Below are 57,671 nucleotides of genomic sequence, written 5' to 3'. Positions count from 1 at the left end.
CTGCCGGCCCGAAACCACCGGGGTCGATTTTCAGCCTAATCGGCCTCACGCGAACAGGTTCGAACACGCTCCGTACAGGTTCTGCGCACCGCCGGGCGGTGCGCAGTCCGGGAGACGGGACACGCCTCCCGGACCGGTCCGCCGCCCGCGGGGATGGAGGCGGCGGTGTCCCCCAGCCCACTGGATCCAGTACAGCGGGCCGACCCACGCATCACCCATGGAACCGCTCCCCCCGTGGCCGGAGAAGAGCGCACGGACGGGCGCACGGCCACACACCGGGAGCACACGGCAACAGTCCGTACAGACACCGCACTTCAGTACGGACCACAATCCCGCCATCCGGAACAATGCCTCTTAACGCTTGGGATCCGGCGAACTACGCTGGGTTTACGAATGCCGCGTGGTTATGCCAGCGCGGCAGCCGTCTGTGTCGAGGGGTGGCGCATGTCCAGGGAGCAACGCGGGCCGAACGAAAAGCTCGGCGCCGTTCTCGCCCTCGCGGGAATCAGCAACGCAGGACTCGCCCGGCGCGTCAACGACCTCGGCGCCCAACGCGGGTTGACTCTGCGCTACGACAAGACGTCGGTGGCGCGCTGGGTGTCGAAGGGCATGGTGCCGCAGGGTGCGGCGCCGCACCTCATCGCCGCCGCCATCGGCCAGAAGCTCGGCCGCCCGGTGCCGCTCCACGAGATCGGCCTGGCGGACGCGGATCCCGCGCCCGAGGTGGGCCTCGCCTTCCCCAGAGACGTGGGCCAAGCGGTCCGGACGGCGACCGAGTTGTACCGTCTCGACCTCGCCGGCCGCCGGGCCGGCTCCGGTGGCATCTGGCAGTCGCTGGCCGGCTCGTTCGCAGTGAGCGCATACGCAACGCCCGCATCGCGGTGGCTGATAACCCCGGCCGACAGCTCGGTCGCGCGTGACGCGAGCCCGGCCGAGGGCTCCGGCGCACCGCTCAAAGTCGGCCACAGCGATGTGCAGAAACTGCGGGAGGCCGCCGAGGACGCCCGCCGCTGGGACTCCAAGTACGGCGGCGGCGACTGGCGTTCGTCGATGGTCCCCGAGTGCTTACGTGTCGAGGCGGCCCCGCTGCTCCTCGGCTCCTACTCCGACGAGGTCGGCCGCGCCCTGTTCGGCGCCTCGGCCGAACTGACCCGTCTGGCCGGCTGGATGGCCTTCGACACCGGCCAGCAGGAGGCCGCCCAGCGGTACTACATCCAGGCCCTGCGCCTGGCCCGCGCGGCAGCCGACGTCCCCCTGGGCGGCTACGTACTCGCCTCGATGTCCCTGCAGGCCACCTACCGCGGCTTCGGCGACGAGGGGGTGGACCTCGCCCAGGCCGCGCTGGAACGCAACCGGGGCCTGGCCACGGCTCGCACCATGAGCTTCTTCCGCCTGGTCGAGGCCCGCGCCCACGCGCGCGCGAACGACGCGGTGGCGGCCGGCGCGGCCCTGAAGGCCGCCGAGAGCTGGCTGGAGCGCGCCCGCCCCGGCGACAGCGACCCGACGTGGCTGGGTTTCTACTCCTACGACCGGTTCGCCGCCGACGCGGCCGAGTGCTACCGCGACCTGAAGGCACCACGCCAGGTCCGCCGCTTCACCGAGCAGGCCCTGTCGAAACCGACGGAGGAGTTCGTACGCTCGCACGGGCTCAGGCTCGTCGTCTCAGCGGTGGCCGAACTGGAGTCGGGCAACCTGGACGCGGCCTGCGAGCAGGGTGTGCGGGCGGTCGAGGTCGCCGGGCGCATCTCCTCCGCCCGTACCACCGAGTACGTCAGGGACCTCCTGCACCGGCTGGAGCCGTACGGCGACGAGCCGCGCGTGGTCGAGCTGCGCGAGCGCGCCCGCCCGCTGCTGATGACCACGGCCTGAGACGCCGGCCCCGGGTTTGAAGGCATTGTCAGTGGCGCAGTGCACTATCGAAGCCGGGAGGTGGACCGGGAGATGGAACGAGTGCGGACCGCACACGACTGCGACGTGCTGGTGATCGGCGGCGGGATCGTCGGCCTGTCGACCGCGCACGCGATCACACGCGCCGCGCCCGGCACCCGGGTGACGGTGCTGGAGAAGGAGCCCGGCCCGGCCCGGCACCAGACGGGCCGCAACAGCGGTGTCATCCACAGCGGCATCTACTACCGCCCCGGCTCGCTGAAGGCGCGCTACGCGGTCCGGGGCGCCGCCGAGATGGTCAAGTTCTGCGCCGAGTACGGCATCGCCCACGCCGTCACCGGCAAGCTGATCGTCGCCACCGACCGGGCGGAGCTGCCCCGGCTGCACGCGCTCGTGCAGCGCGGCCGGGAGAACGGCATTCCGGTGCGCGAGCTGGGCGCCGCACAGATCCCGGAGTACGAACCGGAGGTCCGGGGCCTGGCGGCCATACACGTCGGCACCACCGGCGTCTGCGACTACGTCGCCGTGGCCCGGCAGCTGGCCGCCGCGTCCGGCGCGGAGATCCGCTACGGCGCGGAGGTGCTCCGCATCGACCGCCGGCCGGAACGCGGAGTCGCCGTCCGCACCAGGTCGGGGGACGTGGTCCGCGCCCGGGTCCTGGTCAACTGCGCCGGGCTGCACTGCGACGAGATCGCCCGGATGACGGGCGACGAGCCGGGCATGCGGATCGTGCCGTTCCGGGGCGAGTACTACGAGCTGGCGCGGCCGGAGCTGGTACGGGGGCTGGTGTATCCGGTGCCGGATCCGGCGTTCCCGTTCCTCGGGGTGCATCTGACGCGCGGGATCGACGGGAGCGTCCACATCGGACCCAACGCGGTGCCGGCCCTGGCCCGCGAGGGGTACGGGTGGGGCGTCGTACGGCCCCGTGAACTGGGGGCGACGCTGGCGTGGCCGGGCTCGTGGCGGATCGCCCGGCGGCACTGGAGATACGGGGCTGGGGAGCTGCGGCGGTCGCTGTCCAAGGGGGCGTTCACGGCGGCGGTGCGCAGACTGCTGCCCTCGGTGACGGAGGGCGACCTGGTGGCGGCGGCCGCGGGAGTACGGGCGCAGGCGGTACTGGCGGACGGGACGCTGGTCGACGACTTCCTGATCCGTGAGGGGGAGCGTGCGGTACACGTACTGAACGCGCCTTCACCTGCGGCGACCGCGGCACTGCCCATCGGGCGGGAAGTGGCCCGCAGGACACTGACGGCGCTGGCCCACTGCTGACGGGTTCCTGCCGGGGGTGGGGCCGCGCGCCCCGGCGCTCGCGGGGTGCCGCCGCGCCGCCCGTGCCGCCCCTGGGGGGACCTCCCAGGCCGTTCAGGCACTGGGGGAGGCACGACTGCCCGCGGTTGCGACGGCACGGCGCCCCGCGGGCACCGCGACGGCGCCGCAGTCGCGTACGGCGAGAAGGGGACGTGTCGGGGGGTGTCCGCCCGCAGCGGTTGGCGCGTCAACGCCAGTCAGATGGTCACCCACCGATTCCGCGCCGTTCCGAGGACGGACACCCCCCGGCACGGCCCCGACCCACAACCCAACCGATGGCGCCACACGCACCCCCACCGCACCCGCACAGGCCGCCGCAGGCACCCACAGACACCACCGCCATCACGACGACCCCGCAGAAGCCCGCCCTCCCCGTAAAATTGGGTCACTGTGTCTGATCTCCGTAACGCCTCCGAAGGCCCCCACCCCACCACCCCCGGCATCGGCCTCTCCCTCCGGCACACCCGTGCCAAGGGCGAGCCCCGGTTCCCCGACGGCCCGAAGGCCGACCCCGCCGGGTCGCACTTCGAGCGGCGGATCCGGAGCTTCCAGCCCAGGCGCAGCAGGGTGACCGCCGGCCAGGCGGACGCGCTGCAGCGGCTGTGGCCCAAGTGGGGACTGGACATCGACGGACAGCGGGTCCTCGACCTCACCGAGCTGTTCGGGAACGACAACCCCGTCGTCCTGGAGATCGGCTTCGGCATGGGCGAGGCCACCGCGCAGATGGCCGCCGCGGCCCCGGACACCAACATCCTCGCGGTGGACGTGCACACCCCCGGCCAGGGCAACCTGCTCGGCCTCGCGGACCGGGAAGGGCTGTCCAACATCCGCGTCGGCAACGGCGACGCGATCATCCTCCTGCGCGAGATGCTCGCCCCGGACTCCCTCGACGGACTGCGCGTCTACTTCCCCGACCCCTGGCCCAAGAAGCGGCACCACAAGCGCCGGCTGATCCAGCCGGAGTTCCTGACCCTGGCCGCGTCCCGGCTCAGGCCGGGGGCCGTGGTGCACTGCGCCACCGACTGGGAGCCGTACGCGGAGCAGATGCTCGAGGTCCTCACCGCACACCCCGACTTCGAGAACGCCGTGCCCGACGGCGGTTTCGCGCCGCGCCCCGCCGAGCGGCCGCTGACCCGTTTCGAGGGCCAGGGACTGGACAAGGGTCATGTGGTGAACGACTTGCTCTTCCGTCGCGTACCGCACCGCGAACCGCACAAGGAGCAGCCCCCCACCGGTTAGGGTCCATGCCGTGGCCACCTGTCCCCCGCACCCGACGTATCCGAGGCGTCCGCACTGGTGGCAGCGCACCTGGGTGCGCTACGGCGCGCTGACCACCCTGCTCGCGCTCTCCGGCCTGGTCATCCTGGCCCTGGTGCGCGAACAGACCGGCACCGAAGGGTTCCTGGTGGGGCTCGGGCTCGCTGTTCTGCCCGTGCCCCTGCTCATAGCCGCCTTCCGCTGGCTGGACCGGGTCGAACCCGGCCCCTGGCGGAACCTGCTGTTCTCCTTCGCGTGGGGCGCCTGCGCGGCGGCGCTCATAGCGATCGTCGCCAACAGCTTCGCCACGCAGTGGATAGCGACCGCGACAGCGGACCCGTCGAGCGCCGACACCCTTGGTGCCACGGTCATAGCGCCGATCGTGGAGGAGTCCGCGAAGGCCGCCGCCGTCCTCCTGGTCTTCCTCTTCCGCAGACGCGACTTCACCGGCATCGTCGACGGCGTGGTGGTGGCCGGCGTCACCGCCACCGGCTTCGCGTTCACCGAGAACATCCTGTACCTGGGCACCGCCTTCGGCACCGACCAGCTCACCGGCGACCGCGGCATCGCCTCGGTCACGGCGGCGACCTTCTTCGTCCGCATCGTGATGTCGCCGTTCGCCCACCCGCTCTTCACCGTGCTCACCGGCATCGGCTTCGGCATCGCCGCCCTGTCCGCCGACCGGCAGCGGCTGCGGCGGACCCTGCTGCCGCTGTCCGGACTGCTGCTCGCGATGGGCATGCACGCGCTGTGGAACGGCTCCTCGGCACTCGGCGAGTACGGCTTCTTCGCCGTCTACGCCGCGTTCATGGTGCCGGCGTTCGGCCTGCTGACGTGGCTGGTGATCTGGACCCGGCAACGCGAGCTGGGGACCGTGCGGGCGGAACTGCCCGCCTACGCCGTCGCGGGCTGGCTGGGACCGGCCGAGCCGTTCGCGCTCGCCTCGATGCGGGCGCGGCGCGTCGCCCGGCAGTACGCGCGCGACCACGCAGGCAGGGCGGCGGCGCGGGCGGTGGCGGAGTACGAGGCGTACGCCACCTCGCTGGCCTTCCTGCGCCGGCGGGGCAGCCGCGGCCGGGCGGGTGCCGACTTCGTCGTACGGGAGCGGGAGCTGCTGGACGAGCTGTGGCGCAGGCGGGGCGTCGCGCGCCCGGCCCTGGACCACGCGGCACGGGCCACGGCACCCCCGGCACCCGTGCGCCCCGCACACCCTTGGCCGGGGCACGGCTCCCACGGGGCCTACGGGCTCCAAGGGGCTTGGGCCCAAGGGGCTCACGGAGCCTACGGGTTGCACGGGTCGTACGGGTCGTACGGCTTCCCGGGATGGCACGGGGGCTGGTACGGCAACCCGGTGTCGGCGCCGTACCCCGCTCACAACCCGTACCGGTCATAGCACCCCGGCGCGGGCAGCACCCCTGGGCATGCCGGCAGACCGGCAGCCCTGACGTCGGGGGGTTGCCGTCAGGACCGCCGGGGTTTCAGAGGCGTCAGGCCGACGTCAGAGGTTCAGGCCCTTGTCCCGCAGCCAGGCCATCGGGTCGACCCCGCTGTCGGCACCGCCCACGTGGACCTCGAAGTGGAGGTGCGGCCCGGTGACGTTGCCGGTGGCGCCCACGCGGCCGATGACGTCACCGGTGTTGACCTTCTGGCCCACGCTGACGTTGATCGAGGACTGGTGGCAGTACCACAGCTCGGTGCCGTCCTCGAGGGTCAGGATCGTGCGGTAGCCGTAGGAGCCGGCCCAGCCCGCCTCGGTGATCGTGCCCGTGTGGACGGCCTTGATGAGGGTGCCCGTGGGGGCGGCGAAGTCCAGCCCGGTGTGGTGGCCGGAGGACCACATGGAGCCGGCCTGGCCGAAGACGGACGTGATCGTGTACGAGGAGGTGGGGAGCGCGTACTGCTTGGCCAGCGCGGCGAGCCGCTCGGCCTCGGCCTTCTTCCTCGCTTCCTCCTCCGCCTTCTGCTTGGCGGCGGCGGCCTTGGCCTCTGCCTCCTTCTCCGCCTTGGCGGCCGCTTCCGCGGCCTGCTTCTCGGCGGCGGCCGCGGCTTCGGCGGCGGCCTTGGTGTCGACCTGGTCCTGCTGCTGCTCGGCCTGCGCCATGATCCGGGCCCGCAGCGCCTCGCCGGCGTCGGTGGTGCCCTGCTCGGTGTCGGTGGAGCTCACGCCGATGCTGCTGAGCGGAGTGGCGGAGCCCTCGGGGGCCGGTTCCTCGTCGTCGGAGATCAGCGAGCCCACGGAGGGAAGATCGGGCATCGAGATCGACACCGGCGGCTTGCCGGTCTGCGCGCTGGCCATGCCGCCCGCTCCGACCGCGGCTATGACACCGACGCCGAGGACGGTGGAGCTGCGGGCGAGTCCGCCGCGCTGCTTGGCGACGCGGTGCCGGCCGCGTACGGGGCGAATGGACTCCGCGGTGGGGTTCCACTCCTCCCAGGGGCCCTCTTCGGTGCGGTAGCCGTCGTAGCCGAAGGTTTCGGTGTCGTGCCGGTCCGGCACGAACGGGGCCTCGGGGGCAGGCCGGTTGGACGCCACGTGGGCGTACTCCTTTCCTTCCTTCTCCGCCTACCGGGTTAGCTGACGGGTTCGGAGCAGGAAGGTCTCCTACGCGCGTATATCAACCGTGTCTCCACGGCGGCATACGCCCGATTCACCCCAAAGTGGTGGTTCCCCGGTTCCCTGACGGGATTCGGCGCGTGCGCACGGAGCCGCCTTCTGTGACGGCTGGGACGACCGCGCTGCGTTATCGAACGTTAATAGACGCGGGGCGCGGATTCCAAGCCGTTCCGATTGATCGTTAACGATTCCGGCCCGGACGTTCTCCTCACGACCGGTGAAAACCGGGCGAGTTGACCGCTCTTCAGGGCAGCTTTTCGCCAACGAGTTTTCTGACGGTGTATCAGTTGTTATGCGGAGGGCGGTCACTCCGTCACGCCTCGTGAGAATGATCAAGGCCGCCGTACGGCGAGCAGCGCCATGTCGTCGGCCATGCCGCCCCCGGAGTGCCGGCGCACGTCCTCCGCGAGGGTGTCGAGCAGTTCGACGGGATGCCGGAAGACGCGGCCGGCGAGCCGCGTCCGGGGTTCGTAGAACTCGCCGTGGGCGTCGCGGGCCTCCGTCAGGCCGTCGGTGTACAGCAACAGCGTCGACCCGCCGGGGAAGCGGATCTCCTCCGCCCGGTCGGGCCAGACGCCCAGCTCGCCCATGCCGAGCGGCAGCGCGTACTCCCGGGCGGACACGTGGTCCAGGGTGCCGTCGGCGTGCAGCAGCAGGGGCGGTGGATGCCCGCGGTTGAGGACGCGGAGCACCCCGTCGCCGTGCGGGAGTTCCGCGAGGACGGCGGTGGTGAAGCCCTCGAAGGCGTCCAGCCCTTCGCGTCGGGTGCCCTCGCGCGCCAGCGCCCGCTCCAGCCGCTGCGCGACCGCCTCCAGCGTCGCCTCCTGCTCGGCGGCCTCCCGGAAGGCCCCGATCACGACGGCGACGGCCGCGACCGCGCCCATGCCCTTGCCGCGCACGTCCCCGACGATGAGCCGGACCCCGCGCGAGCTGTCCTGCACCGCGTACAGATCGCCGCCGATGAAGGCGCCGGCCTGCGCGGCCTCGTAGCGGGCCGCGATCTCGAAGCCGCCGATCCGCTCGGCGGGTTCGGGCAGTACGGCCCGCTGGGCGGCCTCGGCGATCTCGCGGGCCGTGGCGAGGCGCTCGTCCGTGCGGCGCACGAAGCTGTTGACGAGGACGGCGAGCCCCGCGACCGTCGCGATGGTGACCAGTTCCGTCATCGAGTCGATGTAGTGGGCGACGCCCTTGGTGTACTGGAGCACGATCACGACGACGACCACGGCGGCGCCGGTGAGTGCCGTGCCGCGCCGCGAGTAGATCGGGGCGGCGACCAGGGGCGCGGCCGTGTAGAGGGGCCCGGCGGTGAAGTACCGCGGGGTGAGGAAGTCGTAGACGATGGCGACGACGATCAGCAGGACGGGGAGCAGGTGCAGGAAGGTCCGGGAGTACGGGGTGCGCCGTACCTCCCGCGGCACCGCCCCCGGGACGTCGCCGAGGCCGGGGTCGGGCACGGGATCGCCGGGCAGCCGGCCGCCGACCCGGGCGTACGGTCCGTCGTCGTCCACGTCACCTGGCCGCACCACTCGTCTCCCGCCACCACGCACGTCCACGCCGCTTGCCGTCCCGTCCGTCCAGGCTTCCCGCAGCGGGGACGGGGGGCGAGCGGTGAGGGGCCTACCGGGTGACACTGTGGGGCCACGGACGAGTGATCACACGTGGAGGGGGGCCGAACGCACCGACGGCCGGAATCCTCATGGATTCCGGCCGTCGGCCTTCAGTAGCGGGGACAGGATTTGAACCTGCGACCTCTGGGTTATGAGCCCAGCGAGCTACCGAGCTGCTCCACCCCGCGTCGTTGTGTTCACCAGTGTACGCCATGTCGGGGACGGAACGCACACGCATGATCCGGCACCCGGATCGTCCCGGTCTCAGCCCGGCAGGTGCCGGTTCGGGGCCTTGGCCCGCTCCTCGTACTCCGGCAGTACGACGACGACGGCGCCCCCGGCGGCGAGCACCCCGCTGCCGTCGGCCCCCGGCACGAAGGTGTCGGGTTCCCGCCAGGCCGTGACGACGCGCCGTACCCCCGCGTCCAGGATCAGCCGGGCACAGGGCGCCGGCCGGGAGGCTCGGCGTGCGCACGGCTCCAGGCTGCTGTACACCGTGGCCGTCGCGAGCCTCGGGTCGGTCGGGTCGGCCTTCGCCAGCGCGGCCTCCTCGGCGTGCGCCACCGCGTCGCCCCCCTCCCGCGAGTACCCCCGCGCGAGCTCGGTGCCGTCGGCGGCCACCACGACCGCCCCCACGCTGAACGCCGTTCCGGACGGCGGGCACAGCTCCGCCAGCTCGCAGGCGAGCGCCAGCCAGTGCCGGTCGGCGGCGGTGACGCGGCTTCCGGTGCCGGGAGCCGTCGGCAGGTAGCGCGTGAGGACGACGTCCTCGATGCGCCGCGTCTCCACCAGGCGCAGACGTCCGCCCTGGTAGGCGCCGGGGCCGAACAACCGGGGCGCCTTCGGGTCCCCGACGAGCAACGGGGCGAGGACGAGCTGCAGTTCGTCGGCGAGGCCCTGCTGCAGCAGCTGGGTGTGGACGGTTCCGCCGCCCTCGACCATGAGCCGCCGTACGCCGCGCTCGACGTGCAGGTGCTCCAGCGCCGTGCGCCAGTCGAGCTCGGCGCCGAGCGGGGCGACGTCGGCCGCGAGACCGAGGGCGCGGGCCCGCCGAGCGCCCCTGTCCGTGGTCAGGACCAGCTTGTCGCCGCCGGTGTGCCAGAACCGGGCCGCCGGGTCCAGCTCGCCCGATCCGCTGACCGTCACCTTCAGCGGGAACTCCGGCCGCCCGGCGGCGACCCGGGCGGCCCGCCGCTCGGGCGAGTTGACCAGCAGCCGGGGGTTGTCGGCGCGGATCGTGCCCGCGCCGACCAGGATCGCGTCCACGGAGGCCCGCACCTCGTCGACCCGGTCGAAGTCGGCGGGGCTGGAGAGCAGCAGGCGTTCGGGGCCGGTGTCGTCGAGGTAGCCGTCGAGGGAGACGGCGGCGGACAGCAGGACGTACGGGAGGGGCATCGGCGCACTCCGGGGGCCAGAGGGGCGGGCGGGGACGTCAGGGCGTACGGTGCGGCTTCCAGCCGCGTGCCCGGCCTTCCCCGTCCCAGTCGATTTCCATGATCCGTTCGACGGCCTCGCGGTCGACGGGCCCGAGCACGTGCGGGAACGCGGTCCCGGCGGCGACTCCGGGCGGCGGCGCGGGCACCGCCTCCTCCCACTCCACAGGGGCGGTGAGCCGGTCCTCGTCGAGGCACAGCACCAGCAGGGGCCTCGGCGCGGTCCGGTAGAAGGCGTTGACGACGGCTACGGTGGCGGCCTCGTCGGGGGAGCAGTGGACGAAGCCGTCCGTCGCCAGGGAGGCGGGGGCGTAGGGGCGGTCCGGACGGGCGCTCCACTCCTCGGGCGTCACCACGTGGTAGATCACGACGACCTCGCCTCCGACCCGTCCGCAGAGCGCAACGGAGCCCTCAGCGCGGGACGTTCCGCGCTGAGGGCTCTGCCGGTAGGCCCTGTGGGACTCGAACCCACAACCAATGGATTAAAAGTCCACTGCTCTGCCAATTGAGCTAAGGGCCCAGGTGTTGTCGCTCGGCGATGTTGCTCGATGTTGCCACCCCGAGCATAGCCGGACGCGGCCGTGTCGCCGATCGGGTATCGGGTACACGGCCGCGCCGGGCCGGCCGGTCGCGGTCCGCGGTCCGGGTGCGGACTACGGGTCGACCGGCTCGGGTGCGTTCGCGCGGGCCGCGGCGCGGGCCCTGGTGCGTTCGTGGTCGGGGTTGAGGAACCAGTGCCGGGCCGAGGCCAGCCACCAGGTCGCGGCGAAGCCCAGGACGACCAGGACGGCGACGGGGGCGTAGTTGAAGGTCTCCCAGGTGACCGGGGAGACCTGGGGCAGCATGAACAGGACCGTGATCACGCCGACCCACGTCACCGCGACCACGCCCACCGCCTGCGACCAGCGGCCCAGATGCCACGGCCCGCGTTCGAAGGCGGTCCCCTTGCGCACCCGCAGCAGGGTCGGGATGACGTAGGCGATGTAGAGGCCGATGACCGCGATGGACGTCACCGCGGCGTAGGCCGTCACATTGATCAGGTACGGCAGTCCGAGGACCAGCGCGCCCAGTGCGGCCAGCCACACCGCGGCGACAGGCGTGCGGGTGCGCGGGCTCACCGTGTGCCAGACGTGGCTGAAGGGCAGGGCCCCGTCGCGGGAGAAGGCGTAGATCATGCGGCTGTTGGCCGTCACCGACGCCATCCCGCAGAACAGCTGTGCGCCGATGACGACGAGCAGGAGGAGCTTGCCGGCCGTCGCGCCCAGCGCGTCGAGAAGGATCTGGGCCGGCGGCGCGCCGGTCGGGGAGGTGAGGGCGCCCTCGTAGGACTGGATGGCGAAGGTGAAGCCCAGGAGCAGGACGAAACCCGCGATCCAGGAGGTCCAGATCGAGCGGACGATGCCCTTGGGGCCGGCCGTGGAGGCGTCGCGCGTCTCCTCGGTCATGTGCGCGGATGCGTCGTAGCCGGTGAAGGTGTACTGGGCCATCAGCAGGCCGATCAGGACGACGTACGCGCTGCTGCCCCAGCCGGTGTTGTTGACGAACTCGCCGAAGACGAAGGACGCCGACTGGTGGTGGTCGGGGGCGAAGGTCAGCGCGCCGACGATGAGCGCGACGCCGAGGACGTGCCACCAGACGCTGACGCTGTTCAGCAGGCCGACGATCCGGACGCCGAAGGTGTTCAGCAGGCCGTGCAGGATCAGGATGCCGGCGAAGAGGAGGATCGTGCGGCCCTCGGTGACCTCGAAGCCGAACTGCAGGTTCAGGTAGGCGCCCAGGAAGGACGCCGCGCCGAAGTCGATGCCGGCGGTCACCGCGACCTGGCCCAGCACGTTGAACCAGCCGGTGAACCACGCCCAGGCGGCGGCCGTACGGGCCGGCGCCAGGCGGTGCGCCCAGAAGTACAGTCCCGCGGACGTCGGGTACGCCGAGCAGATCTCGGCCATCGACAGGCCGACGAAGAGGGTCATCAGGCCGACGGCGACCCAGCCCCACGTGATCACGGCGGGACCGCCCGTGTTCATGCCGAACAGGTACAGGGTCAGGCAGCCCGACAGCACCGAGATGATGGTGAAGGAGACCGCGTAGTTGGAGAACGCCGACATACGGCGGGCCAGAACCTGGGTGTAGCCGAGCTGGGCCAGCCGTTCCTCGTCCGACAGCCCACTCGCCTTGGCGTCATCTGTCATGCCCCCAGCAATTCCCTTGCCGGGGGCGTGACATGCGTCACTCCGTGGCCGAAAAAGGGCCGTGTCCGTGACGTGCCGCCGACGCTCGGCACACAGGAGAGCGCCGTGGCCCCCACCCTTCAGGGCGGGGGCCACGGCGCTCAGTGCAGCTCGTCGGCGTCAGCCGTTGCGCTTCCAGCGCGGCTTGTCCTCACGGCGGCCGAAGGACGAACCGCGGTGGTCGTCACGGCGGCCGTACGGACGGTCGTGGCCGCCGGTGCGGAAGCCGGGGCGGTCGCCCTGGCGGTCGCGGTTGAACGGGCGGTCGCTGCCACGGTGGCCGCCGCGGTCGTCACGGCGGAAGCCGCCACGGTCGCCGTCCCGGCGGTCGAAGGAACGCCCGCCGCGGTCGCCCCGGTCGTCACGGCGCTCGAAGGAGCGGCCGCCACGGTCGTCACGGCGGTCGAACGAACGGCCACCGCGGTCACGGTCGAAGGAACGGCCGCCGCGGTCGTCGCGCCGGTCGAAGGAACGCCCACCGCGGTCGTCACGGCGGTCGTCACGGCGGTCGAAGGAACGGCCGCCGCGGTCACCGCGCTCGCCCCGGTCATCACGGCGGAAGCCGCCACGGTCGCCGTCCCGGCGGTCGTAGCCACGGTCACGGTCGCGGTCACGGTTGAACCCGCCCCGGTCGCCACGGTCGTCGCGCCGGTCGAAGGAGCGGCCGCCACGGTCGTCGCGGCGGTCGAACGAACGGTCGCGGCCGTTCCGCTCGGCCCTCTCCACATCCCGCGCACCCGGCTGCTCCGGCAGCGAGATCTCGACCTCGGCCGCGGCCACCTCGGCGGCCACCGCCTCCGGGTCCTCACCCCGCTCCCGCGCGACCCGGGCGACCAGCCGGTCCGCCTCCTCGCGCAGCTCGGTCGCACGCCGCTGGGCCCGCTCCAGCTCTTTGGTGAGCTGGGCGACCTCACGCTCGGCCTGCTGGGCCGCGTTGCCCGCGGACTCGGCCTGGACCTCGGTCATCGACCGGGCGCCGGTGATCTCGGCGACCTCGGGGTCGAAGGCCGCGCCGCCCTGGATGATGTGGCGCGTGGCGTCGACGCCCGCGTCCTCCATCAGCCGGAAGATCTGGCGCCGCTGGTGCGGCAGGGACAGGGACACCACGGTGCCGGTGCGGCCCGCGCGCGCCGTGCGGCCGGCGCGGTGCAGGTAGTCCTTGTGGTCGCCGGCCGGGTCGACGTTCAGGACCAGGTCGATGCCGTCGACGTGGATGCCGCGGGCGGCGACGTCGGTGGCGACCAGGACGTTGACGTACCCGTCCTTGAAGTCGGCCAGCGTCCGGGTCCGAGCGCCCTGGGTCATGCCGCCGTGCAGCGCGTCGGCCTTCACGCCGGCCTCGCGCAGCTGGTCGGCGACGCGGTCGGCGCCCAGCTGGGTGCGGACGAAGATGATGGTGCGGCCCTTGCGGGAGGCGATGGCCGCGGTGACCGGCGCCTTGTCCTTGGGCTTCACGACCAGGATGTGGTGCGACATGGTCGTCACCGCGCCCTGGGCGGCGTCGACCTCGTGGCTGACCGGGTCGTTCAGGTAGCGGTCGACGAGGGTCTTGATCTCGTTCTCCATCGTCGCGGAGAACAGCATCCGCTGACCGCCCGCCGGGACCTGGTCGAGCAGTTCGGTGACCTCGGGCAGGAAGCCCAGGTCCGACATCTGGTCGGCCTCGTCGAGAACGGCGATCTCGACGTTCTCCAGGGAGCAGGCGCCGCGGTTGATGATGTCGCGCAGCCGGCCCGGCGTGGCGACCAGGATGTCGACGCCCTTCTCCAGGGCGTAGATCTGGTTGCCCATGGAGGTGCCGCCGCACACGACCTTCATCCGCAGGCCCACGACGTCGCCGTACGGCTGCAGCGCGTCGGCGACCTGCATGGCCAGCTCACGGGTGGGCGTCAGGATGACGGCACGGGGCTTCTTCTTCTCGGTGCGGCCGCCGGCCAGCGTGGCCAGGGTCGGCAGACCGAAGGAGAGGGTCTTGCCGGAGCCGGTGCGGCCCCGGCCGAGGATGTCCTTGCCGGCCAGGGCGTCCGGGATGGTCGCGGCCTGGATCGGGAAGGGGGTGGTCACACCGTTCTGCGCGAGCTTGCGCACGACGCCCTCGGGGAGACCGAGGTCCGCGAAGGTGATCTCGGGAGCGGCCTCGGCGGCCTCGTTCCCGGTGTTCTCCACGGTCTCGGGGTTCTCGGGGTTGTCGGCGTTCTCGGGCACGACGACGTGATCAGTACTGGCGATGGACATGCGTAAGCGAAACCTTCCGGAGTCTCGTCGGCACGCGCCCGTCAACTCCGTGATTCGCGATTCGCAATACGACCGCCTCGATGCGGTCCACCACGGCAAGGGAGAGTACGCGCCACACGGCGCGCTCTGCGGTGGCGCCGGGCAAATGGGATCAAACGATCTACCACCATACGCACCCACCACCCCCAAAGGCAAACCGGATCTCCAAGCCCAGCTCAGCGGCCCCCGGCCCTACACCGGCACACCCGCCTCCGGGGCCGGTTCCCGCTGCGCCAGCTGCGGGCCGGGCGGCTCGTGCGCCGACGAGGACGGCTCCGCCACCGTCGGCTCCGGCGTCGGGGAGGCGGGGGGCTCCTCGGTCGGCGTCGGCTCGGGATCCGCCGTCCGGGTGGGCTCCGGATCCGCCGTCCGGGTGGGAGTCGGCTCGCCGTCCCCGCCCTCCGCCGGGGTGGATCCGGTCGCCTTTCCCGGCGGGACCTGGGACGGCGACTCGTCCCGTTCCTTCTTGCCCTTGCCCCCGCCCTTCCGGTCCCTCTCGCCCTTCTTCCCCTTGCCGTCCCGGCGCTCGCCGTCGGCCACCTCGCCGCGCCCGGCGCCGTCGCCCGACACCGCCGACCCTCCACCGGCCTCCTTGCCGCCCCGCTCCCCGGCGGAGTGCGACGGCTTCGCGTCCCGGCCGGACTCGTCGTCGCCCACGCTCATGCAGCCGGCGGCGGCCGCCACGGCCATGACCGTGGCGGCCAGGCGGACGGGTACGTACAAGGGGCGCACGGGAAGCCACCTCTCCGATCGGGGTCTCCCCTGCCCGGCCGGCCGCGCGCGTCGAGCGCCTCGGCATCCTGGGGAGGGGAGGGAGTCGACGTGCCCAACTCCCGTCACCCACAAGAGGACACGCGCCCCGTTCTCACGGAGCGCCGGCCGCCGCGACACCCGCCGCCCGTGCCTGCGCGCCGTCGCCCGTTCCGCCGGCGCGTCACCCGTACCCGAGGGCGTGCAGGCGGGCGTCGTCGATGCCGAAGTGGTGCGCGATCTCGTGCACCACGGTCACCTCGGTCTCCGCGACCACGTCCTCGCGGGTCTCGCAGAACCGCAGCGTCGGCCCCCGGTAGATGGTGATCCGGTCCGGCAGCACGCCCGCGTACCACTCGCCGCGCTCCGTCAGCGGAGTCCCCTCGTACAGCCCGAGCAGCTCGGGATCGTCCGTCGGCGGTTCGTCCTCGACGAACACCGCGACGTTGTCCATCAGCCGCGTCAGCTCCGGCGGGATCCGGTCGAGCGCCTCGGCGACCAGTTCCTCGAACTCCTCGCGCGTCATCTCCAGCACAGGCCCATTGTCGGGTACGACACAGCCGGACGAGAGCCGTACACCCGCCGCATATCCAGCCGGGGACTTGGGCATACGGGACCAATGGCCCGCGTCCCCGCCGCAGTCCTGCACGCCCTCCACCGAGCCCGGAGCGCTCCCCGCGCCCTCGTCCGCCGCCGACGCACCCGCCCGGCACCCACGGCCGTGGAACTCGGCCGCCGGCCCCGCCCGTGGACCCGCGCCCTCGGTCTCGTGGCCGTCGTCCTGGTCGGGGCCTGGCTGGGGCTGCTGATCGTGGGCAACGTACGGGTCCCGGTCGGGCCGATGAACACCACGATGACCCTGCGTCCGTCCTTCACCGGCGGCACGAAGATCAACATCTCCCCACTGGGCGCCCTCCAGCTCGACAGCCACGTCGCCCCGGTCCGCCTGGACGTCAACGTCGACCAGCTCGACCCGGACCGCGCACAGGCCCTGGTCGATCACCCGGAGCGGCTGTCCGGCCTTCAGGACGAGGTCGCGCGGGACGTCGAGCACGGCACGCTCGACCTCGCCGTCCGCTCCTGCGTCGCCGTCGTCGCCGGTGCCACCGCCCTGGGCCTCGCCGTCTACCGCCGCCCGCGCCGCGCCCTCGCGGCCGGCGGGCTGGCCTTCACCCTTCTGGTCGCCTCCGGGGGAACCGCGTACGCCACCTGGAACCCGGACTCGGTCCTGGAGCCGAGGTTCTCCGGCCTGCTCTCCTCCGCGCCCTCCCTGGTGGGCGACGCGCGCAGCATCGTCACCGAGTTCGACGTCTACCAGAAGGAGCTGGCCCGCCTGGTGACGAACGTGACCAAGCTGTACGACGTCACCTCCACGCTCCCCGCCTACCAGCCGGACCCGACCACGATCCGCGTCCTGCACGTGTCGGACATCCACCTCAACCCCGCGAGCTGGAAGATCATCGCCTCGCTGGTGGAGCAGTACAAGGTGAACGTGATCGTCGACTCCGGCGACACCATGGACCACGGCACGGCCGCCGAGAACGGCTTCCTGGACCCGATCGAGGACCTCGGCGCGCCGTACGTCTGGGTGCGGGGCAACCACGACTCGCTGATCACCCAGCGCTATCTGGGAGGGCTGAAGAACGTGCACGTCCTGGACGACGGCCGGGCCCGCACGGTCGCCGGCCTGCGGTTCGCGGGCATCGGCGACCCTCAGTTCACCCCGGACCGCGCCAGGAAGCCCGGGGCGGAGGCGTCCCAGGAACTGGCCGGCGCCCGCCTCGCCTCGGCCCTGCGCGACCAGCGCGCGGCCGGCACTCCGGTGGACGTCGCCATCGCCCACGAGCCGTCGGCGGCCCGCGAGGTGGACGGCGAGGTGCCGCTGGTGCTGGCCGGGCACGTCCATCACGAGGACATGAAGGTCATGAAGTACGGCACGCGCCTGCGCATCGAGGGCTCCACGGGCGGCAGCGGCCTGCGCGCCGTCGAGGGCAAGTACCCCGACCCGATCCAGGCGTCGATCCTCTACTTCGACCGGGACACCCGCCGGCTGCAGGCCTGGGACCAGATCGAGCTCGGCGGCCTGGGCCTGACGACGGCCGAGGTCAGCCGCCATCTGCCCAGGGAGAACCAGCCGGGCGCGACCCCGTCGCCCACGAGCGGGAGCCCCTCACCGGCGGACGGCACCCCGTCTCCGGGCAGCCCGTCTCCCAGTCCGGCACCGACCACTCCGTAAACCGTTTTGGCGATACCTCCCGCCATCCCATATGCTTCTCACGTCCCCGACGCGCTGAGAAGCGCCCAGGCGGGCCGATAGCCCTCATCGTCTAGCGGCCTAGGACGCCGCCCTTTCAAGGCGGTAGCACGGGTTCGAATCCCGTTGGGGGCACGCAGTACGGTGTGCGACACTTGGTTCGCCGGTTCGCACACATCCACATGGTCCTGTGGAGCAGTTTGGAGTGCTCGCCACCCTGTCAAGGTGGAGGCCGCGGGTTCAAATCCCGTCAGGACCGCTGAGGTTTCACGTGAAACCTCGTGGCTGGGTAGCTCAGTTGGTACGAGCGTCCGCCTGAAAAGCGGAAGGTCGCCGGTTCGACCCCGGCCCCAGCCACAACAACCCCCGTCGAGATCATCGGCGGGGGTTCTGTGTTGCCGGGCCGCCCGCGCCCCGGGTGCTCGCGAGCTCGGGCAGATGGACCGGCGATCGCGTCGGCGGGCACGCGTCCGGGTCACTTCGCGGCCACCGGGCACAAATCGTTCGCCACGAATTTCGCGGGGATGAGATCCTGGGTCCCGTATGTCTACGCACCCCGCCCCCGCCCTCGGCACCCTCGCCCCCCGGCTGACCGAGCTGTCCCTGCGCGACGCGCACCGGCTCGGGCGCCGGCTCGAAGGTGCGCGCAAGATCCGCAAGCCGGAGGCCCGTGCCGCCGTCCTCGCCGAGATCGAGGCGGAGGTCGCCAAGGCCGAGCAGCGCCTCGACGCGCGCCGGGCCCGTGTGCCCGCCGTCACCTACCCCGAGCAGCTGCCCGTCAGCCAGAAGAAGGACGCGATCGCGGAGGCCATCCGTGATCACCAGGTCGTCATCGTCGCCGGTGAGACGGGCTCCGGAAAGACCACCCAGATCCCGAAGATCTGCGTCGAGCTCGGCCGTGGCGTCCGCGGCATGATCGGGCACACGCAGCCACGGAGGATCGCCGCCCGCACCGTCGCCGAGCGCGTGGCGGAGGAGCTGAACACCCCGCTCGGCGAGACCGTCGGCTGGAAGGTGCGCTTCACCGACCAGGTCGACCCGGACGCCACGTTCATCAAGCTGATGACCGACGGCATCCTGCTCGCCGAGATCCAGACCGACCGCGAGCTGCGCGCCTACGACACGATCATCATCGACGAGGCGCACGAACGGTCCCTCAACATCGACTTCCTGCTGGGCTACCTCGCCCAGCTGCTGCCGAAGCGTCCGGACCTCAAGGTCGTCATTACCTCGGCGACCATCGACCCCGAGCGCTTCTCCCGGCACTTCGGCGACGCCCCGATCATCGAGGTCAGCGGGCGCACGTACCCCGTCGAGGTCCGCTACCGCCCGCTCCTCGAAGAGGACGGCGACGACGCCGACCGGGACCAGATCACCGCGATCACGGATGCCGTCGAGGAGCTGATGGGCGAGGGCAAGGGCGACATCCTCGTCTTCCTCTCCGGTGAGCGGGAGATCCGCGACACGGCAGACGCACTGGAGAAGAAGAAGTACCGGTTCACGGAGATCCTTCCCCTCTACGCCCGGCTGTCCCACGCGGAACAGCACCGCGTCTTCCAGCAGCACACCGGCCGCAGGATCGTTCTGGCGACCAACGTCGCCGAGACCTCCCTGACCGTCCCGGGCATCAAGTACGTCATCGACCCCGGCTTCGCCCGGATCTCCCGGTACAGCCACCGCACCAAGGTCCAGCGCCTGCCGATCGAGCCGATCTCCCAGGCCAGCGCCAACCAGCGCAAGGGCCGCTGCGGACGTACATCGGACGGCATCTGCATCCGGCTGTACTCCGAGGACGACTTCAACGCCCGGCCGGAGTTCACCGACGCCGAGATCCTGCGGACGAACCTCGCCTCCGTCATCCTGCAGATGACCGCGGCCGGCCTCGGCGACATCGAGAAGTTCCCGTTCATCGACCCGCCGGACCACCGCAACATCCGCGACGGCGTCCAGCTCCTCCAGGAGCTCGGCGCCCTCGACCCCGCCCAGAAGGACCCCCGCAAGCGGCTCACGGAGACGGGCCGGAAGCTCGCCCAGCTCCCGGTCGACCCCCGCCTGGCCCGCATGGTCCTGGAGGCCGACAGGAACGGCTGCGTCCGCGAGGTCATGGTGATAGCCGCCGCGCTGTCCATCCAGGACCCGCGCGAACGCCCGTCGGAGAAGCAGGCCCAGGCGGACCAGCAGCACGCCCGCTTCAAGGACGAGACCAGCGACTTCCTCGCCTACCTCAACCTCTGGCGGTACGTCCGCGAGCAGCAGAAGGAACGCGGTTCGTCGTCCTTCCGCCGCATGTGCAAGCAGGAGTACCTCAACTTCCTGCGCATCCGCGAATGGCAGGACATCTACCTCCAGCTCCGCACGGTCGCGAAGCAGATGGGAATCCACCTCAACGACCAGGACGCCCCCGGCGACCGCATCCACATCTCGCTCCTGGCCGGCCTGCTGTCCCACGTGGGCATGAAGGACGTCAAGGAGGGCGCGAAGAACGAGTACCTGGGTGCCCGCAACGCCAAGTTCGCGATCTTCCCCGGCTCCGCGCTCTTCAAGAAGCCCCCGCGCTTCGTGATGTCCGCAGAACTCGTCGAGACCTCCCGCCTCTGGGCACGCGTCAACGCGAAGATCGAGCCCGAATGGGTCGAGCCGCTCGCGGGGCACCTCCTCAAGCGCACCTACAGCGAACCGCACTGGGAGAAGGACCAGGCGGCCGTGATGGCGTACGAGAAGGTCACGCTGTACGGCGTACCGATCGTCGCCCAGCGCAAGGTCAACTACGGTCGGATCGATCCGGAGACCAGCCGTGACCTGTTCATCCGCAACGCCCTCGTCGAGGGCGACTGGCGCACGCACCACAAGTTCTTCGCGGACAACCGCCGGCTCCTGACCGAGGTCGAGGAGCTGGAGCACCGCGCGCGGCGCCGGGACATCCTCGTCGACGACGAGACGCTCTTCGACTTCTACGACCAGCGGGTCCCCGAACACGTCGTCTCGGGCGCCCATTTCGACTCGTGGTGGAAGCGCAAGCGCCACGAGCAGCCCGACTTCCTCGACTTCGAGCGCGAGATGCTCATCAACGAGAAGGCGGGCGCGGTCACCAAGGACGACTATCCCGACTCCTGGCGCCAGGGACGGCTGAAGTTCCGTGTCACGTACCAGTTCGAGCCGGGTGCGGACGCGGACGGCGTCACCGTCCACATCCCGCTGCAGGTGCTCAACCAGGTCACGGACGAGGGCTTCGACTGGCAGATCCCGGGTCTGAGGGAGGAGGTCGTCACGGAGCTGATCCGCTCCCTGCCCAAGCCGATCCGCCGCAACTACGTCCCCGCCCCGAACTACGCGAAGGCGTTCCTGGACCGGGCCGTCCCGCTCCAGGAGCCGCTGACGGTCACCATGGCGCGGGAGCTGAAGCGCATGGTGGGGGTGCCGTTCGAGGCCGAGGACTTCGACTGGTCCAAGGTCCCCGACCATCTGAAGATCACCTTCCGGATCATCGACGAGCGGCGCCGCAAGCTGGCCGAGGACAAGGACCTGGAGGCCCTGAAGCTCAAGCTCAAGCCGAAGGCGCGCAAGGCCCTCTCCCAGGCCGCCGCGGCCACCGCCGAGCGCAGCGGCGGCGAGTCCCTGGAGCGCACCGGCCTGACCGACTGGACGATCGGCACGCTCACCCGCGTCTTCGAGACCCGCCGGGCCGGCCAGCCGGTGAAGGCGTACCCGGCACTGGTCGACGACGGGCCGGCGAAGAACACGGTCTCGGTGCGCCTCTTCGACACCGAGGCCGAGCAGGCGGAGGCGATGTGGAAGGGCACGCGCCGGCTGATCCTGCGCAACATCCCGGTCAATCCCGCGAAGTTCGCGTCCGAAAAGCTGTCCAACCAGCAGAAGCTCGGCCTGTCCGCGAACCCGCACGGTTCCGTGCAGGCCCTCTTCGACGACTGCGCGATGGCGGCGGCGGACAAGCTGATCGCGGACTTCGGCGGCCCGGCGTGGGACGAGGAGTCGTACCGGAAGCTGTACGACAAGGTGCGCGCCGAGATCGTCGACACGACGGTCCGCACGGTGGGCCAGGTGCAGCAGGTGCTGGCCGCCTGGCAGGCGTGTGAGCGCCGTCTGAAGGCCGTCCGCAGCCCCGCGCTGCTCCCGAACCTCCAGGACGTACGGGCGCAGCTGGACGGCCTGGTGAAGCCCGGCTTCGTGACGGCGGCGGGCATCAAGCGGCTGCCCGACCTGATGCGCTATCTGGTCGCCGCGGACCGCCGCCTGCAGCAGATGCCGACCAACGTCCAGCGGGACACGACCCGGATGGAGAAGGTCCACGAGATGCGGGACGAGTACGCGTGGCTGCTGGAGCAGATGCCGCAGGGCCGGCCGGTGCCCCAGCAGGTCCTGGACGTCCGCTGGATGATCGAGGAGCTGCGGGTCAGCTACTTCGCCCACGCGCTGGGCACGGCGTACCCCGTGTCGGACAAGCGGATCGTGAAGGCGATCGACGCGCTGGCGCCGTGACGGTTCCTGTACGGAGGGTGAGTTCGACCCGGGGCCCGCCCTCCTGTACAGTCTCTTCTCGCAGCGCACCGCACGGAAAGCGCCGCAAAACCTGGTCCTGTGGAGCAGTTTGGAGTGCTCGCCACCCTGTCAAGGTGGAGGCCGCGGGTTCAAATCCCGTCAGGACCGCATCATGAAGGGCCCGCAGCGATGTTCGCAGCGGGCCCTTCAGCGTTGTGTCACCTCCGCCGCGACGAGGCGGAGGCCCCACCCGCGGCGCAGCCGCCATCGGGCACGGCACATCCCGTCAGGGCCGCACGTGAAGGGCTCTTTCGCCGGCGAGGCGAAGGGGCCCTTCCTCGCGTCCCGCGGCCTCGGGGCCCGGCGGCCGGCACCCTCGCGTTCCCCCCTCGAAGCCGTCAGCGCGCTTCTCGCGGTCTTGACGGCGTCACATTCGCTCGGTACTCCGGAAGCAGGGCCCGCTCCCCCTGCGGCCTCAGGAGGTGGCGTATGGCGGCATCGGTCAGGCACGAGACGCGGGCCCTGCTCCGCGCGCATCTGTCGGCCGCGTCGTCGTACCGCCACGTGACGCGTCACTGTCCGATCTGCCACCGCCTGCTGCGGCTCGCGCTGGACTCCGCCCCGCCGGCCCCCGAGGACTGCCAGGAGGTCACCGAGGACGAGAGCCCGTCCCCCGCGTGACCACCGGCGGCCCCAACACCCGTACAGGCGTGGGGTGCTGGAATCTCCACCTCCACTAGCGCACATATGCCAGAGCCAACAAGCACCAGGGCATGTGACGGGTGTCACCGCATGAGTTTTTGAAACCGTGGCACTTACCCCTCCCCTACAACAGGTCAATTTAATATGTGCAATTGCACCTGCCGGGAGGGTGTCGTCACGCCTTCCCCACGGCCGCCCCACAGCGGATCCGACAGCCCTCCCCAGACTCCGACAAGGCCGCTCACAGAGCCGCCCGACCGGCCGCCATCAGGCACAAAAAAGATCGCGCTGGACCCGGCGGAGTCCAGCGCGATCGACGACGCACCCTGTCGGTTGCCCGACGTGTTCGAACGGCTTGGGCGTGGGACCTGTTGGGGCAGGGCCCGCGTCGCTTGGAGCTGTGGTTCCAGACGTCTCGGCAGGTTGGGGGACCTGCCGTTCTGCCCGGTTATGCGGTTGTTCAGGCCTCGCTGCGCTGCTGCGGAATGCCCGCGAGCAGAGCGCGGACCTCGGCCTCGCGGTAGCGGCGGTGCCCGCCGAGCGTACGGATCGACGTGAGCTTGCCGGCCTTCGCCCAGCGCGTGACCGTCTTGGGGTCGACGCGGAACATGGTGGCGACCTCAGCCGGGGTCAGCAGCGGCTCGGCATCAGGGGTGCGAGCGGTCATGAGCGGCCTCCTCGGGAGAACCGAACCTTCTCGGTTCTTTCCTCTAAATTCTGCACCTTGACCCGCGTTGCCCGAAATGGCGGACGCGAGTCGAGTCGGTTATAGGACGAACGGCTTGTCCTCGGCACTACAACTACACCATCTGTCCAGCCGCGTCGGCCAAACCGATGGAATTGCCCTCCCAGGTGTTCATCAGCGACGGAAGCCGATGGACCATGCCATAGCGGACAGTCACGCCACTGTGACGATCAGTCACAGAGCGATCAGGAGTCACCAGACCCCCCAAAGCGTGCAATGCTGAGATTCCGCCCACAGTGCACCACAGCAGGACGGAAGGAGCCCTCCCCGGACTCCTTGTCCTATTTTGGCATGAGGAGGGGGAAGGGACGCAAGAGTGGAGTACGTGCGGTCCGTCACGCTTGACACATACGCCCGGATCGGGACTTACGTCCTCTGTTGACGAAGTGTCAGCGCACACCGGGCGAGTCCCGGAGCGAGAGACGAAACCCCAAAACGGGCGTCGCGTCAAACGTCAGTTCGCCGACCGGCGGTCCCGCACCGAGCGCCACCGCTCGACGAGCCGCCCGTAGGCCGCCCCGGCCGACTCCCCGTCGCCCTGGCGCAGCGCCTCGATCCCCTCGGCGACGTCCGCCGCGGAGTGGTCGTCCTCCAGTTCGCCGGCCGGCAGGGCGTGCACCAGCCCGCCGTAGTCCAGCTCCACCAGCGACCGGGGGTGGAACTCCTCCAGCCAGCGCCCCACGTCCACCAGGCCGTCGATCAGCGGCCCCTCGTCCATGGCCTCCTTCAGGGCCCGCAGGCCCCGGGCCACCCGGCGCCGGGCCTGGACCATCGGCGTCCGGTAGCGCAGTACCGGCGCCCCCGTCCCGGCGCCGTCGCCGCCCTTGTCGTACTCCCGCTCCTCGTCGGAGACGAGGACGAACCAGTTGATCGGCACCTGCCAGGTGGCCGTGCGGATCCACGGACGGGCGTCGGGGTTGCGCTCCAGCCAGCGTTCGTAGTCCTGCGCGGACTGGCGCCGGACCACCGGGGGCAGCAGCGCGTCCAGGACCGGTTCCGGGAAGTCCTCGGCCAGCTCCCCGAGGGCCTGCCAGCCGCGCAGCCGGGTGCGCCACGGGCACACGCACACCACGCCGTCCACCTCCGTCACGAAGGCGTCGCCGCTCTCGTGCACGGGGACCGGGACGGGCGGGGTGGGCAGCAGGTCGGCCAGGGAGCGGCGGAGTTCGTCCTGGTACGACGGCAGGTCGGTGCGGCGCGCGTAGCGCGTCCAGTGGCTCCGCTCCGGCTCCGGGAAGGCGGCCAGCGGCTCGTACACGCGCAGGTACGCCGCGTAGGGGACGATCACCGAGGACACCTTGGGCACGCCTGCTCCCTCCCCCGCGCACCGCCGCGAAAACCTGCGCGGCCCGTTCTCGAACGCGCGGGAATCTCAGCAAATCGTCGCACGGCCGTACTCCGTGCGGAGGTGATCCTCGGCACTGTGCGGCGCTCGGGCGGCACCAGGCTCTAATCTCATGCCACGGCTCCCGCCACCCACACGGGAGCCCCCACCACCCGCCGCTACTTACTCAGGAGTCACCACCGTGACCGATGTAACCGGCGCGCCTGCTGATGTACTGCACACCCTGTTCCACTCGGATCAGGGGGGTCATGAGCAAGTCGTGCTCTGCCAGGACCGTGCCAGCGGTCTGAAGGCCGTCATCGCCATCCACTCCACCGCGCTGGGCCCCGCGCTCGGCGGGACGCGCTTCTACCCGTACGCGAACGAGGCGGAGGCCGTGGCCGACGCGCTGAACCTCGCCCGCGGAATGTCGTACAAGAACGCCATGGCCGGCCTCGAGCACGGCGGCGGCAAGGCTGTGATCATCGGCGACCCGGAGCAGATCAAGACCGAGGAGCTGCTGCTCGCCTACGGCCGGTTCGTCGCCTCGCTCGGCGGCCGGTACGTCACCGCCTGCGACGTCGGCACGTACGTCGCCGACATGGACGTCGTGGCGCGCGAGTGCCGCTGGACGACCGGGCGCTCCCCCGAGAACGGCGGCGCCGGCGACTCCTCCGTCCTCACCGCCTACGGCGTCTACCAGGGCATGCGGGCCTCCGCCCAGCACCTGTGGGGCGACCCGACGCTGCGGGCCCGCCGCGTCGGCGTCGCCGGTGTCGGCAAGGTCGGCCACCACCTGGTGGACCACCTGGTGGCGGAGGGCGCCGAGGTCTTCGTCACCGACGTGCGCGAGGACGCCGTACGGCGCATCACCGAGCGCCACCCGAACGTCCTGGCGGTCCGGGACACCGACGAGCTGATCCGCGTCGACGGGCTGGACGTCTACGCGCCGTGCGCGCTCGGCGGCGCGCTGGACGACGACACCGTGCCGGTGCTGACCGCCAAGGTGGTCTGCGGGGCGGCCAACAACCAGCTCGCCCACCCCGGCGTCGAGAAGGACCTCGCCGACCGCGGGATCCTCTACGCCCCGGACTACGTGGTGAACGCCGGCGGCGTCATCCAGGTCGCCGACGAGCTGCACGGCTTCGACTTCGAGCGGTGCAAGGCGAAGGCGTCGAAGATCTACGACACCACGCTCGCCATATTCGCACGTGCGAAGGAGGACGGTATTCCGCCGGCCGCCGCGGCCGACCGGATCGCCGAGCAGCGGATGGCGGACGCGCGCGCGAGGCGGTGATCCGGGACCCGTTCTCGAATGTTTGACCGGTACCCGCCGGTGGGCAGTTAGAGAGAACTCTCACTTCCACCGGCGGGTCGACCGTCGAAAGGTGGTTAAAATCGCCGTTGACCAGCGAGGACGGGGCGCCTCGAAGGTCCTGGGCGTGGCCACGTCCTGCGGGCGACGTACCGTATGGGCGTGGGCTCAGGTACCGTGGAAGCCCTACGGACCGGTCTCTCCACGGAGAGCCCGTTCCGGACCATGAACGCGTGTCAAGACTCTGGGGCCGTCGAGCCCCGTCGTTGAGGGGGTCGAGCCATGGGGCGCGGCCGGGCCAAGGCCAAGCAGACGAAGGTCGCCCGCCAGCTGAAGTACAACAGCGGTGGGACGGACCTCTCACGCCTGGCCGAGGAGCTGGGCGCATCGACGTCGAATCCGTCGCCTAACGGCGACCGTTTCGAGGACGATGAGCAGGACGACGACCTGTACGCAAAGTACGCCGACCTCTACGAGGACGACGACGAGGACGAGGACGACCAGTCCTCGCAGCAGCGTCGCGGCGCTTGACCTTGCACTGATCACTTGCCCGGTCGGTGACTCACGTCACCGACCGGGTCTTGTGCTACCCGCTTCGTCTCAGCCGGCGTAGTCGCCGACGAGGGCGGCGCCGGTCTCGTGGTCGCCGCGGTCGGTGATCTCGCCGGCCACCCAGGCGTCCACGCCGCGGTCGGCCAGGGTCGCCAGGGCCACGTCCGTCGACTCCTCGGGCAGGATCGCGATCATGCCGACGCCCATGTTGAGGGTCTTCTCCAGCTCCAGGCGCTCGACCTGCCCGGTCCTTCCGACGAGGTCGAAGATCGGGGCGGGCGTCCAGGTGGAGCGGTCCACGACCGCGTGCAGCCCGTCGGGGATCACGCGGGCGAGGTTGGCGGCGAGCCCGCCGCCGGTGACGTGGCTGAAGGCGTGGACCTCGGTGGTGCGGGTGAGGGCCAGGCAGTCCAGCGAGTAGATCTTCGTCGGCTCCAGCAGCTCCTCGCCGAGGGTGCGGCCGAGGTCGTCGATGTGCGCGTCCAGGGCGAGACCGCCCTCGTTCAGCAGCACGTGGCGGACGAGCGAGTACCCGTTCGAGTGAAGGCCGGAGGCGGCCATGGCGACGACCGCGTCACCCTTGCGGATGCGATCCGCGCCGAGCAGCCGGTCGGCCTCCACGACGCCCGTACCGGCCCCGGCGACGTCGAAGTCGTCCTCGCCGAGCAGGCCCGGGTGCTCGGCCGTCTCACCGCCCACCAGGGCGCAGCCGGCCAGTACACAGCCCTCGGCGATGCCCTTGACGATCGCGGCGACGCGCTCGGGGTGGACCTTGCCGACGCAGATGTAGTCGGTCATGAACAGCGGCTCGGCGCCGCACACCACGATGTCGTCCATGACCATGGCGACCAGGTCGTGGCCGATGGTGTCGTAGACGCCGAGCCGGCGGGCGATGTCGACCTTGGTGCCGACGCCGTCCGTGGCGGAGGCGAGCAGGGGACGCTCGTAGTTCTTCAGGGCGGAGGCGTCGAAGAGACCGGCGAAGCCGCCGAGGCCGCCGAGGACCTCGGGGCGCTGGGTCTTCTTCACCCACTCCTTCATCAGTTCGACGGCGCGGTCGCCCGCCTCGATGTCGACGCCCGCGGCTGCGTAGCTGGCACCAGTTGTGTCAGGCATGACGATGAGAACCTTTGTGTCGTACGGCAGGTATTGCGGACGGCTACGGGCGACGGATGGCGTCGGCGGCGGCCGTGGAGGCGGGCCCGGCGGCCAGCTCGGTCTCCAGGAGCTGCTTGCCGAGCAGCTCGGGGTCGGGGAGCTCCATCGGGTACTCGCCGTCGAAGCAGGCGCGGCACAGGTTCGGCTTGGCGATGGTGGTCGCCTCGATCATGCCGTCGATGGAGATGTACGCCAGGGAGTCGGCGCCGAGGGACGTGCCGATCTCGTCGATGCTCATGCCGTTGGCGATGAGCTCGGCGCGGGTGGCGAAGTCGATGCCGAAGAAGCAGGGCCACTTCACGGGCGGGGACGAGATCCGGATGTGGACCTCGGCGGCGCCGGCCTCGCGGAGCATGCGGACCAGGGCCCGCTGGGTGTTGCCGCGGACGATGGAGTCGTCCACGACGACCAGCCGCTTGCCCTTGATGACTTCCTTCAGGGGGTTCAGCTTCAGGCGGATGCCGAGCTGGCGGATGGTCTGCGAGGGCTGGATGAAGGTGCGGCCGACGTAGGCGTTCTTCACCAGGCCGTTGCCGAAGGGGATGCCGCTGGCCTCGGCGTAACCGATGGCGGCCGGGGTGCCGGATTCCGGGGTCGCTATGACCAGGTCGGCCTCGGCGGGGGCCTCCTTGGCGAGCCGGCGGCCCATCTCGACCCGGGAGAGGTAGACGTTGCGGCCGGCGATGTCGGTGTCCGGGCGGGCCAGGTACACGTACTCGAAGACACAGCCCTTGGGCTTCGCTTCAGCGAATCGCGAAGTACGCAGGCCGTTCTCGTCGATGGCGACGAACTCGCCCGGCTCGATCTCGCGGACGAAGCTGGCGCCGCAGATGTCCAGCGCGGCGGACTCGGAGGCGACGACCCAGCCGCGCTCCAGCCGGCCGAGCACCAGCGGGCGGATGCCCTGCGGGTCACGGGCGGCGTACAGGGTGTGCTCGTCCATGAAGACGAGGGAGAAGGCGCCGCGCACCTGGGGCAGCACCTTGCCGGCCGCCTCCTCGATGGTCAGCGGCTTGCCGTCGTCGTCGACCTGCCCGGCGAGCAGGGCCGTGACGAGGTCGGTGTCGTTGGTCGCCGCGACGCGGGTGGAGCGGCCGTCCTGCTTGGGCAGGTCGGCGACCATCTCCGCGAGCTGGGCGGTGTTGACGAGGTTGCCGTTGTGGCCGAGCGCGATGGAACCCTGCGCGGTCGCACGGAACGTCGGCTGGGCGTTCTCCCACACGGAGGCACCGGTGGTCGAGTAGCGGGCGTGTCCGACCGCGATGTGACCCTGGAGCGAACCGAGCGAGGTTTCGTCGAAGACCTGGGAGACCAGGCCCATGTCCTTGAAGACGAGGATCTGGGAGCCGTTGCTGACCGCGATTCCCGCGGATTCCTGACCCCGATGCTGGAGGGCGTAGAGCCCGAAGTACGTGAGCTTTGCGACCTCTTCGCCCGGAGCCCAGACACCGAAGACGCCGCAAGCGTCCTGGGGGCCCTTCTCGCCGGGAAGCAGATCGTGATTGAGTCGACCGTCACCACGTGGCACGCCTCCGAGTGTAGGCGAGGTCGACCACTGGTCCGAATTGGGTACAGCGGGTCACGTGGGGATCACCGGTTGGCGACGGCTCGGACCACGGTGCCGTTTGCGCTGGTCAGCGTGAGGGTTCGCTGATCGATTCGATAGTCGGTCCGGCCCTCGAAGAGACGCAGCAGCCGCTTCTCCGTGTCCATGAGTGAGTCTTCGCACATCATTCGGGTGGTGGCCGGAGCGCCGAGGGTGATATGGCCGTCGCGGACCGTGGCCTCGGCGGTGACGTGGTTGCAGCCGAGGCGGCCGGAGACTGTGCCCTTGTCCCGGTCGAAGGTGAGGTGCGCGCGGCCTGCCGTGTCGGGGGCCGTGACGGTCCACTTCGTGCCGTACAGGTCCGTGTCCCGCTGCCTGCTGAGCCGGACGGTGTCGCCGTCGGCGGCGGTGAGCGTCAGACGGTCTCCCTTGCCCTGCGTGGTCAGGGTGCCGTCGGTGAGGGTGCGGGCGAGGTTCTCCTCGAAGTCCACGGGCACCTTCTCGCAGGCCATCTCGGTCGCCGCGGTGTCGCTGAGCCGGATGCGGTCGCCGTCGACGTCGGCCCGGGCGCTGAAGCCGTTGCAGCCGAAGCTGCCCTCGGCCCGGCCTCCGTCGATGCGGACGTGCGCGCCCTCCGGCGCCCGGTGGGTCGTGCCGTCGACGGTGACGCTGTCGACGCTCCAGTGGACACCGGTGACGCTCGTCCCGGCCGCGCCGACGGAGCCGCTGCTTCCGTCCGCCCTCTCGTTGCCGCAGGCCGCCGCGAGCGGCACGAGCGCGGCGACGGCCGCCACGGTCAGGGTCATGCGCTGCTTCTGCCTGTACATGCCGATTCGACGGGCCCGGGGAAGGATCGGTTCCCCTCGGCGGGCTCCGGTTGCGCGCCCCGTCTCAGGACATCAGCGGCAGCAGTCCCCCGAGGTCGGCCCGCTCCCCGCTCGCGCTGACCGCGGCCTCGCCGAGCGCGTCCTTCCATCCGATCCGCCCGGCCGCCAGCCGCACCCAGGTCAGCGGGTCGGTCTCGACGACGTTGGGCGGGGTGCCGCGGGTGTGCCGGGGCCCCTCGACGCACTGCACGACGGCGTACGGCGGGATCCGCACCTCCGTGGTACCGCCGGGCGCCTTCGCGGCGAGCGCGTCGGCGAGCAGCCGGGTGGCGGCGGCCAGGGCCTGCCGGTCGACGGGCACGTCGAGGCCGGGAACGGCGGCGTTGAGGTCGTCGGTGTGGACGACGAGTTCGACGGTGCGGGTGACCAGGTAGTCGTCCAGGGGCAGGGCGCCGGCGTTGGTCTCCAGCAGCCGGCCGCCGGGGTGCTCGGCGAGCAGGGCGCGCAGGCTCTGGTCGATGTCGGCGAGGTAGGCGTCGAGGTCGGGGTGGTCGGCGGCGAGCCCGCGGGTGAAGTCGGCGATCGCTGCCGCGTTGCCGGCGGTGGCGAACGGCCACTCGACCAGCTGTGCGTCCTGCTTCGGCGGGGCCGGGCGGTCCAGGGCGCGGTGCACTGCGGTGAGCGCCATGCCGATGTGCGCGACCAGTTCCCGTACCGTCCAGTCGCCCAGGCGGGTCGGCAGCGCGAGCTGCTCGGGGGTGAGCGTGCGGACGGCGGCCCGTACGTGGCCGAACTGTGCGAGGACGGCGGTGCGGGTACGGGCGGGGTCGTAGCTGCGGGTGCGCTTCTTGGCCGGGGACATGGGGGCGAGCCTAGAGGGCGCGGAAGTCCGAGGTCTTCGGAAATACGACGCCGGTGCAGTGGCGGCGGTCGGTGACGTCGGTGACGTAGGCGCGGAAGACCTTTTCCATCTGCGGGGCGGCCACCCGGTCGTAGCCGAGGCCGAGGGTCATGGTGTGGACCTGCGGCTGTCCGGCGCAGACGGAGGACGCCCACCAGATCGGGTCCTCGGTGCTGCGGCCGGCCCTCCCCGGGGTCGCGGGTTCCGGCACCTCGTCGAGGCTGGTGCTGGTGAGCTGGACGTTCTTCGCGTCCTCGCCGGAGTAGGTGTGCAGGGAGACGAACCACTCGCCGGGGCGGTCGGGGGTGACGGGCAGGTCGCGGTCGTCGGCCTCGGACAGGTAGAGGCCGGTCGCCCGGCCCTCGCTGAGCACGAGTCCGCACCGCTCGTCCCACGCGCGGTCGTCCGTGCGGCTCTCGAGGACCTGGTCCGGGTACCGGTCGTCGCGGGCGAAGCCGGCCTCGCGGTACCAGGCGCAGGTGCCCTCGGCGCGGGAAGCGGGGACGGGTCCCTCGGGCAGGGCGGGGACGTCCGGGGGCGGGTCGGGCAGCCGGCCGGCGCAGCCCAGCCGGCCGGCGAGGTTGTTGGCGGTGATCACTGCGGTCTCGGCGAGCGTGTTCCGGTCGTGGTCGCTGAGCTGGCCGTTCTCCGTGAACGGCGCTCCCGGGTCGTACAGTTCGGCCCGCGCCCACAGGGCTTTGACGGGCCGCCCGTCCGCCTCGCCCCCCGCGCACGGCAGCTGGACGACGACGCCGGAGTCCGTGACGACGCCCGCGATGCCGCCGCCGAGCGGCTGGTTCGGGTAGGTGGGGCCGCCGTACGGGTCGAGGAGGTCTTCCAGCGGGTCGTCCGCGACCTGGGGGGTGCCGGAGGGCAGGACGCCGACCGCGCCGGTGAAGAACCAGCGTTCCCCGCTGTCCGTGCCGTACTTCTCGCCGGCCTCGCTGCTGAAGATCTCGCAGTCCTGCGACGGTCCGTCGGCGAGGTCGATCATGCCCTCGTCGGAGGTGCGGTGGGTGATGGTGCCGCCCGCCGGGGAGAGGGCCAGCACCCGGCCGGCCGGGACGAGGCCGTCGCACGCCTCGTCGATCTGCCGCCGGCCGTCGACGACCTGCCAGATCTCCCGTCCGCTCCAGCCGATCGCCACGACGGCGGCCAGGCACAACAGGACGTTCACGGACGTACGCAAACGGTCCGGTATCTTCACCGCTCCCCCGTTCCCCTCCGGTAGCCCGACGAAGTCAACAGCCCCGCACGGTGGAGGTCCCGCACGTCACCGTGCGGGACCTCCGTCGTCCGTACGCCCGTGCCGTCAGGCCAGCAGCGCCGGGATGGTGGCCTCGTGGGCCTCGCGCAGTTCGGCCAGGGTGAGCGCGAACTCGCCCTGGACCTCCACCGCGTCCCCGTCCACGACACCGATGCGGGTGGCGGGCAGGCCCCGCGCACCGCACATGTCGTTGAAGCGGACCTCCTCCGAACGCGGGACGGCGACGACCGCGCGGCCCGCCGACTCCGAGAACAGGAAGGTGAAGGCGTCGAGGCCGTCGGGAACGACCAGGCGCGCGCCCTTCTGCCCGAGCAGCGCCGACTCCACGACCGCCTGGACCAGACCACCGTCGGACAGGTCGTGCGCGGAGTCGATCATGCCGTCGCGGGAGGCGGAGATCAGGATCTCGCCGAGCAGGCGCTCGCGCTCCAGGTCGACCTTCGGGGGCAGTCCGCCGAGGTGGTCGTGGACGACCTGGGACCAGGCCGAGCCGCCGAACTCCTCGCGGGTGTCGCCGAGGAGGTAGAGCAGCTGGCCCTCCTCCTGGAAGGCGACCGGCGTACGGCGGGCCACGTCGTCGATGACGCCGAGCACCGCCACGACCGGGGTCGGGTGGATGGCGGCCTCGCCGGTCTGGTTGTACAGCGAGACGTTGCCGCCGGTCACCGGGGTGCCGAGCTGCCGGCAGCCGTCCGCCAGACCGCGCACGGCCTCGGCGAACTGCCACATCACCGCCGGGTCCTCGGGCGAGCCGAAGTTCAGGCAGTCGGAGACCGCGAGCGGCTTGGCACCGGTCGTGGCGACGTTGCGGTACGCCTCCGCGAGGGCGAGCTGCGCGCCCGTGTACGGGTCGAGCTTGGCGTACCGGCCGTTGCCGTCCGTGGCGATGGCGACGCCGAGGCCGGTCTCCTCGTCGACGCGGATCATGCCGGAGTCCTCGGGCTGGGCGAGGACGGTGTTGCCCTGCACGAAGTGGTCGTACTGCTGCGTGATCCACTTCTTGGACGCCTGGTTCGGGGACGCGACCAGCTTCAGGACCTGGTCCTTCAGCTCCTCGGAGGTCTCCGGGCGGGGCAGCTTGTTCGCGTCGTCGGCCTGAAGGGCGTCCTGCCACTCCGGGCGGGCGTACGGGCGCTCGTAGACCGGGCCCTCGTGCGCGACCGTGCGCGGGTCCACGTCGACGATCTTGCCGCCGTGCCAGTAGATCTCCAGGCGGTCGCCGTCGGTCACCTCACCGATGACGGTGGCGATGACGTCCCACTTCTCGCAGATCTCCAGGAAGCGGTCGACCTTGCCCGGCTCGACCACCGCGCACATGCGCTCCTGCGACTCGCTCATGAGGATCTCCTCGGGCGAGAGCGTGGAGTCGCGCAGGGGTACGTCGTCCAGGGTGACGCGCATGCCGCCGGAGCCGTTGGAGGCCAGCTCGGACGTGGCGCAGGACAGGCCCGCCGCGCCGAGGTCCTGGATGCCGACGACCAGCTTCTCCTTGAACGCCTCCAGGGTGCACTCGATGAGGAGCTTCTCCTGGAAGGGGTCGCCGACCTGGACGGCGGGGCGCTTGGACGGCTTGGCGTCGTCGAAGGTCTCCGAGGCCAGGATGGAGGCGCCGCCGATGCCGTCGCCGCCGGTGCGGGCCCCGTACAGGATGACCTTGTTGCCGGCGCCGGACGCCTTGGCCAGGTGGATGTCCTCGTGCCGCATGACGCCGATGGCACCGGCGTTGACCAGCGGGTTGCCCTGGTAGCAGGCGTCGAAGACGACCTCGCCGCCGATGTTGGGCAGGCCCAGGCAGTTGCCGTAGCCGCCGATGCCGGCGACGACACCGGGCAGGACGCGCTTGGTGTCGGGGTGGTCGGCGGCGCCGAAGCGCAGCGGGTCCACGACGGCGACCGGGCGGGCGCCCATCGCGATGATGTCGCGGACGATGCCGCCGACGCCGGTCGCGGCGCCCTGGTAGGGCTCCACGTACGACGGGTGGTTGTGGGACTCCACCTTGAAGGTGACCGCGTAGCCCTGGCCGACGTCGACGACACCGGCGTTCTCGCCGATGCCGACGAGCATCGCGTCCGACTCGGGTGCCTTCTCGCCGAACTGGCGGAGGTGGACCTTGGAGGACTTGTACGAGCAGTGCTCGGACCACATCACCGAGTACATGGCGAGCTCGGCCCCGGTGGGCCGGCGGCCGAGGATCTCCACGATCCTCTCGTACTCGTCCTTCTTCAGACCGAGTTCGGCCCAGGGCAGCTCGACGTCGGGGGTCGCGGCCGCGTGCTCGACCGTGTCCAGAGGCGTCCGGCTCATGCGTTGACCAGCTTCTTGAGGATCGAGGTGAAGAACGGGAGGCCGTCGGTGCGGCCGGTGCCGATCAGCGGCTCGACGGCGTGCTCGGGGTGCGGCATCAGGCCGACGACGTTGCCCGCCGCGTTGGTGATGCCGGCGATGTCGTTGAGCGAGCCGTTCGGGTTGACGTCGAGGTAGCGGAACGCGACCCGGCCCTCGGCCTCCAGCTCGTCCAGCGTCCGCCGGTCGGCGACGTACCGGCCGTCCATGTTCTTCAGCGGGATGTGGATCTCCTGGCCGGCGTTGTAGTCGCTGGTCCAGGCGGTGTCCGCGTTCTCCACCCGCAGCTTCTGGTCGCGGCAGATGAAGTGCAGGTGGTCGTTGCCGAGCATCGCGCCGGGCAGCAGGTGGGCCTCGGTGAGGATCTGGAAGCCGTTGCAGATCCCGAGCACCGGCAGACCGGCCTTCGCCTGGTCGATGACGGCGTCCATCACCGGCGAGAAGCGCGCGATGGCGCCGGCCCGCAGATAGTCGCCGTAACTGAAACCGCCGCACAGCACGACGGCGTCGACCTGCTTGAGGTCCTTGTCCTTGTGCCAGAGCGCCACGGGTTCGGCACCGGCGACGCGGATCGCGCGCTGCGAGTCCCGGTCGTCGAGGCTGCCGGGGAAAGTGACGACGCCAATACGAGCGGTCACTTCGCGGCCTCCGCGACTTCCTCCACCTTGACGGTGAAGTCCTCGATCACGGTGTTGGCGAGGAAGGATTCCGCAAGATCGTGGATGCGGGCCAGGACGGCGTCGTCGACCGGTCCGTCCACTTCGAGTTCGAATCGCTTTCCCTGACGTACGTCCGAGATCCCCTCGAAACCCAGCCGCGGCAGTGCGCGCTGCACCGCCTGGCCCTGGGGGTCGAGGATCTCCGGCTTGAGCATGACGTCGACTACGACGCGTGCCACTGGCACTCCCGGTGTGTGGTGCTGAGCAGGTTCCTTCAGACTACCCGCACAAAAATTCTACGCGTGTAGCGTTGTAGGAAAGTACGTGAGCCCTGTCACGATTCGGCATCGGGGGGAGGCCCGTACGAAAAGCTTCGGGAAAGATCCCGGGCCGTACGCGGATGGCTATTGCGCGACGGACACGCCAAGAGATTTAGTCGGGCTTCCCATTGCATTGCCGGGCACTGTACAAATGAAATGTCATTAGCCGATACTTTGCCCAATTACAGGCGAACAGTCGGCATCTTCAGGGCGTCCTGGCACGTCATCGCGGAGATGCCGCACGAAGGGACCGATATTCGTGGCGCAGCGTGTCGTGGTCACTCTCTTTGACGACATCGACGGCTCGGAAGCGGCGGAGACGATCGCCTTCGGAGTCGACGGCAAGATGTACGAGATCGACCTGAACGAAGCCAATGCCAGGAAACTGCGCAAGGCTCTCGAGCCCTACGTGTCGGCCGGCCGCAAGCGGTCGCGGTCGGGCCGGGCGTACCGGCAGACGGAGGTCGCCCCCGATCCCGCGGCGGTCCGCGCGTGGGCCCAGGCGAACAAGATGGACGTGCCCGCACGGGGCCGGATCCCCAAGAAGGTGTACGAGGCGTTCGCCGAGGCGCAGTGAGCGGAAGGCCTGCGGGAAGCGTGCGGATCCGCGGGGAGCGGCCGACGGCCGCTCAGCCGCCCCTCGCGGCAGCCGACTTGCGCAGCACCCCCGGTGATCAGCTAAAGTCTGGAGCACGCCGAGGGGCGAGGCCGAAAGGCCCAGCTCACGGACCGTGCGGGTGTAGTTCAGTAGTAGAACATCCCCCTTCCAGGGGGAAGGCGCAGTGTGCGATTCCTGTCACCCGCTCTGCATCGCCGTACTGACCATGGAAGTGGATCAGGTAGGCTGGTGCTCGCACCGATCGGTGAAGGCCGGTCGGCGGCAATGCGGACGTAGCTCAGTTGGTAGAGCGCAACCTTGCCAAGGTTGAGGTCGCGAGTTCGAGCCTCGTCGTCCGCTCGGGAAAAAGACCCCGGTCCTGATGGACCGGGGTCTTTTCGTGTTCCCGTCGAGCCGCGTCTGACATTTGTCATGCCGAGCGATGACAGCGCGCACTGCTGACGGGCCCGTCGTGCCGGGACGCTTGGGACATGGAAGCGAACGGACACGAACACGTGATTGAGGTCACTGACCTGCGACGTGTGTACGGGGGCGGGTTCGAGGCTGTGCGCGGCATCAGCTTCTCCGTGCGCCGCGGAGAGATCTTCGCGCTGCTCGGCACCAACGGCGCCGGCAAGACGTCCACCGTGGAACTGCTGGAGGGCCTGGCCGCCCCGGCCGGTGGGCGGGTGCGCGTCCTCGGGCACGACCCGTACACCGACCGGGCCGCCGTACGCCCCCGCACCGGCGTGATGCTGCAGGAGGGGGGCTTCCCGTCCGAGCTGACCGTCGCGGAGACGGCGCGGATGTGGGCGGGGTGTGTGAGCGGGGCCCGCCCGCCGGCCGAGGTGCTGGCGCTGGTCGGGCTGGAGTCGAAGGGCGACGTCCGGGTGAAGCAGCTGTCCGGGGGCCAGCGGCGCCGGCTGGACCTGGCACTCGCGCTGCTCGGCGATCCCGAGGTGCTCTTCCTGGACGAGCCCACCACCGGACTGGACGCCGAAGGCCGCCGGGACACCTGGGAGTTGGTGAGTGCTCTGCGTGCCGCCGGTACGACGGTGCTGCTGACCACGCACTACCTGGAAGAGGCCGAGCAGCTCGCGGACCGGCTCGCGATCATGCACGACGGCCGCATCGCCGCCACCGGGACCCCGGCCGAGGTGACCGCCACGCAGCCGTCGCGGATCACCTTCGAGCTGCCCGAGGGCTACTTCGTGGGCGATCTGCCGCCGCTCGCCGAGCTGGGCGTGACCGGGCACGAGACCGACGGCCGGATCATCCGGCTCCGCACCCGTGAACTGCAGCGGGCGGCCACCGGGCTGCTGGTGTGGGCCGAGCGGACCGGGGTGGAACTGCGCCGCCTGGACGTGCGGTCGGCGTCCCTGGAGGAGGCGTTCCTCGGGATCGCGAAGGCGGTCTCCGGCGGGAAGACCGCGCAGACGACGAAGGAGTACGCGGCATGAGCGCCACGAACACCGAGGCGCCCGCGGCGCGCGCCCCGAAGGCGGCGGCGACCACGCCGGTGAGCCGGATGGCGGCCCTCGCCCGTGCCGAGCTGACCCTGCTCGGACGGAGCAAGGGCGCGCTCGTCGCCGGACTGTTCGTGCCGCTGGTGCTGCCCGTCAGCGTGCGGTCGGCGGCCGAGGAGATGGACCTCGCCGAGGCCGGACTGACCATCGGCACCCTCGTACTGCCCGCGGCGATCGGCTTCTCCCTGCTGTTCGCCGTCTACTCCACCCTCGTGGGCGTCTTCGTCGTCCGGCGCGAGGAACTCGTCCTCAAGCGGCTGCGCACCGGCGAGCTGCGGGACACCGAGATCCTGGCCGGCTCGGCGATGCCGGCAGCCGCCACCGGACTGCTGCAGTGCCTGCTGCTGACGGCCGGGTGTGCCGTCCTGCTCGACCTGTCCGCGCCGTCGGCGCCCCATCTGGCCGTCCTCGGCCTGCTGTTGGGGCTCGTGATGTGCGCCGCCCTCGCCGCGGCCACCTCGGGCTTCACCCGGACCGGCGAGAGCGCGCAGGTCACGCCCATGCCACTGCTGCTGGTCTCGATGATCGGCTCCGGCATGTTCGTCCCGCTGGAGCTGCTGCCCGACAAGGTGGCCTCCGTCTGCGAGCTGCTGCCGCTGACGCCCGTCGTCACCCTGGTGCGCGGCGGCTGGACCGGCGACCTGTCGGCGTACGAGGCACTGGGCGCCGTCGCGACGGCGGTGGCCTGGACCGCGGTCGCCGTGTTTGCTGTACGGCGGTGGTTCCGCTGGGAGCCGCGGCGCTGACGTACGAGGAGAACGGGGCAGGCGGGCAGATGCGCAGGCCGGGCGGATGGTGGCGGCGGAAGAGCACGCCGGAGAAGGTGGAGACGTACACACGGTGGTCGTTCCACTTCTTCGGGCTGATCGAGTTCGCCGTGAGTGGATTAACCGCGTACGGCCAGGTGGACGCGCGTCTCGCGAGCGTGCTGTGCCTGCTGGTCGGCGTGCACGCGGCCCTGTGCATGGTGACCGCCTCCCGGGCGCTGGACTGGACGCGGGGCCGGCGGGAGCAGCCCCTGCGGATGCTGTGGGTGCTGGGCGCCGTCACCGCGGTCGTCGCCGTCGGCGCCGTCGCCCTCATGGAGCGGGGCCCGGCGGGCGAGGGGGTCGACAGCGCGGCCGGCGCGGTCTTCGGGGGCGCGCTGACCTTCGGCGCCGGGACCGTGGCGCTGGGCGTGCGCAACCGGCGGCGGGTGATCGCGCTGGTCGGCGGCTTCGCGGTGGGAGCGGGCGCGGTGTCCTTCCCGCTGGGTCGGCCCGGGCTCGCCGCGCTGGCCACGGCGGGCTTCGTCCTGATCGGTTCCGGCTTCCTCGCCTTCACCTCCGTCTTCTCCGTCTGGCTGCTCAACGCCGTCTACGAACTCGACGAGGCCCGCGAGACCCGGACCCGGCTCGCCGTCGCCGAGGAGCGGCTGCGGTTCGGGCGGGACCTGCACGACGTGATGGGCCGGAACCTGGCCGTGATCGCGCTCAAGAGCGAGCTGGCCGTGCAGCTGGCGCGGCGCGGGCGGCCCGAGGCTGTGGAGCAGATGATCGAGGTGCAGCGCATCGCCCAGGAGTCCCAGCGGGAGGTGCGCGATGTGGTGCGCGGCTACCGGGAGGCCGACCTGGAGGTAGAACTCGCCGGTGCTCAGGGAGTGCTGACGGCGGCGGGGATCGAGTGCGAGGTGACCGGCGAGACGTCCGGGCTGCCCGCCGAGGTCCAGTCGGCGCTCGGCTGGGTCGTGCGGGAGGCGACCACGAACGTGCTGCGGCACGGGGACGCGGGGAAGTGTGCCGTGGTGGTGCGGATGTCGAAGGGGCGTGTGGTGCTGACGGTGGAGAACGACGGGGTGGCCGGCACGTCCGGGGCGGTCGGGACGGGCAGCGCCTCCGGTGCGGGTGGCTCGGGTCTGGCCGGGCTGCGGGAGCGGCTGTCCGCGGTGGGCGGGACGCTGGAGGCCGGCTGCGTCGGCAAGGGCGTGTTCCGGCTGGTCGCGGAGGTGCCGCTGACCGCCGAGCCGGTGCTGGAGGTGGCCTCGTGACGGAGGTCGTCCGTGTCCTGCTCGCCGACGACGAGCACCTGATCCGTGGGGCGCTGGCCGCCCTGCTGTCCCTGGAGGACGACCTGGTCGTGGTCGCCGAGGCGGCCACCGGGCCGGAGGCGCTGGCGATGGCGCGGGCGCACGCCCCCGACGTCGCCGTACTGGATCTGCAGATGCCCGGCGCCGACGGTGTGAAGGTCGCCACATCCCTGCGGGCCGAACTGCCCGGTTGCCGGGTGCTGATCGTGACGAGTCACGGACGGCCCGGACATCTGAAGCGGGCGCTCGCGGCGGGGGTGCGGGGGTTCGTGCCCAAGACGGTCAGCGCACAGCGGCTCGCCGAGCTCATCCGCACGGTGCACGCCGGAAACCGCTACGTCGACCCCGAGTTGGCCGCCGACGCGATCTCCGCCGGGGACTCGCCGCTGACCGCGCGGGAGGCGGAGGTGCTGGAACTCGCCGCCGACGGGGCGCCCGTCGCGGAGATCGCCGAGCGTGCCGCGCTCGCGGAGGGCACGGTACGCAACTACCTGTCGTCGGCCGCGACCAAGCTCGGGGCGGAGAACCGGCATGCGGCGGTGCGTCTCGCTCGGGAGCGGGGTTGGGTATAGTTGCTTTCGCGCAACGGCGCACTGCGGACGTAGCTCAGTTGGTAGAGCGCAACCTTGCCAAGGTTGAGGTCGCGAGTTCGAGCCTCGTCGTCCGCTCCGTGTGAAGAAGCCCCCGGTCTCGGCCGGGGGCTTTTTCGTGTCCGGATCAGGCTTCCTAGGACCAGCTCAGGCCGGTCAGCCGCTCGTACGCCTCCACGTACTTGGCGCGGGTGGCCTCCACGACCTGCGGGGGCAGCGGCGGCGGGGGCTGCTCGCTCTTGCGGTCCCAGCCGGACTCCGCCGAGGTCAGCCAGTCCCGGACGAACTGCTTGTCGTACGACGGCTGCGCGCGGCCCGGCTGCCACTGGTCGGCCGGCCAGAAGCGGGAGGAGTCGGGGGTGAGGACCTCGTCGGCGAGTACCAGGTTCTCGTTCTGCTCGCCCTCGAAGCCGAACTCGAACTTGGTGTCCGCGAGGATGATCCCGCGGTCGCGGGCGATGTCCCGGGCGCGGGAGTAGACGGCGAGGGTGGCCTGGCGCAGCCGGGCCGCGGTGTCCGCGCCGACCTGGCGGGCGACCTCTTCGTAGGAGACGTTCTCGTCGTGCTCGCCGACCTCGGCCTTGGTGGCCGGGGTGAAGATCGGGGCGGGCAGCTCGGAGCCGTCGACGAGGCCCTCGGGGAGGGCGAGACCGCAGACGGTGCGGGACTCCTGGTACTCGGCCAGCCCCGAGCCGGTGAGGTAGCCGCGGGCCACGCACTCCACGGGGACCATCCGCAGGGACTTGCAGACCAGCGCCCGGCCCTGCCAGTCGGCGGGGGCGCCGGCGGGCAGCTCGGTGCTCAGGACGTGGTTGGGGGCCAGGTCGGCGAGCTGCTCGAACCACCACAGGGAGAGCTGGGTGAGGATCCGGCCCTTGTCGGGGATCTCGGTCGGCAGCACCCAGTCGTAGGCGGAGATGCGGTCGCTGGCGACCATCACGAGGTCGCCCGCCTCGTTCCGGTACAGCTCGCGCACCTTGCCGGTGTGCAGATGCACCAGGCCCGGAACCTGGATCGGCTCGGGCTTTTCGACGAATCCGGACACGGTTCCTCCCCGTGGTTCTGTCCAATGGCTCGATTCTCCCGTATGCCCGGTCGGTCGAGGGACAGGGGGTCGGTGGCGGCCGGTCCGGTCAGTCGCGTTTGCAGATGCGGTCCAGGAGGTTGGCGGTGGCGCGCTGGATGCGCGGGTCGACGTGGCCGGGGCGGTCCAGGGCCGGGGACCAGGCGAACGTTCCGGATGCGAAGACCCAGGCGCCCGACGAGGCCCGGTACAGGGACGTCTCCTGGTGGCGCCGGACGCCGTCGGCGTCGGTGTACGGGGAGTGGGCCAGCAGGACGCGCTCGTCGTGCTCCGGGAGCGGCGTGCGCGGGAAGTAGCGGTCGGCCTCGCCCGCGACCATGTCCTCGATCCCGTCGCCCTCGTGCGCCCCGGTGGCCTCCCACAGCCAGTGGTCGGCGTTGCGGACGATCAGCGGGTGCGGTTCCGGGACGCGGCCCGCGTACTGGATGCCGATCAGCTGCTGCTCGGCCCGGTCGATCTCCCGCCACAGCACCGGCCGGCCCGGCCCCTGGCGCTTGCGGCAGGTCAGCAGGCGGTCGGGGACACCGGACGGGGAGGGGCCCAGTTCCACCTGCCAGTACATGGTGTTGGCGGAGAGGAAGACCAGGGACGTCCCGTGCTCGCGGGCGAGTTCGGTGGTGCGGCGCATGGCGGCGGACCAGTACTCGTCGTGGCCGGGGAAGACCAGGCCGCGGTAGCGGCTCGGGTCGACGCGGCCGGAGTGCAGGTCGCGGGCGTCGGCGTAGGCGAGGTCGTAGCCGTAGCGCTCGGCGAAGCGGATGAAGTCGTAGGCGTGGCCGACGTGGAGGGGGAGGCCGGCTCCCGCGTACGGCCGGTCGAAGGAGACGGTCGTCGCGGCGTCGGCCTCGCCCAGCAGCCGGCCCTCCTCGTCCCAGGCGTGGTAGAGGCTGGCGCCGGTGCGGCCGTCCTCCGGGTAGAGGTTGTACGCCTGCCAGGTGATGTCCGGCAGGAGGAGGAGCAGGTCGGCCGGGTGGCTGTCGCGGACGGTGAAGGGGACGTGGGACCGGTAGCCGTCGGCGGTGGTGAGCACGGCGACGTACGCGCCGATGTTCCAGTACGACGGGATCTGCAGCCGCCAGGACAGCCACCAGTGGTGGCAGGAGACCGTGCGGTCTGCGGTGAGCGGCGGGGGCTGGACGATGCCGGACAGGCGGGGACTGGTGGTGATCTTCGTGGCGCCGTCACCGCCGTAATGGCCGATCCGGTACACGTCGACGGCGAACTCCTGGGGCGGGTCGACGGTGATGTGGAAGTCGATGGCCTCGCCGGGTGCGGCGGCTCCGGTGGCGGTGAAGCCCTTGATCTGGCGGTGCACGTCGTCGGCGGCGCGCGGGCCTCCGCCGGAGCGCCGCTCGGGGTTCGTGCGGGGCTTAGCCCGCGGGTCGCGGGCGGGGTCGTGCGCCGGGTCCGGGTCCACGTACCAGGGGACGACCTGGCCGGTGTCCCCGAAGTACGTCTCGCCGCCTCGCAGCCAGGGGACGGGTCCCTGTCCGAAGGGGTCCGTCACGGCGTGCGCGAGTGCTCCGGACTCCCAGCGGCGGATCTGCTCGGACGCCATGGGACATCCCCTCCCTCGTGCCCCCGTGGTCGTGCGTATGACGTACGCCTTTGCCATGTGCGCGATCGGTCCCAGCACATCACATTTCGCGCGCGAGCTGTCACTGTTCGTTGCGAAGTGACCGAAAGAGGAAGCGGAGGATCCGATTCAGGGATCTCGGAGGTCGTGGGCTCGGGGGTCCACGCAGTCGGTGTCCGTGCGACCTCCGGGGTCGGGGGCTTCTCAGACCAGGCGTACCGGCTTCTCCGGGCGTATGCCGAGCTCGGTCAGCCAGGCGCGCAAGGGGGCCGGGTCGCCGCTCTCGACGAGGCTGCGGACGCGGGGGCCCAGATCCGCCGCCCGTTCGCCGTTGACCAGGAGCGAGGGGCCGTCGAGCCAGTCCAGGCCGGGGGACGCGCCTGCCGTGTCCATCGCCGCGCAGCACACCATCGCCGTGATGTGGTCGGTGAGGATCTCGCGGCCGGTGCGCGGGGACTGCAGGGGGAACAGGGGGAGCACCCGGTCGTCCCACAGGGCGGTGTCCGGGCCGGCCGCTGCGACGGGGGACACGGCGGGGGCCGCGGCAGGGGTGGAGGGCCCGGCGGTCTCGGCCTCCTCGCGGGCCAGCTGGGCGCTGAGCCCGGCGGCGAGGGCGGCGCCGCGGGGGGTGGTGCCGGCGAGATCGTCGTCGTGATCGGCGTGGTGCTGTCCGGGGTGCCCGTGGTCGCCGTCGGGAATCGGACCGTCCTCGCGGGTACCCTGCTCGGCCGCACCGGTCGTGCCGTGCGCTGCCGGGCGCGGGTCGGTGGTGGAAGCGGACAGGTCCGTGAGGTGGTCCAGGACGCGGGCCAGGGTGGGGCCGTCGGATCCCGGCGCGGCCGTTTCGGCGGTGCGGCGGACGCCCAGGGTGTCCAGGACGCGGTGGAGGCGTGCCGCGTTCGTGCGCCAGGTCCGGTCGACGACCTCCTCCGGGTACTCGTCCCACTCCACCGGCGACCAGTCCGGGCCGGACTCGGCCGGCCCTCCGTGGAAGAGGCGGGCGGCGAGCAGGGAGACCGCCCCGTCCACGAGGCCGGGCTCCTCCAGCAGGTCGCAGGCGGGGCGCTCGCCCAGACGGGAGGCGAAACCCTCGGCCAGCCGGTCCCGGCGGGACAGCTCCGTGAGCGCCGCGACGACGCCGACGTCCAGCCGGGAGGGCCAGCGGCCCATCCGCCAGGCGGGCAGCGCCACCCGGGTCAGCAACCGGTCCCAGCCCGCGTACGCCAGGCCGACCTGTTCCTGGGCGACGATCCGCAGACCGTAGTCCACAGCCTGTGCACGCTCGGCGGCCGCCGCCGCGACACCCCGCTCCATCTCGGCGGCATGACCCCGGCAGCTGCGCAGCAGGAGCCGGGACACCCAGCCCAGGCCCACGCACACCGCGCGGGACAGCGGGCAGCGGCCGCCCGCCGAGGCCACGGCCACCGCGGCGTCCAGGCCCTGCACGAAGCGCCGGGCGGAGGCTATGTCGGGGTGCGCCGACGGTCCCGTACCGGCGACGACCGGGGCGAGGACCGCGCGCAGTTCGCCCACGCGCATCCACCACAGGAAGGGTGAGCCGATGACGAGGACCGGCGCGGCCTCGGACCGGCGGTGCGGCGATCCGCCCACGCCCGCCACGTCGTCGTGCCGCTCCGGCGGCGGGGGCGCGTGCGCCCGGTGGGTGCGGTCCTCCAGCCAGCTGTCGCAGTCCGGCGTGAGTGCTATCGCCGAGGGTGCGGGGACGTCCAGCCGGTCGGCCAGGTCGCGCACCATCCGGTACAGATCCGGCGCCGACTCCTCGGCGATCGGGACCGTCGGGGTCATGGCCGGGCGGGCGCGGACGACGACGAGGGCCACACCGACGGCGGCGAGCAGGACGAGCAGACCGACGACCGACACGGACCAGCGGGCGGCGTCCCAGCCGCCGCCCACGAGATGGCCGGTGGAGCCGCCCACGAGCAGGACCACGGCGGCGGCAGCGGGCAGCAGCGCGACGGCCAGCGCCCGGCTGCGGATCCGCAGCACGGCCAACGCCCGGGAACGCGCGGCCTGCGCGCCCACCTCCACACCCATACCGGTCACGACCGGACCTCACCCCCTCCTGGCTGTCCTTGGCTGTCCTGGTGCTCTCCTGGCGGTGCTCACTCCCCCACTGTGGCACCCGCCACTGACATCGCAATATCGGTGGGCCAAGTGCCGGAACGCTTGCGCGGCACCCTAGTTGGGGCCCGCGCACCCGTCAGCCGTATGGCGCATTGGTCACTCGATGGAATGGCTTTGGGGAAAGGTGGATGACGGACAGCAAGGGTCAGGCCCCGGTTCCTGAGACGGAGCCGGGGCCTGTCGGGTTCGCTGCGGAGGGGACCTTCTCCTGGCTCGGGCTACGCGCCCGCCGCCGCCTTCGCCGCGATGTCCGTACGGTGCTGGGAGCCGTCGAGGCCGATGCGGCCGACGGCCCGGTAGGCGCGTTCGCGGGCCTCGGTGAGGTCCTTGCCGGTGGCCGTGACGGACAGCACGCGGCCGCCGGCGCTGACCACGGCGTCGCCCTCGCGCCGGGTGCCGGCGTGCAGGACGTAGGCGTGCGGGGCGTCCTCGGCGGCCACCTCGTCGAGGCCGGTGATCGGATCGCCGGTGCGGGGGGTGCCGGGGTAGTTGTGCGAGGCGACGACCACGGTGACGGCCGCGTCCTCGCTCCAGCGCAGGGGCTCCAGGGGGGCGAGGTTGCCGGTGGCGGCGGCCATCAGCAGGCCGGCCAGCGGGGTCCGCAGCCGGGCCAGCACCACCTGGGTCTCGGGGTCGCCGAAACGGGCGTTGAACTCGATCACGCGGACGCCGCGGGACGTGATCGCGAGACCGGCGTAGAGGAGGCCGGAGAACGGGGTGCCGCGGCGGCGCATCTCGTCGACGGTCGGCTGGAGCACGGTCTCCACGACCTCGTCGACGAGCTTGGGGTCGGCCCACGGCAGCGGCGAGTAGGCGCCCATGCCGCCGGTGTTCGGGCCCTCGTCGCCGTCGAGGGCACGCTTGAAGTCCTGGGCGGGCTGGAGTGGACGGACGTTCTCGCCGTCGGTGATGGCGAAGAGGGAGACCTCGGGGCCGTCGAGGTACTCCTCGATGACGACCCGCTCACAGGCACGCGCGTGCGCCCGGGCGGCCTCGATGTCACCGGTGACGACGACACCCTTGCCGGCGGCCAGCCCGTCGTCCTTGACGACGTAGGGGGCGCCGAAGGCGTCGAGTGCCGCGTCGACCTCCTCGGCAGTCGTGCAGACGTACGAGCGTGCCGTGGGCACCCCGGCGTGTGCCATGACGTCCTTGGCGAAGGCCTTGGAGCCCTCGAGCTGCGCGGCCTTCCCGGAGGGGCCGAAGACCGGGATGCCCGCCTCGCGCACGGCGTCGGCGACCCCGGCGACGAGGGGTGCCTCCGGCCCGACGACGACCAGGTCGGCGCCCAGCTCCGTGGCCAGCGCGGACACGGCCGCGCCGTCGAGGGCGTCGACCGGGTGCAGCTCGGCGACCTCGGCGATGCCGGCGTTGCCGGGGGCGCAGTGCAGCGCGGTGACGTCGGGGTCGAGGGACAGGGAACGGCACAGGGCGTGTTCGCGGGCGCCGCCGCCGATGACGAGGACCTTCACGGGGGTCAGCCTAACGGGAGCGCGGCCGTCTGGTTTGTGCGGGCTTCCGAGCCGAGGGGCGCCGGGGGTTTGTGGCTTCCTCCAGCCGGGCCCGGGAGCGGTGCCGAAGGGCGGGCGGGAGGCGCGGCCCCGCCTGTCCGGGCTACTCGTGCGCGATCTCCTCGACCACGGTCGCTCCGAGCTCCCGCACCAGCAGTTCCTGGCCGGACAGGGCCGACTCGTCGAGGTCGGGGTCGTCGTCCTCGGGGATGTCGTCCTCCGGGGAGACCGGGGGCGGCGGCTCGGGTGCCGGGGACGCGGGTGCGGGGGCGGCGGCCGGCGCGGGGGCGACGGCCGACGGGGCCGCGGGCGGGGCCGAGGGCGTGGGCGCCGCGGGCGCGGGCGACGCCGGGCGCGGGGCGGGCGTACCGCCCCCGTTGCCGGGGCCGCCGAAACCGCCACCGGCGTTGTTCGCGTAACCGCCGCTGCCGGAACCGCCGTAGCCGCCGGAGGGGCCGGCGGGGGGCGGTGCCGAACCGCCGGAGGGGTCGACGACCGCCTCGATCTTCCACTGCACGTTGAACTGCTCGGTCAGGGCCTGCCGCAGTACGTCCTCGCTGCCGCTGCTCAGGAAGTTGTCACGAGCGCCGGCGTTGACGAAGCCGAGCTGGAGCGACGTGCCGTCGAAGCCGGTCACCTGGGCGTTCTGGCTGAGCAGGATCCAGGTGAACCTGCGGCGGTTCTTGACCGCCTCCAGGATGTTGGGCCAGATCGAGCGGGGGTCCAGGCCGCCGCTCGCGGGCGCGGGGGCAGCGGCGGGTCCGGGCGCGGCCGGAGCAGCCGGAGGGGAGGCGGCGGGGGCCGGCGCCTGGGACTGCCCGCCGCCCGCGGGAGCCGCAGTGGGCCACCCTCCGGGACGCCGCCCGCCACCCGCGGAGGCGGCGGTGGGCCAGGCACCCGGCGCGGGCGCGGAGGTGGGTGCGGGCGCGGAGGTGGGTGCGGGCGCGGGAGCCGGTGCGGGCGCGGGGGCAGGTGCAGGGGCATCGGTGCCGGGCTGCGGGGCGGGCGCGGCAGGACCGGCGGGAGCACCGGGGGACGCGCTCGAGGGCCCCCCGGAAGGCACGCCCGCCCCGGCCGCCGGGGCACCGGCAGCCGGACCCCCGGCACCCGGCGCCGTCCGTACCGCCGCACGTGCCGCGGCCGGCCCGCCCCCCGGCGGAACCGGAGCGGCGGCCGCACCGGAGGCACCCGCGTGGGCGTCGGGCCCGGGAACGTACGCCATCGCGGGGGCGCCCGCGCCCGGGGAGAACTGCACGCCGCGCTCGATCCGGTCCAGACGGGCCATCACCGAGCGCTCGTCGCCGTACGCGGCGGGCAGCAGCACGCGCGCGCAGATCAGCTCCAGCTGGAGGCGGGGCGAGGTGGCGCCGCGCATCTCGGTGAGCCCCTCGTTGACCAGGTCGGCGGCGCGGCTCAGCTCGGCGGCGCCGAAGGACCGCGCCTGTTCCTGCATCCGCTCCACGACGTCGGCCGGGGCGTCGATGAGCCCCTTCTCCGCCGCGTCGGGCACGGCGGCGAGGATGACCAGGTCGCGGAGCCGCTCCAGCAGGTCGGCGACGAAGCGCCGCGGGTCGTTGCCGCCCTCGATCACCCGGTCGACGACCTCGAAGGCCGCGGAACCGTCGCCCGACGCGAACGACTCGACCACGGAGTCGAGCAGCGAGCCGTCGGTGTAGCCGAGCAGGGCGGTCGCCATGGCGTACGTCACACCGTCGGCGCCCGCGCCCGCAAGCAGCTGGTCCATGACGGACATGGAGTCACGGACGGACCCGGCGCCGGCCCGCACCACCAGCGGCAGCACGCCGTCCTCGACCGGGATGTCCTCCTTCTGGCACACCTCGCCGAGGTAGTCCCGCAGGGTGCCGGGCGGCACGAGCCGGAAGGGGTAGTGGTGGGTGCGCGACCGGATGGTCCCGATGACCTTCTCGGGTTCGGTGGTCGCGAAGATGAACTTCAGATGCTCCGGAGGCTCCTCGACCACCTTGAGCAGGGCGTTGAATCCCTGCGGGGTGACCATGTGGGCCTCGTCGATGATGTAGATCTTGTACCGGCTGTGCGCCGGGCCGAAGAACGCCTTCTCGCGCAGGTCACGGGCGTCGTCCACACCACCGTGCGAGGCCGCGTCGATCTCGATGACGTCGATCGAACCCGGCCCGTTCCTGGCGAGGTCCCGGCAGGACTGGCACTCGCCGCACGGCGTCGGGGTGGGACCCTGCTCACAGTTCAGGCACCGGGCCAGGATCCGGGCGCTCGTCGTCTTCCCGCACCCGCGCGGACCGCTGAACAGGTACGCGTGATTGACCCGGTTGTTCCGCAGCGCCTGCTGCAGCGGGTCGGTGACATGCCCCTGCCCGATGACCTCGGCGAAGGACTCCGGGCGGTAACGGCGGTACAACGCGAGAGACGACACGCATACGAGGTTATAGGCGCCCACTGACAAACCGGCCCGCGTCGAACGGGGCGCTCCTCACAGCCCCGGGCACGCAAACGCCCCCCACGCACCCGCCAGAGCCAACCTACCCTTGCTGCCTTCCGGCCCTGGGGGAGTTCAGTCAGATAGCGCCGCGTGAGGGGCTGCGCTCAGCGTACCCGATTCCGGGAGCTCGGAACGAGTTCGCGAGCACCCTCTGCCGTCATGTAATGTTTCCGGCGGAGGATTCGCCTAGAGGCCTAGGGCGCACGCTTGGAAAGCGTGTTGGGGGCAACCCCTCACGAGTTCGAATCTCGTATCCTCCGCCGGTTCAGAGGGCCGACCCGAAAGGGTCGGCCCTCTGGCGTTTCCGGCCCCGGTCCGCCGGACCGGGCCTCGGCTAGGGAGCGATCCGCACTTTTCTCGACTCGCTCACCTGGTCCACCTCCGAGACCCGGACCGTCGCCTTCATCGTCCAGGTTCCGGGGAGGGGGAGGGTGACGGAGTTGGCGCTCCAGTAGCCGCCCCGGTCGACGAGTTCCGCCCCGATGGGGCCGATGCCGCGGTCGGGGAGGGTGAAGGAGAGACGCAGTTCGGGAACGGCGGCCAGGCCGCCGTCGGCGCCGAAGACCACGGCCTGCACGGCGTTGTCGCCGGTGCGGCCGGGGTCGAGGGTGATCTGGACCGTGCCCCGGCCGCCGGGGGTGCCGACGTCGAAGGGGATCGTGGTGACGGACGCGGGCAGCACACCGCCCGCCGGGGCGGGCCCGGCCGCCTCGGCCGCCGCCCGGGCCGGCGGCGTGCCGGTGAGCACGGTCGTGATCACGAGGACGGCGGCCGCGATGACGGCCTCGGCCAGTACCGAACGGCGCAGGGCCCGGCGGTGGGCGTCTTCCGGCGCGGGCTCGGGGACGGGGGTCTGCGGGGACGGGTCCGCGAGCGGTGGCGGGCCGGCGCCCACCGGTTCGGGGACGGGGGTCTGCGGGGAGGGCTCCGGGAGCGGCGGGGGGCCGGCGCCCACCGGTTCGGGCACCCGCTCGTGTTCGCGTACGACCGTTTCCGCGTCCGCCGTCACCAGGCGCGCCGTCCACCGCCGTGAGAGGGCGGCCGCCGCCAGCAGCAGAACCACCGCGGCCAGTTTGGCGAGCAGCAGCCTGCCGTACGTCGTGCCGGTGAGCGCGGACCAGGAGCCGAGGCCGCGCCAGGACTGGTAGACGCCCGTGACCACCAGGACGGTCACGGAGGTGAAGGCGAGGCGCGAGAAGCGGGCGACCACGGCGGCGGGCGTGGGCCGGCGCAGGGTCACGAGGAGGGCGGCGAGTCCGCCGAGCCAGACCGCCGTCGCCAGCAGGTGCAGTGCGGTGGACGCCATGGCGAGGGGCACCTGGATCCCGGCGGAGGCGTGCTCGGCCGCGGCCCAGGTCAGGGCCAGACCGACGGCCAGGGCGAGACCCGGCGCGGCGGCGTACGGGGTGAGGCCGTCACGGCGCGGCAGGCGGGCCGCGCGGGCCAGGAAGACCCGGGTCACCATGAGCAGTCCCAGCCTGACCAGCAGCAGCGCACCCGGCCGGGAGGTGAGCGTGCCGCCGAACGCCTCCGGGTCGAGCGCCGCCGCCGGTCCGCTCCCCGCCTCGTACGGGGCGCGCAGCACCAGCAGCGCGAGGGTGGCCGCCAGCAGGGTCCACCAGCCCGCCACCAGGAGGCGGCGCAGCGGGGCGGGTTCCGGCGGGCGGCACAGGGCGACGAAGGACGCCGTGCCGATGAGCAGGGCGGCGGCGAGGTGGGCGAGGTACCGGGCGAGCTTGTGGAGGCTGCCGGTGAGCGGGTCCTCGGTGGGGCCGGGGTCCACCACCGCGGTCGTCGCGGAGGGCCTGCCCACGGAAAAGGTGAAGGCACCGGAGACCGGGTGGCTGTCGGCCGAGATCACCCGCCAGGCCACGGTGTAGGTGCCCTCGCCGAGCTTTCCCCGCAGGGTGACGCGGGCCGTGTCGGAGCGGCCGTCGGCCCGCCCGGCCTCTCCGGTCTCCACCCGGTGACCGCCCGGGTCCAGGACGCGGAAGGAGTCGTCGCGCAGGCCGACGGTCTCGGTGAAGGTCAGGGTGACGCTGCGCGGGGCCTGCCGGAGGACGGTGCCGTCCCCGGGGTCGGTGGCGGTGAGGGCGGCGTGCGCCGAGGCCGGTCCCACGCCGCCGAGGAGGAGCAGGACCAGCACGACTCCCAGCAGCACCAGCCGCTGGACTCCCCGCCGCCCCGGTCGCACCGGGGCTCCACCGCGCGCACCGTCACGCCTCACGTCGCTTCTCCGTCGTCGGGACCCACCGCCTCGACGGGTACGTACGGACGCGAGCGCCGTGGCGCTCACCAGGACGGCGACCGCGCTCAGGACAGCCGCAGCGCCGCACCGCTCACCACGACGGCCGCGCCGACACCCCGCCGTCCACCACCAGGTCGTGGCCCGTGATCCAGGACGCCAGCCGCGACGCCAGGAACACGCACGCGTCGCCCACGTCCTCCGGGCGGCCCAGCCGGCCCGTGGGTGCCGCCGCCTCCCAGCGCCGCACGCCCTCCGGCCACGCCCCGGTCAGTCCCTCCCGGTCGATCAGCCCGGGCGAGACGGTGTTGACGCGGACGCCCCACGGGCCGTACTCCAGCGCCGCGGCACGGGCGTGCATCACGACCGCCGCCTTCGAGGCGGAGTAGTGGGCGTGGGCGGGGGCGGGCGCGCTCGCCTCGATCGAGGCGATGTGGGTGATCGTGCCGCCGCCGTCCTGCGACCGCATGATCCCGGCCGCTGCCTGGGTGCAGGCGAAGACGCTCGACAGGTTGGTGTCCACCACCGCCCGCCACTCGGCGGCCGTCATCGCGGCCAGTTCCCGCACCGGCTGCACGCCCGCGTTGTTCACCAGCGCCGTCAGCCGTCCCCCGCCCCAGTCGGCGGCCTCCTCGGCCAGGCGCCGGCAGGCGTCCTCGTCGGTGAGGTCGGCGCGCAGCACGACGGCCCGTCCGCCCCGCTCGCGCACTCGCGCCGCCACGTCGCGTGCCGCCTCCACCGCCGTACGGCAGTGCACCGCGACCGCCGCGCCCTCTTCGGCGAAGCGCAGGGCGATGCCCCGGCCGATGCCGCCGCCCGCGCCGGTGACCAGGGCGACCTGGCCGTCCAGCAGCCCGGTGTACCGATTCATGGACGGCACAGTGCCACGATCCGCCGGGCCTGGTCCGGATAGCGAGCCGTGAGGCCGGCCGCGTCGCCGTGCTCGTAGTCCTCGTAGGTGAAGCCGGGCGCCATCGTGCAGCCGAAGAAGGTCCACGCGCCGCCCGCCGCGACCCGTCCGCCCATCCAGGTGCCGGCCGGGACGGTGAGCTGGACGTGCTGGCCGCCCAGCACGTCCGGTCCCAGCACGGCCGTGCGGGCGGTGCCGTCGGGGGCGAGGAGCAGCAGCTCCAGCGGGTCGCCGAGGTAGTGGTGCCAGATCTCGTCGGCGGGCAGGCGGTGCAGCGCGGAGAAGTCGCCCGGCCGGGCGGTCAGCAGGGCGACGATGGCCGAGCCCTCCGGGCGCCCGTCGGGGCGCTCCGGACCGGCCCAGGTGCGCCGGAACAGGCCGCCCTCGCGGGGGATGGGCTCCAGCCCGTAGTGCGCGACGAGGTCCTCTGGGGTCACCGAAGTCACCCGGGGAAGGCTACCTCCCGGGTGAGGAAGGCCAGTTGGGCCTTCTTCTCGGGCAGGTACACGTCGGGCAGGTCGACCTCCGGCAGGACGACCGCCGGGCCCGCGGTGAAGCCCTGCTTCAGGAAGCGGGCGACGGCCTTGTCGTTGCGGACGTCCGGGTCGACCACGATCCGCCTGCGGTCCAGGCCGATCAGGACGTACGTCGTGATGACGGCCGCCAGTCCGGAGGTCCAGCCGGATCGCGCGCCCTGCGCTCCGGCGGGAGCGAGCAGCAGGTGGACGCCGATGTCGCCGGGCTGTGCCGCGTAGCACTCGCTCACCCGGTCGGCTTCGGGTTCGTAGGTCTGCAGCAGGGCGACCGGTACGCCGTCCATGACCAGCAGGAAGGCGTGGTGGGTGTCGAGCGTGTCCATGTGGGCGTAGATCCCGGCGACCTGATCCTGCGTGAGGCCGTTCATGCCCCAGAAGGAGGCCCTGTCCTCGCTCACCCAGCGGTGGACGACCTCGGCGTCCGCGGCGGCGTCGAGGGGCAGGACGCGCACGGTGCCGAAGCCGTCGAGCGCCTGCTCGTGGACGGACTCGCGGGTGGCGTACGGGTCAGACATCGGTCTCCTTCTGCAGACGGGCGAAGTCGGTGACGACGGGGACGAGTTCGCCCCGGTGCCACAGGGGGAGCTGGTCGCGGTGGTGGGCGGAGCCGGGGACGCCCGAGGCGCCGAAGGGGACGACCCAGCCGCTGTCCTCGCGGTCGGCGAGGTCCCAGACGTACCGGGCGGCCGGCCCGCGCGCCGCGAGGTCGGTGAGTCCGGGCACGGCGGAGGTGCACAGCACGCAGTCGTGGTCGCCGGCCAGTGCGGGCTCGTCGTGGGAGGCGTCCGGGAGCGCCCGCCACGGTGCGAGGCGGTGGGTGTCGCCCCAGGTGCCGGTGGGCCCGGACGCGGCCACCTCCTCCAACGCCGTGCGGACGGCCTCCGCGCGGTCGATGCCGTACAGGTCCGGTGCCTTGAGCAGGTGTTCGAGGGCGTAGCCGATGCGCGGCGCGAGCGCGAGCCAGGGCAGGAAGACCTCGGGATACGCGGGCGGTACGCGCAGCGCGGCGAACGCCGGGTGGGCCGTCAGCCCGCGTACGAGCGCGCTGCGCACCGCCGCGTACGCCGCCGCGTCCGCGCTGTCGGCGTCCATCCGGCGGTCCCAGGCGAGGAGCCGGTCGCGGAGCGCGGCGGCCTCGGGGGTCAGGTCCGCCAGGCCGGCGAGGCGGTCCAGCAGGGGGGCGGCGGAGGCCAGGTGGGTGTCCATGTGGATCGCGGGCATGTCGGCGGCCGACCAGCGGTCCTTCCGGGCCAGCAGGGCGGCGATGCGGTCGGCGCGGTGCGGCGGGGCGAACTCGACGCCGAGCGGGGTGGCCGGGCCGCGCTGGTTGGCCATCACGGCGATCCCGTCGGTCAGTGCGGCGCGGGGCGTCTCGTGCCGGCCCGTCCAGTCGTGGCCGGGCTCCCACGCGGGCACCAGCCGGGTGCCGTTGGCGTCGGCGCGCACCGGCACCCGTCCCGCGACCCGGTGCAGCAGCCCGCCCTCGGTGTCGGCGGCCTGCACCACGTTGACCGGCTCGGCCCAGGCGTCCAGGGCGCGGTCCACGTCGGCGACCCGGCGGGCCCGCAGCAGCGGCAGCAGGGCGCCGAACCCGAGGTCGGCGGTGACACGGGGCGGGTAGCGCAGGCTGAGCGCGGTCGGGGTGCCGTCGTCCAGGCCCTCGGGGCCGCCGGCGATCACCGGGCCCCGGTCGGTCTCGATGACCTCGACCTCGACGGCCTCCTCCCCCGCGACGCGGACCAGCTCGGTGTGCCGGGCGGCACGGTGCCAGGTGCCGTCGGGGCCGAGGGCCTCCACGCCGGCGCCGGTGCGGCGCAGTCGTTCCCGGTAGAGGTCCTGGTAGTCGGCCATGGCGTTGGTGATGGCCCAGGCGACCGTGCCGGTGTGGCCGAAGTGGGCGATGCCGGGGACGCCGGGCACGGCGAGGCCGACGACGTCGAACTCGGGGCAGGACAGGTGGATCTGCTGGTAGACGCCGGGGTCCTCGATGAAGCGGTGCGGGTCGCCCGCGATGACCGCCCGGCCGGTCACGGTCCGCGCGCCGCTCACCAGCCAGCCGTTGCTGCCGGCGGTGCCGGGCCCGTCGGTGGCGAACAGGGCGACGGCGTCCGGGCCGAGGTGTTCGGTGACGTGGTCGCGCCAGAGCTTGGCCGGGAAGCCGGCGAAGAGGATGTGGGTGGCCAGCCAGATGCCGAGCGGGGTCCAGGGCTCCCAGCGGCCGGGGGCGAGGCCGACGCGCGCGAACTCCGGGGCGGCGCACTCCGCGAGGCCCTCGTTCACGCCGTCGACGTAGGCCCGGACCCAGTCGGCGGTCTCCGGGTCCTGTTCCTCCAGGGCGGCGAAGCAGCGGCGGGCGGTGTCGGCGAGGCGGGCCCGGCGGGCGAAACGGTCCCAGGGCAGGGCCTCGTGGCCGAGGAAGGCGGCCGAGGTGCCCTGGGCGCGGTGCCGCTCGACCTCCAGCTGCCAGGCCCGGTCGCGGGCGGTGACGCGGCCCTGGGCGCGCGCGAGTTCACCCACGCTGTCCGCGCGCAGGTGCGGGATTCCCCAGGCGTCGCGGTATATCTCGGCGCTCACCCCTGTGCCTCTACTTTCCTTTAGGTTAGGCTCACCTAAGTCGAACTACGTGGCCGAATAGTACGTGAAGGGTGAAGAAACGATGGGGCAGGGGCGGGGTTGGGAAGGCGCGGTCCTCAAGCTGATGCGCGCGAAGGACTTCGAGTTCACCGTGACGGGCGGCGAGGACGTCACCCCCACCTTCCGGCGGCTCCACCTCACCGACGGCGGCATGCTGGCCGCCACCGGCGTGCATCCCACGATGTGGGTGCGGCTGTGGTTCGAGAACGCGGGCAAGCCCCACCAGCGGGCCTACACGCTGGTCGACCCCGACCCGGCGGCCGGCACCTTCAGTATGGAGTTCGCGCTGCACGAGGGGTGCGCCAGCGACTGGGCCCGGGCCGCGAAGCCCGGCGACACCATCGAGGCGACCGTCCAGGGCACCGGCTTCCAGCCCCCCGAGCCGGCTCCCTCCCACGTGTTCGCCGTCGCCGACCCGGCGTCCCTGCCCGCCCTCAACTCCCTCCTCGGGGCGCTGGACGAGGCCCCGGCGACGGTCTGGTTCGAGGGCGGCGCCGACGACGGCCTGCCCTTCCGCACCGACCCCGCCCGGCACGAGATCCGCACGGTCGAGCGCCGTGACGCGGGTGCCCACCTGGTCGCGCAGGTGAAGGAAGCCCTGCCCGAGCTGCTGGGGTCCACCCCTGACCCGTACGTCTGGATCGCCTGCGACACGGCCACGACCCGGGCCCTCGCCTCGTACGTCCGCAAGGAGCTGGGCCTGCCCAAGCAGCGGGTGAACGCGCTGGGGTACTGGCGCGCGGCCTGAGCGCCCACGCGCGATCATCGGGGCATGGACGTCACTCTTCACCTCGCCCAGGACCCCGAGGCCGACGAACTCCTCGGCCGCAGTCCGCTCGCCGCCCTGGTCGGCATGCTGCTGGACCAGCAGATCCCGATGGAGTGGGCGTTCAAGGGACCGTCGACCATCGCCCGGCGCATGGGCGCGGAGGACCTGGACGCGCACGACATCGCCGCCCACGACCCGGAGGCGTTCGCCGCGCTGCTGGCCGAGAAGCCCGCCGTGCACCGTTACCCGGGCTCGATGGCCGGACGCGTCCAGCAGCTGTGCCGGTACCTCGTCGAGACGTACGACGGTGACGCCGAGGCCGTCTGGCGGGGCGTCGGCGACGGCAGGGAACTGCTGCGCCGGCTCCAGGAACTGCCGGGCTTCGGCAAGCAGAAGGCGCAGATCTTCCTCGCCCTGCTGGGCAAGCAGCTCGGCGTCCGCCCGGAGGGCTGGCGGGAGGCGGCCGGTGACTACGGCGCGCCCAAGGCCTTCCGCTCCGTCGCCGACATCACCGGGCCCGAGTCGCTGGCCAAGGTGCGGGCGCACAAGCAGGAGATGAAGGCCGCGGCCAAGGCCGCGAAGGCGGCGAAGCCGACGGACAAGTAACCGCACACGGCCCGCCCACGCCCCTGCCACGCCCCGGCCTCGGCCGGCCGCCCCGGTCGGCGTTCGCCCGGGGCGACCTGACACCGGGGCGTCCCGGCTCCGTCCGCGGGCGACCTGACACCGGGGCGTCCCGGCTCCGTCCGCGTCCGGCCGGGGCGGGCGGAGGAGACGCGGGCCGGCGGAGCCCGGCCCGGTCGGGCCCCGCCGCCCCGAGGACACCCGTTCCGGTCAGGTCCCGCCGGGTCCGCCCCTGCCCCGGCCCTGCCGGCCGCCCGGGTCGGTCCGGGCCCGGCCGGCGCGGTCCGAGTCGCGCCGGTCCGCCGGACCGGGCCGCGCCCGGCCGAACCGCACCAGCCCCCTCGGCCCCGTCCGCCGAATGGAACCCGACCCTGGCGTCCCAAGCCTCGCCGGCCCGCCGAACCAGGGCCGCGCCCGGCCGGAACCAGCCCCGCTCAGCCCACGCCCGCCACATCCCACTCGGCAGCCCCAAGCCCGCCCGGACCGCCGAACCGGGGCCGCGCCCAGTCCACACCCGCCACCCTCGAACCCGACCCGGCCGCTCCAAGCCGCACCGATCCGGCGAACCAAGGCCGCGCCCAGTCCAACCGACCAGTCCCCCTCGACCCACGCCC

The 57,671-nt window shown here is 72.3% G+C and carries 44 protein-coding genes, 10 tRNA genes, 1 other RNA gene and 1 riboswitch; of the genes, 24 read left to right on the top strand and 31 right to left on the bottom strand.

Annotated elements, in window-relative coordinates; translation table 11 throughout:
- Window positions 1-444 precede the first annotated feature (444 nt).
- The 4 genes from IE260_RS07700 (at window position 445) to IE260_RS07685 (ending at window position 5,845) form a co-directional block, all read left to right on the top strand.
- Window positions 445-1,869 carry an NsdA family TPR-like regulatory protein gene (locus IE260_RS07700; protein ID WP_189869700.1) on the top strand — a complete coding sequence of 475 codons (1,425 nt, stop codon included), beginning with the start codon at window positions 445-447 and terminating at the stop codon, window positions 1,867-1,869.
- A gap of 72 nt (window positions 1,870-1,941) precedes the next feature.
- Window positions 1,942-3,156, top strand: a complete 1,215-nt coding sequence (gene lhgD / locus IE260_RS07695; RefSeq protein ID WP_189869699.1) for an L-2-hydroxyglutarate dehydrogenase — start codon at window positions 1,942-1,944, stop codon at window positions 3,154-3,156.
- 429 nt (window positions 3,157-3,585) lie between these two features.
- Entirely contained in the window at window positions 3,586-4,434 is an 849-nt protein-coding gene (gene trmB, locus IE260_RS07690; RefSeq protein WP_189869698.1) for a tRNA (guanosine(46)-N7)-methyltransferase TrmB, read from the top strand.
- A 10-nt stretch (window positions 4,435-4,444) separates the two neighbouring features.
- A complete protein-coding gene (locus tag IE260_RS07685; protein ID WP_189869697.1) occupies window positions 4,445-5,845 on the top strand; it encodes a PrsW family intramembrane metalloprotease in 1,401 nt (466 codons plus the stop codon).
- Window positions 5,846-5,950: 105 nt separating this feature from the next.
- Here the strand turns inward: IE260_RS07685 and IE260_RS07680 are convergent, their stop codons facing one another.
- The 10 genes from IE260_RS07680 to IE260_RS07635 form a co-directional block, all read right to left on the bottom strand.
- Window positions 5,951-6,985: a M23 family metallopeptidase gene (locus IE260_RS07680; RefSeq protein WP_189869696.1), complete on the bottom strand. Its 1,035-nt coding sequence runs from the start codon at window positions 6,983-6,985 to the stop codon at window positions 5,951-5,953.
- A 12-nt stretch (window positions 6,986-6,997) separates the two neighbouring features.
- A riboswitch (cyclic di-AMP (ydaO/yuaA leader) is annotated at window positions 6,998-7,155 on the bottom strand.
- A 243-nt stretch (window positions 7,156-7,398) separates the two neighbouring features.
- A complete protein-coding gene (locus tag IE260_RS07675; protein ID WP_189869695.1) occupies window positions 7,399-8,589 on the bottom strand; it encodes a PP2C family protein-serine/threonine phosphatase in 1,191 nt (396 codons plus the stop codon).
- A gap of 198 nt (window positions 8,590-8,787) precedes the next feature.
- Window positions 8,788-8,861, bottom strand: a tRNA-Met gene (locus IE260_RS07670).
- A 76-nt stretch (window positions 8,862-8,937) separates the two neighbouring features.
- Window positions 8,938-10,068 carry a dihydrofolate reductase family protein gene (locus IE260_RS07665; protein WP_189869694.1) on the bottom strand — a complete coding sequence of 377 codons (1,131 nt, stop codon included), beginning with the start codon at window positions 10,066-10,068 and terminating at the stop codon, window positions 8,938-8,940.
- 37 nt (window positions 10,069-10,105) lie between these two features.
- Entirely contained in the window at window positions 10,106-10,474 is a 369-nt protein-coding gene (locus IE260_RS07660; protein ID WP_189869693.1) for a DUF952 domain-containing protein, read from the bottom strand.
- A 79-nt stretch (window positions 10,475-10,553) separates the two neighbouring features.
- Window positions 10,554-10,626 (bottom strand) — tRNA-Lys (locus tag IE260_RS07655).
- 133 nt (window positions 10,627-10,759) lie between these two features.
- Entirely contained in the window at window positions 10,760-12,295 is a 1,536-nt protein-coding gene (locus IE260_RS07650; RefSeq protein ID WP_189869692.1) for an amino acid permease, read from the bottom strand.
- A gap of 159 nt (window positions 12,296-12,454) precedes the next feature.
- Entirely contained in the window at window positions 12,455-14,569 is a 2,115-nt protein-coding gene (locus IE260_RS07645) for a DEAD/DEAH box helicase (RefSeq protein WP_189869691.1), read from the bottom strand.
- Between the two features lie 231 nt (window positions 14,570-14,800).
- Window positions 14,801-15,340, bottom strand: a complete 540-nt coding sequence (locus IE260_RS07640) for a hypothetical protein (RefSeq protein ID WP_189869690.1) — start codon at window positions 15,338-15,340, stop codon at window positions 14,801-14,803.
- Window positions 15,341-15,542: 202 nt separating this feature from the next.
- The gene (locus IE260_RS07635; RefSeq protein ID WP_189869689.1) at window positions 15,543-15,893 is read right to left on the bottom strand and encodes a metallopeptidase family protein; all 351 of its coding nucleotides are present in this window, start codon (window positions 15,891-15,893) and stop codon (window positions 15,543-15,545) included.
- 84 nt (window positions 15,894-15,977) lie between these two features.
- Between IE260_RS07635 and IE260_RS07630 the strand changes: the two genes are divergently transcribed.
- The 7 genes from IE260_RS07630 (at window position 15,978) to IE260_RS07600 (ending at window position 22,790) form a co-directional block, all read left to right on the top strand.
- On the top strand, window positions 15,978-17,594 hold the full coding sequence (locus IE260_RS07630) for a metallophosphoesterase family protein (RefSeq protein ID WP_189869688.1): 1,617 nt from the start codon (window positions 15,978-15,980) through the stop codon (window positions 17,592-17,594).
- An 80-nt stretch (window positions 17,595-17,674) separates the two neighbouring features.
- A tRNA-Glu gene (locus tag IE260_RS07625) sits at window positions 17,675-17,747 on the top strand.
- A 49-nt stretch (window positions 17,748-17,796) separates the two neighbouring features.
- Window positions 17,797-17,871: transfer RNA gene (locus tag IE260_RS07620), tRNA-Asp, on the top strand.
- Window positions 17,872-17,895: 24 nt separating this feature from the next.
- Window positions 17,896-17,969 (top strand) — tRNA-Phe (locus IE260_RS07615).
- Window positions 17,970-18,155: 186 nt separating this feature from the next.
- Complete coding sequence (gene hrpA / locus IE260_RS07610; RefSeq protein ID WP_189869687.1) at window positions 18,156-22,109, top strand: ATP-dependent RNA helicase HrpA; 3,954 nt, start codon at window positions 18,156-18,158, stop codon at window positions 22,107-22,109.
- Between the two features lie 93 nt (window positions 22,110-22,202).
- Window positions 22,203-22,277 (top strand) — tRNA-Asp (locus IE260_RS07605).
- A 321-nt stretch (window positions 22,278-22,598) separates the two neighbouring features.
- Window positions 22,599-22,790, top strand: a complete 192-nt coding sequence (locus IE260_RS07600; protein WP_189869686.1) for a DUF6274 family protein — start codon at window positions 22,599-22,601, stop codon at window positions 22,788-22,790.
- Window positions 22,791-23,271: 481 nt separating this feature from the next.
- On the opposite strand, the gene bldC is transcribed toward IE260_RS07600, so the two are convergent.
- On the bottom strand, window positions 23,272-23,478 hold the full coding sequence (gene bldC / locus IE260_RS07595) for a developmental transcriptional regulator BldC (protein ID WP_003949541.1): 207 nt from the start codon (window positions 23,476-23,478) through the stop codon (window positions 23,272-23,274).
- A 532-nt stretch (window positions 23,479-24,010) separates the two neighbouring features.
- Window positions 24,011-24,862, bottom strand: coding sequence for a DUF8083 family protein (locus tag IE260_RS07590; RefSeq protein ID WP_189869685.1), 852 nt, complete (start codon window positions 24,860-24,862; stop codon window positions 24,011-24,013).
- A gap of 220 nt (window positions 24,863-25,082) precedes the next feature.
- On the opposite strand from IE260_RS07590, the gene IE260_RS07585 reads away from it, so the two are divergent.
- On the top strand, window positions 25,083-26,177 hold the full coding sequence (locus IE260_RS07585; RefSeq protein ID WP_189869684.1) for a Leu/Phe/Val dehydrogenase: 1,095 nt from the start codon (window positions 25,083-25,085) through the stop codon (window positions 26,175-26,177).
- Between the two features lie 300 nt (window positions 26,178-26,477).
- Window positions 26,478-26,726, top strand: a complete 249-nt coding sequence (locus IE260_RS07580; protein ID WP_188184366.1) for a DUF3073 domain-containing protein — start codon at window positions 26,478-26,480, stop codon at window positions 26,724-26,726.
- A gap of 69 nt (window positions 26,727-26,795) precedes the next feature.
- On the opposite strand, the gene purM is transcribed toward IE260_RS07580, so the two are convergent.
- The 8 genes from purM to purS all read right to left on the bottom strand — a co-directional run bounded on the left by purM (window position 26,796) and on the right by purS (window position 35,687).
- Window positions 26,796-27,863, bottom strand: coding sequence for a phosphoribosylformylglycinamidine cyclo-ligase (gene purM, locus IE260_RS07575; RefSeq protein ID WP_189869683.1), 1,068 nt, complete (start codon window positions 27,861-27,863; stop codon window positions 26,796-26,798).
- Between the two features lie 43 nt (window positions 27,864-27,906).
- Window positions 27,907-29,433: an amidophosphoribosyltransferase gene (gene purF / locus IE260_RS07570; RefSeq protein ID WP_189869682.1), complete on the bottom strand. Its 1,527-nt coding sequence runs from the start codon at window positions 29,431-29,433 to the stop codon at window positions 27,907-27,909.
- A gap of 62 nt (window positions 29,434-29,495) precedes the next feature.
- Window positions 29,496-30,278, bottom strand: coding sequence for an META domain-containing protein (locus tag IE260_RS07565; RefSeq protein WP_189869681.1), 783 nt, complete (start codon window positions 30,276-30,278; stop codon window positions 29,496-29,498).
- 64 nt (window positions 30,279-30,342) lie between these two features.
- Complete coding sequence (locus IE260_RS07560; protein WP_189869680.1) at window positions 30,343-31,140, bottom strand: maleylpyruvate isomerase family mycothiol-dependent enzyme; 798 nt, start codon at window positions 31,138-31,140, stop codon at window positions 30,343-30,345.
- 10 nt (window positions 31,141-31,150) lie between these two features.
- Window positions 31,151-32,356: a hypothetical protein gene (locus IE260_RS07555; protein ID WP_229880496.1), complete on the bottom strand. Its 1,206-nt coding sequence runs from the start codon at window positions 32,354-32,356 to the stop codon at window positions 31,151-31,153.
- Between the two features lie 135 nt (window positions 32,357-32,491).
- Window positions 32,492-34,750, bottom strand: a complete 2,259-nt coding sequence (gene purL, locus IE260_RS07550; protein WP_189869679.1) for a phosphoribosylformylglycinamidine synthase subunit PurL — start codon at window positions 34,748-34,750, stop codon at window positions 32,492-32,494.
- Window positions 34,747-35,427, bottom strand: coding sequence for a phosphoribosylformylglycinamidine synthase subunit PurQ (gene purQ / locus IE260_RS07545; protein ID WP_189869678.1), 681 nt, complete (start codon window positions 35,425-35,427; stop codon window positions 34,747-34,749). Before purQ ends, purL begins: the two co-directional genes overlap by 4 nt.
- Entirely contained in the window at window positions 35,424-35,687 is a 264-nt protein-coding gene (purS, locus tag IE260_RS07540) for a phosphoribosylformylglycinamidine synthase subunit PurS (RefSeq protein ID WP_189869677.1), read from the bottom strand. The genes purQ and purS overlap by 4 nt, the downstream gene beginning before the upstream one ends.
- 340 nt (window positions 35,688-36,027) lie before the next feature.
- On the opposite strand from purS, the gene IE260_RS07535 reads away from it, so the two are divergent.
- From IE260_RS07535 to IE260_RS07500, 8 genes are all read left to right on the top strand, one after another.
- Window positions 36,028-36,345, top strand: coding sequence for a histone-like nucleoid-structuring protein Lsr2 (locus IE260_RS07535; RefSeq protein ID WP_188184373.1), 318 nt, complete (start codon window positions 36,028-36,030; stop codon window positions 36,343-36,345).
- Between the two features lie 156 nt (window positions 36,346-36,501).
- Window positions 36,502-36,573: transfer RNA gene (locus tag IE260_RS07530), tRNA-Gly, on the top strand.
- Between the two features lie 80 nt (window positions 36,574-36,653).
- Window positions 36,654-36,726, top strand: a tRNA-Gly gene (locus tag IE260_RS07525).
- 131 nt (window positions 36,727-36,857) lie between these two features.
- Window positions 36,858-37,826: an ABC transporter ATP-binding protein gene (locus IE260_RS07520; protein ID WP_189869676.1), complete on the top strand. Its 969-nt coding sequence runs from the start codon at window positions 36,858-36,860 to the stop codon at window positions 37,824-37,826.
- Window positions 37,823-38,638, top strand: a complete 816-nt coding sequence (locus tag IE260_RS07515) for an ABC transporter permease (RefSeq protein WP_189869675.1) — start codon at window positions 37,823-37,825, stop codon at window positions 38,636-38,638. Before IE260_RS07520 ends, IE260_RS07515 begins: the two co-directional genes overlap by 4 nt.
- Window positions 38,639-38,667: 29 nt before the next feature.
- On the top strand, window positions 38,668-39,918 hold the full coding sequence (locus IE260_RS07510; protein WP_189869733.1) for a sensor histidine kinase: 1,251 nt from the start codon (window positions 38,668-38,670) through the stop codon (window positions 39,916-39,918).
- Entirely contained in the window at window positions 39,915-40,529 is a 615-nt protein-coding gene (locus tag IE260_RS07505; RefSeq protein WP_189869674.1) for a response regulator transcription factor, read from the top strand. Before IE260_RS07510 ends, IE260_RS07505 begins: the two co-directional genes overlap by 4 nt.
- A gap of 23 nt (window positions 40,530-40,552) precedes the next feature.
- Window positions 40,553-40,625: transfer RNA gene (locus IE260_RS07500), tRNA-Gly, on the top strand.
- Window positions 40,626-40,683: 58 nt separating this feature from the next.
- Here IE260_RS07500 and IE260_RS07495 read toward each other — a convergent pair.
- The 6 genes from IE260_RS07495 to ffs all read right to left on the bottom strand — a co-directional run bounded on the left by IE260_RS07495 (window position 40,684) and on the right by ffs (window position 49,441).
- Entirely contained in the window at window positions 40,684-41,592 is a 909-nt protein-coding gene (locus IE260_RS07495) for a phosphoribosylaminoimidazolesuccinocarboxamide synthase (RefSeq protein ID WP_189869673.1), read from the bottom strand.
- An 88-nt stretch (window positions 41,593-41,680) separates the two neighbouring features.
- Window positions 41,681-43,189, bottom strand: a complete 1,509-nt coding sequence (locus IE260_RS07490) for a N,N-dimethylformamidase beta subunit family domain-containing protein (protein WP_189869672.1) — start codon at window positions 43,187-43,189, stop codon at window positions 41,681-41,683.
- 222 nt (window positions 43,190-43,411) lie between these two features.
- Window positions 43,412-45,262, bottom strand: coding sequence for a M48 family metalloprotease (locus IE260_RS07485; RefSeq protein WP_189869732.1), 1,851 nt, complete (start codon window positions 45,260-45,262; stop codon window positions 43,412-43,414).
- A 308-nt stretch (window positions 45,263-45,570) separates the two neighbouring features.
- Window positions 45,571-46,824, bottom strand: coding sequence for a phosphoribosylamine--glycine ligase (purD, locus tag IE260_RS07480; protein ID WP_189869671.1), 1,254 nt, complete (start codon window positions 46,822-46,824; stop codon window positions 45,571-45,573).
- 142 nt (window positions 46,825-46,966) lie between these two features.
- Window positions 46,967-49,273, bottom strand: coding sequence for a DNA polymerase III subunit gamma and tau (locus tag IE260_RS07475; RefSeq protein WP_189869670.1), 2,307 nt, complete (start codon window positions 49,271-49,273; stop codon window positions 46,967-46,969).
- A gap of 73 nt (window positions 49,274-49,346) precedes the next feature.
- Window positions 49,347-49,441: signal recognition particle sRNA small type (ffs, locus tag IE260_RS07470), an RNA gene on the bottom strand.
- Between the two features lie 73 nt (window positions 49,442-49,514).
- Between ffs and IE260_RS07465 the strand changes: the two genes are divergently transcribed.
- A tRNA-Ser gene (locus IE260_RS07465) sits at window positions 49,515-49,599 on the top strand.
- A gap of 74 nt (window positions 49,600-49,673) precedes the next feature.
- On the opposite strand, the gene IE260_RS07460 is transcribed toward IE260_RS07465, so the two are convergent.
- The 5 genes from IE260_RS07460 to IE260_RS07440 all read right to left on the bottom strand — a co-directional run bounded on the left by IE260_RS07460 (window position 49,674) and on the right by IE260_RS07440 (window position 55,604).
- Entirely contained in the window at window positions 49,674-51,500 is a 1,827-nt protein-coding gene (locus tag IE260_RS07460; protein ID WP_189869669.1) for a copper resistance CopC/CopD family protein, read from the bottom strand.
- 178 nt (window positions 51,501-51,678) lie between these two features.
- Window positions 51,679-52,455 carry an SDR family NAD(P)-dependent oxidoreductase gene (locus IE260_RS07455; RefSeq protein WP_189869668.1) on the bottom strand — a complete coding sequence of 259 codons (777 nt, stop codon included), beginning with the start codon at window positions 52,453-52,455 and terminating at the stop codon, window positions 51,679-51,681.
- Window positions 52,452-52,931 carry a cupin domain-containing protein gene (locus IE260_RS07450; protein ID WP_189869731.1) on the bottom strand — a complete coding sequence of 160 codons (480 nt, stop codon included), beginning with the start codon at window positions 52,929-52,931 and terminating at the stop codon, window positions 52,452-52,454. Before IE260_RS07450 ends, IE260_RS07455 begins: the two co-directional genes overlap by 4 nt.
- Before the next feature lie 5 nt (window positions 52,932-52,936).
- Window positions 52,937-53,545 carry a GNAT family N-acetyltransferase gene (locus IE260_RS07445; RefSeq protein WP_189869667.1) on the bottom strand — a complete coding sequence of 203 codons (609 nt, stop codon included), beginning with the start codon at window positions 53,543-53,545 and terminating at the stop codon, window positions 52,937-52,939.
- Window positions 53,538-55,604, bottom strand: a complete 2,067-nt coding sequence (locus IE260_RS07440; protein ID WP_189869666.1) for a penicillin acylase family protein — start codon at window positions 55,602-55,604, stop codon at window positions 53,538-53,540. Before IE260_RS07440 ends, IE260_RS07445 begins: the two co-directional genes overlap by 8 nt.
- A gap of 82 nt (window positions 55,605-55,686) precedes the next feature.
- On the opposite strand from IE260_RS07440, the gene IE260_RS07435 reads away from it, so the two are divergent.
- Both IE260_RS07435 and IE260_RS07430 read left to right on the top strand, forming a co-directional pair.
- The gene (locus IE260_RS07435) at window positions 55,687-56,412 is read left to right on the top strand and encodes a siderophore-interacting protein (protein ID WP_189869665.1); all 726 of its coding nucleotides are present in this window, start codon (window positions 55,687-55,689) and stop codon (window positions 56,410-56,412) included.
- A 24-nt stretch (window positions 56,413-56,436) separates the two neighbouring features.
- Entirely contained in the window at window positions 56,437-57,039 is a 603-nt protein-coding gene (locus IE260_RS07430; protein ID WP_189869664.1) for an HhH-GPD-type base excision DNA repair protein, read from the top strand.
- The last annotated feature ends 632 nt before the right edge of the window (window positions 57,040-57,671 follow it).

This window comes from Streptomyces viridiviolaceus, from assembly GCF_014650995.1.
Lineage (GTDB): Bacteria > Actinomycetota > Actinomycetes > Streptomycetales > Streptomycetaceae > Streptomyces > Streptomyces viridiviolaceus.
This window is presented reverse-complemented; position numbering and strand designations above follow the sequence as displayed.

What these genes read in the sequence shown, in the direction of transcription:
- IE260_RS07580 (WP_188184366.1), top strand. Translation starts at nt 26,478, where the DNA reads ATGGGGCGCGGCCGGGCCAAGGCCAAGCAGACGAAGGTCGCCCGCCAG.
- IE260_RS07515 (WP_189869675.1), top strand. Translation starts at nt 37,823, where the DNA reads ATGAGCGCCACGAACACCGAGGCGCCCGCGGCGCGCGCCCCGAAGGCG.
- purL (WP_189869679.1), bottom strand. Translation starts at nt 34,750, where the DNA reads ATGAGCCGGACGCCTCTGGACACGGTCGAGCACGCGGCCGCGACCCCC.
- IE260_RS07630 (WP_189869688.1), top strand. Translation starts at nt 15,978, where the DNA reads ATGGCCCGCGTCCCCGCCGCAGTCCTGCACGCCCTCCACCGAGCCCGG.
- IE260_RS07700 (WP_189869700.1), top strand. Translation starts at nt 445, where the DNA reads ATGTCCAGGGAGCAACGCGGGCCGAACGAAAAGCTCGGCGCCGTTCTC.
- bldC (WP_003949541.1), bottom strand. Translation starts at nt 23,478, where the DNA reads ATGACCGCTCGCACCCCTGATGCCGAGCCGCTGCTGACCCCGGCTGAG.
- IE260_RS07560 (WP_189869680.1), bottom strand. Translation starts at nt 31,140, where the DNA reads ATGTCCCCGGCCAAGAAGCGCACCCGCAGCTACGACCCCGCCCGTACC.
- IE260_RS07665 (WP_189869694.1), bottom strand. Translation starts at nt 10,068, where the DNA reads ATGCCCCTCCCGTACGTCCTGCTGTCCGCCGCCGTCTCCCTCGACGGC.
- lhgD (WP_189869699.1), top strand. Translation starts at nt 1,942, where the DNA reads ATGGAACGAGTGCGGACCGCACACGACTGCGACGTGCTGGTGATCGGC.
- IE260_RS07520 (WP_189869676.1), top strand. Translation starts at nt 36,858, where the DNA reads ATGGAAGCGAACGGACACGAACACGTGATTGAGGTCACTGACCTGCGA.
- IE260_RS07445 (WP_189869667.1), bottom strand. Translation starts at nt 53,545, where the DNA reads ATGTCTGACCCGTACGCCACCCGCGAGTCCGTCCACGAGCAGGCGCTC.
- IE260_RS07645 (WP_189869691.1), bottom strand. Translation starts at nt 14,569, where the DNA reads ATGTCCATCGCCAGTACTGATCACGTCGTCGTGCCCGAGAACGCCGAC.
- IE260_RS07430 (WP_189869664.1), top strand. Translation starts at nt 56,437, where the DNA reads ATGGACGTCACTCTTCACCTCGCCCAGGACCCCGAGGCCGACGAACTC.
- IE260_RS07435 (WP_189869665.1), top strand. Translation starts at nt 55,687, where the DNA reads ATGGGGCAGGGGCGGGGTTGGGAAGGCGCGGTCCTCAAGCTGATGCGC.
- IE260_RS07490 (WP_189869672.1), bottom strand. Translation starts at nt 43,189, where the DNA reads ATGGCGTCCGAGCAGATCCGCCGCTGGGAGTCCGGAGCACTCGCGCAC.
- hrpA (WP_189869687.1), top strand. Translation starts at nt 18,156, where the DNA reads ATGTCTACGCACCCCGCCCCCGCCCTCGGCACCCTCGCCCCCCGGCTG.
- IE260_RS07455 (WP_189869668.1), bottom strand. Translation starts at nt 52,455, where the DNA reads ATGAATCGGTACACCGGGCTGCTGGACGGCCAGGTCGCCCTGGTCACC.
- IE260_RS07565 (WP_189869681.1), bottom strand. Translation starts at nt 30,278, where the DNA reads ATGTACAGGCAGAAGCAGCGCATGACCCTGACCGTGGCGGCCGTCGCC.
- IE260_RS07650 (WP_189869692.1), bottom strand. Translation starts at nt 12,295, where the DNA reads ATGACAGATGACGCCAAGGCGAGTGGGCTGTCGGACGAGGAACGGCTG.
- IE260_RS07510 (WP_189869733.1), top strand. Translation starts at nt 38,668, where the DNA reads ATGCGCAGGCCGGGCGGATGGTGGCGGCGGAAGAGCACGCCGGAGAAG.
- IE260_RS07485 (WP_189869732.1), bottom strand. Translation starts at nt 45,262, where the DNA reads ATGGGTGTGGAGGTGGGCGCGCAGGCCGCGCGTTCCCGGGCGTTGGCC.
- purM (WP_189869683.1), bottom strand. Translation starts at nt 27,863, where the DNA reads ATGCCTGACACAACTGGTGCCAGCTACGCAGCCGCGGGCGTCGACATC.
- IE260_RS07600 (WP_189869686.1), top strand. Translation starts at nt 22,599, where the DNA reads ATGGCGGCATCGGTCAGGCACGAGACGCGGGCCCTGCTCCGCGCGCAT.